Annotated in this window: 48 protein-coding genes, 1 tRNA gene and 1 other annotated feature; of the genes, 9 read left to right on the top strand and 40 right to left on the bottom strand. The window is 45.2% G+C overall.

Annotation, left to right across the window (positions count from 1 at the left end; all coding sequences use genetic code 11):
* The first annotated feature begins 353 nt into the window (after window positions 1-353).
* From BLP57_RS05405 to BLP57_RS05395, 3 genes are all read left to right on the top strand, one after another.
* Window positions 354-1,445: a prephenate dehydrogenase gene (locus tag BLP57_RS05405; protein ID WP_092069949.1), complete on the top strand. Its 1,092-nt coding sequence runs from the start codon at window positions 354-356 to the stop codon at window positions 1,443-1,445.
* 71 nt (window positions 1,446-1,516) lie between these two features.
* Entirely contained in the window at window positions 1,517-2,791 is a 1,275-nt protein-coding gene (aroA, locus tag BLP57_RS05400) for a 3-phosphoshikimate 1-carboxyvinyltransferase (RefSeq protein ID WP_092069947.1), read from the top strand.
* A 240-nt stretch (window positions 2,792-3,031) separates the two neighbouring features.
* Window positions 3,032-4,018 carry a 2-hydroxyacid dehydrogenase gene (locus BLP57_RS05395; protein ID WP_092069945.1) on the top strand — a complete coding sequence of 329 codons (987 nt, stop codon included), beginning with the start codon at window positions 3,032-3,034 and terminating at the stop codon, window positions 4,016-4,018.
* 82 nt (window positions 4,019-4,100) lie between these two features.
* Here the strand turns inward: BLP57_RS05395 and BLP57_RS05390 are convergent, their stop codons facing one another.
* Window positions 4,101-4,637 carry a ribonuclease domain-containing protein gene (locus tag BLP57_RS05390; protein ID WP_015525212.1) on the bottom strand — a complete coding sequence of 179 codons (537 nt, stop codon included), beginning with the start codon at window positions 4,635-4,637 and terminating at the stop codon, window positions 4,101-4,103.
* A 3-nt stretch (window positions 4,638-4,640) separates the two neighbouring features.
* Window positions 4,641-5,486: a deoxyribonuclease IV gene (locus BLP57_RS05385; RefSeq protein ID WP_092069943.1), complete on the bottom strand. Its 846-nt coding sequence runs from the start codon at window positions 5,484-5,486 to the stop codon at window positions 4,641-4,643.
* A 348-nt stretch (window positions 5,487-5,834) separates the two neighbouring features.
* Between BLP57_RS05385 and BLP57_RS05380 the strand changes: the two genes are divergently transcribed.
* Window positions 5,835-6,959, top strand: coding sequence for a CapA family protein (locus tag BLP57_RS05380; RefSeq protein WP_021652645.1), 1,125 nt, complete (start codon window positions 5,835-5,837; stop codon window positions 6,957-6,959).
* Window positions 6,960-7,061: 102 nt separating this feature from the next.
* Here the strand turns inward: BLP57_RS05380 and queA are convergent, their stop codons facing one another.
* From queA to BLP57_RS05340, 8 genes are all read right to left on the bottom strand, one after another.
* Complete coding sequence (gene queA / locus BLP57_RS05375; RefSeq protein WP_092069939.1) at window positions 7,062-8,087, bottom strand: tRNA preQ1(34) S-adenosylmethionine ribosyltransferase-isomerase QueA; 1,026 nt, start codon at window positions 8,085-8,087, stop codon at window positions 7,062-7,064.
* Between the two features lie 2 nt (window positions 8,088-8,089).
* Window positions 8,090-8,842, bottom strand: coding sequence for a tRNA (guanosine(37)-N1)-methyltransferase TrmD (gene trmD, locus BLP57_RS05370; RefSeq protein ID WP_015525216.1), 753 nt, complete (start codon window positions 8,840-8,842; stop codon window positions 8,090-8,092).
* Window positions 8,843-9,349 (bottom strand): ribosome maturation factor RimM, encoded by a 507-nt coding sequence (rimM, locus tag BLP57_RS05365; protein WP_059085894.1) that lies wholly within the window; start codon window positions 9,347-9,349, stop codon window positions 8,843-8,845.
* Between the two features lie 59 nt (window positions 9,350-9,408).
* Window positions 9,409-9,639: a KH domain-containing protein gene (locus tag BLP57_RS05360; protein ID WP_092069936.1), complete on the bottom strand. Its 231-nt coding sequence runs from the start codon at window positions 9,637-9,639 to the stop codon at window positions 9,409-9,411.
* Window positions 9,640-9,694: 55 nt separating this feature from the next.
* Window positions 9,695-9,940, bottom strand: a complete 246-nt coding sequence (gene rpsP, locus BLP57_RS05355; RefSeq protein WP_015525220.1) for a 30S ribosomal protein S16 — start codon at window positions 9,938-9,940, stop codon at window positions 9,695-9,697.
* 45 nt (window positions 9,941-9,985) lie between these two features.
* Window positions 9,986-11,338 carry a signal recognition particle protein gene (gene ffh / locus BLP57_RS05350; protein ID WP_015525221.1) on the bottom strand — a complete coding sequence of 451 codons (1,353 nt, stop codon included), beginning with the start codon at window positions 11,336-11,338 and terminating at the stop codon, window positions 9,986-9,988.
* A 3-nt stretch (window positions 11,339-11,341) separates the two neighbouring features.
* Entirely contained in the window at window positions 11,342-11,665 is a 324-nt protein-coding gene (gene ylxM / locus BLP57_RS05345; protein WP_015525222.1) for a YlxM family DNA-binding protein, read from the bottom strand.
* A 182-nt stretch (window positions 11,666-11,847) separates the two neighbouring features.
* The gene (locus tag BLP57_RS05340; RefSeq protein ID WP_092069933.1) at window positions 11,848-12,843 is read right to left on the bottom strand and encodes a uroporphyrinogen decarboxylase family protein; all 996 of its coding nucleotides are present in this window, start codon (window positions 12,841-12,843) and stop codon (window positions 11,848-11,850) included.
* A gap of 200 nt (window positions 12,844-13,043) precedes the next feature.
* Between BLP57_RS05340 and BLP57_RS05335 the strand changes: the two genes are divergently transcribed.
* The gene (locus BLP57_RS05335; RefSeq protein WP_092069930.1) at window positions 13,044-14,582 is read left to right on the top strand and encodes a PucR family transcriptional regulator; all 1,539 of its coding nucleotides are present in this window, start codon (window positions 13,044-13,046) and stop codon (window positions 14,580-14,582) included.
* 22 nt (window positions 14,583-14,604) lie between these two features.
* On the opposite strand, the gene BLP57_RS05330 is transcribed toward BLP57_RS05335, so the two are convergent.
* The 12 genes from BLP57_RS05330 to BLP57_RS05275 all read right to left on the bottom strand — a co-directional run bounded on the left by BLP57_RS05330 (window position 14,605) and on the right by BLP57_RS05275 (window position 32,755).
* A complete protein-coding gene (locus BLP57_RS05330) occupies window positions 14,605-15,429 on the bottom strand; it encodes a TrmH family RNA methyltransferase (RefSeq protein ID WP_092069927.1) in 825 nt (274 codons plus the stop codon).
* A gap of 131 nt (window positions 15,430-15,560) precedes the next feature.
* Window positions 15,561-16,367 carry an alpha/beta hydrolase gene (locus BLP57_RS05325; RefSeq protein WP_015525224.1) on the bottom strand — a complete coding sequence of 269 codons (807 nt, stop codon included), beginning with the start codon at window positions 16,365-16,367 and terminating at the stop codon, window positions 15,561-15,563.
* A 315-nt stretch (window positions 16,368-16,682) separates the two neighbouring features.
* Window positions 16,683-18,491, bottom strand: coding sequence for a Na/Pi cotransporter family protein (locus tag BLP57_RS05320; RefSeq protein ID WP_059086898.1), 1,809 nt, complete (start codon window positions 18,489-18,491; stop codon window positions 16,683-16,685).
* A gap of 252 nt (window positions 18,492-18,743) precedes the next feature.
* Window positions 18,744-20,597 (bottom strand): DNA cytosine methyltransferase, encoded by a 1,854-nt coding sequence (locus tag BLP57_RS05315; protein WP_092069925.1) that lies wholly within the window; start codon window positions 20,595-20,597, stop codon window positions 18,744-18,746.
* A 383-nt stretch (window positions 20,598-20,980) separates the two neighbouring features.
* The gene (gene glmS, locus BLP57_RS05310; RefSeq protein WP_015525228.1) at window positions 20,981-22,819 is read right to left on the bottom strand and encodes a glutamine--fructose-6-phosphate transaminase (isomerizing); all 1,839 of its coding nucleotides are present in this window, start codon (window positions 22,817-22,819) and stop codon (window positions 20,981-20,983) included.
* 107 nt (window positions 22,820-22,926) lie between these two features.
* Window positions 22,927-24,138: a threonine ammonia-lyase gene (gene ilvA / locus BLP57_RS05305; RefSeq protein WP_015525229.1), complete on the bottom strand. Its 1,212-nt coding sequence runs from the start codon at window positions 24,136-24,138 to the stop codon at window positions 22,927-22,929.
* 6 nt (window positions 24,139-24,144) lie between these two features.
* On the bottom strand, window positions 24,145-25,083 hold the full coding sequence (gene ftsY / locus BLP57_RS05300; protein ID WP_015525230.1) for a signal recognition particle-docking protein FtsY: 939 nt from the start codon (window positions 25,081-25,083) through the stop codon (window positions 24,145-24,147).
* Between the two features lie 18 nt (window positions 25,084-25,101).
* Complete coding sequence (gene smc / locus BLP57_RS05295) at window positions 25,102-28,662, bottom strand: chromosome segregation protein SMC (protein WP_092069922.1); 3,561 nt, start codon at window positions 28,660-28,662, stop codon at window positions 25,102-25,104.
* Window positions 28,663-28,675: 13 nt separating this feature from the next.
* Complete coding sequence (gene rnc / locus BLP57_RS05290; protein ID WP_022427036.1) at window positions 28,676-29,356, bottom strand: ribonuclease III; 681 nt, start codon at window positions 29,354-29,356, stop codon at window positions 28,676-28,678.
* The gene (locus BLP57_RS05285) at window positions 29,346-29,594 is read right to left on the bottom strand and encodes an acyl carrier protein (RefSeq protein WP_021652554.1); all 249 of its coding nucleotides are present in this window, start codon (window positions 29,592-29,594) and stop codon (window positions 29,346-29,348) included. Before BLP57_RS05285 ends, rnc begins: the two co-directional genes overlap by 11 nt.
* 48 nt (window positions 29,595-29,642) lie before the next feature.
* Complete coding sequence (gene plsX / locus BLP57_RS05280) at window positions 29,643-30,689, bottom strand: phosphate acyltransferase PlsX (RefSeq protein WP_092069919.1); 1,047 nt, start codon at window positions 30,687-30,689, stop codon at window positions 29,643-29,645.
* A 230-nt stretch (window positions 30,690-30,919) separates the two neighbouring features.
* Window positions 30,920-32,755, bottom strand: coding sequence for an ABC-F family ATP-binding cassette domain-containing protein (locus BLP57_RS05275; RefSeq protein ID WP_092069916.1), 1,836 nt, complete (start codon window positions 32,753-32,755; stop codon window positions 30,920-30,922).
* A 456-nt stretch (window positions 32,756-33,211) separates the two neighbouring features.
* Here BLP57_RS05275 and BLP57_RS05270 point away from each other — a divergent pair, with 456 nt between their 5' ends.
* On the top strand, window positions 33,212-33,940 hold the full coding sequence (locus BLP57_RS05270; protein WP_092069913.1) for a LytR/AlgR family response regulator transcription factor: 729 nt from the start codon (window positions 33,212-33,214) through the stop codon (window positions 33,938-33,940).
* On the opposite strand, the gene BLP57_RS05265 is transcribed toward BLP57_RS05270, so the two are convergent.
* The 7 genes from BLP57_RS05265 to pta all read right to left on the bottom strand — a co-directional run bounded on the left by BLP57_RS05265 (window position 33,879) and on the right by pta (window position 41,281).
* Window positions 33,879-35,813 (bottom strand): GHKL domain-containing protein, encoded by a 1,935-nt coding sequence (locus BLP57_RS05265; protein WP_139148826.1) that lies wholly within the window; start codon window positions 35,811-35,813, stop codon window positions 33,879-33,881. The two genes, BLP57_RS05270 and BLP57_RS05265, sit on opposite strands and share 62 nt — an antisense overlap.
* Window positions 35,788-36,390 carry a hypothetical protein gene (locus BLP57_RS05260; RefSeq protein WP_129975058.1) on the bottom strand — a complete coding sequence of 201 codons (603 nt, stop codon included), beginning with the start codon at window positions 36,388-36,390 and terminating at the stop codon, window positions 35,788-35,790. Before BLP57_RS05260 ends, BLP57_RS05265 begins: the two co-directional genes overlap by 26 nt.
* Window positions 36,391-36,625: 235 nt before the next feature.
* Window positions 36,626-37,993, bottom strand: a complete 1,368-nt coding sequence (locus tag BLP57_RS05255) for an MATE family efflux transporter (protein WP_021652545.1) — start codon at window positions 37,991-37,993, stop codon at window positions 36,626-36,628.
* Window positions 37,994-38,089: 96 nt separating this feature from the next.
* On the bottom strand, window positions 38,090-38,272 hold the full coding sequence (rpmF, locus tag BLP57_RS05250) for a 50S ribosomal protein L32 (RefSeq protein ID WP_015525241.1): 183 nt from the start codon (window positions 38,270-38,272) through the stop codon (window positions 38,090-38,092).
* Window positions 38,273-38,275: 3 nt separating this feature from the next.
* Window positions 38,276-38,803, bottom strand: a complete 528-nt coding sequence (locus tag BLP57_RS05245; RefSeq protein WP_092069907.1) for a YceD family protein — start codon at window positions 38,801-38,803, stop codon at window positions 38,276-38,278.
* 252 nt (window positions 38,804-39,055) lie between these two features.
* A complete protein-coding gene (locus BLP57_RS05240; protein ID WP_021652542.1) occupies window positions 39,056-40,246 on the bottom strand; it encodes an acetate/propionate family kinase in 1,191 nt (396 codons plus the stop codon).
* Between the two features lie 27 nt (window positions 40,247-40,273).
* Entirely contained in the window at window positions 40,274-41,281 is a 1,008-nt protein-coding gene (pta, locus tag BLP57_RS05235) for a phosphate acetyltransferase (protein ID WP_015525244.1), read from the bottom strand.
* Between the two features lie 428 nt (window positions 41,282-41,709).
* Here pta and BLP57_RS05230 point away from each other — a divergent pair, with 428 nt between their 5' ends.
* Window positions 41,710-42,984: a tRNA(Met) cytidine acetate ligase gene (locus BLP57_RS05230; RefSeq protein WP_092069903.1), complete on the top strand. Its 1,275-nt coding sequence runs from the start codon at window positions 41,710-41,712 to the stop codon at window positions 42,982-42,984.
* A 75-nt stretch (window positions 42,985-43,059) separates the two neighbouring features.
* Here the strand turns inward: BLP57_RS05230 and BLP57_RS05225 are convergent, their stop codons facing one another.
* From BLP57_RS05225 to BLP57_RS05180, 10 genes are all read right to left on the bottom strand, one after another.
* Entirely contained in the window at window positions 43,060-44,220 is a 1,161-nt protein-coding gene (locus BLP57_RS05225; RefSeq protein ID WP_015525246.1) for a pyridoxal phosphate-dependent aminotransferase, read from the bottom strand.
* Window positions 44,221-44,438: 218 nt separating this feature from the next.
* On the bottom strand, window positions 44,439-45,227 hold the full coding sequence (locus tag BLP57_RS05220; protein ID WP_015525247.1) for an ABC transporter ATP-binding protein: 789 nt from the start codon (window positions 45,225-45,227) through the stop codon (window positions 44,439-44,441).
* A gap of 3 nt (window positions 45,228-45,230) precedes the next feature.
* Window positions 45,231-46,142, bottom strand: a complete 912-nt coding sequence (locus BLP57_RS05215) for an ABC transporter permease (RefSeq protein ID WP_092070086.1) — start codon at window positions 46,140-46,142, stop codon at window positions 45,231-45,233.
* Window positions 46,143-46,214: 72 nt separating this feature from the next.
* A complete protein-coding gene (locus tag BLP57_RS05210; RefSeq protein WP_092069900.1) occupies window positions 46,215-47,243 on the bottom strand; it encodes an ABC transporter substrate-binding protein in 1,029 nt (342 codons plus the stop codon).
* A gap of 132 nt (window positions 47,244-47,375) precedes the next feature.
* Window positions 47,376-47,626, bottom strand: a binding site (T-box leader).
* 58 nt (window positions 47,627-47,684) lie between these two features.
* Window positions 47,685-49,049, bottom strand: a complete 1,365-nt coding sequence (locus BLP57_RS05205; protein WP_015525248.1) for a PFL family protein — start codon at window positions 49,047-49,049, stop codon at window positions 47,685-47,687.
* Between the two features lie 70 nt (window positions 49,050-49,119).
* Entirely contained in the window at window positions 49,120-49,392 is a 273-nt protein-coding gene (locus BLP57_RS05200; protein ID WP_015525249.1) for an ACT domain-containing protein, read from the bottom strand.
* Window positions 49,393-49,405: 13 nt separating this feature from the next.
* The gene (locus BLP57_RS05195) at window positions 49,406-50,203 is read right to left on the bottom strand and encodes an MBL fold metallo-hydrolase (RefSeq protein WP_015525250.1); all 798 of its coding nucleotides are present in this window, start codon (window positions 50,201-50,203) and stop codon (window positions 49,406-49,408) included.
* Window positions 50,190-50,789, bottom strand: coding sequence for a dephospho-CoA kinase (gene coaE / locus BLP57_RS05190; RefSeq protein WP_015525251.1), 600 nt, complete (start codon window positions 50,787-50,789; stop codon window positions 50,190-50,192). The genes BLP57_RS05195 and coaE overlap by 14 nt, the downstream gene beginning before the upstream one ends.
* Window positions 50,790-53,429: a DNA polymerase I gene (polA, locus tag BLP57_RS05185; RefSeq protein ID WP_092069897.1), complete on the bottom strand. Its 2,640-nt coding sequence runs from the start codon at window positions 53,427-53,429 to the stop codon at window positions 50,790-50,792.
* Between the two features lie 2 nt (window positions 53,430-53,431).
* Window positions 53,432-53,815 carry an anti-sigma factor family protein gene (locus BLP57_RS05180; RefSeq protein WP_022427101.1) on the bottom strand — a complete coding sequence of 128 codons (384 nt, stop codon included), beginning with the start codon at window positions 53,813-53,815 and terminating at the stop codon, window positions 53,432-53,434.
* Window positions 53,816-54,009: 194 nt separating this feature from the next.
* Between BLP57_RS05180 and BLP57_RS05175 the strand changes: the two genes are divergently transcribed.
* Window positions 54,010-54,879, top strand: coding sequence for a DegV family protein (locus tag BLP57_RS05175; protein ID WP_059085909.1), 870 nt, complete (start codon window positions 54,010-54,012; stop codon window positions 54,877-54,879).
* Window positions 54,880-55,146: 267 nt separating this feature from the next.
* Here BLP57_RS05175 and ftsH read toward each other — a convergent pair whose 3' ends face one another.
* Window positions 55,147-57,012, bottom strand: coding sequence for an ATP-dependent zinc metalloprotease FtsH (gene ftsH / locus BLP57_RS05165; protein WP_015525255.1), 1,866 nt, complete (start codon window positions 57,010-57,012; stop codon window positions 55,147-55,149).
* 221 nt (window positions 57,013-57,233) lie between these two features.
* Between ftsH and BLP57_RS05160 the strand changes: the two genes are divergently transcribed.
* Window positions 57,234-57,315 (top strand) — tRNA-Leu (locus BLP57_RS05160).
* Window positions 57,316-57,671 lie beyond the last annotated feature (356 nt).

Below are 57,671 nucleotides of genomic sequence, written 5' to 3'. Positions count from 1 at the left end.
CCGAAATCTCCGATTTCTCAAGCCTTTTTCTATTGTTACTGTTCACTCCGTTCTCAGCAACACGCTTCGCGATGCACAGAATTTATGCTGATCGCATAAATTCACGCGGTATGTCTCGGGTTTTCCGTGACCTTCGCTCACAAAAAACACCTCGCGGAATATTACCAATGAACAGTAACTTTCTATTACTCTTCCCTGTTCGCAAAACATTACCGGTAAACAGCTATAAAAATGGCCTTCCTGTTTCCGCTAACATTTGTTGACATTTTTCACACTTTCTTTTACAATATAGTCGTGATTTACACTATTAAAGAATAAAAGTAAAAAGTAACCTGAAAGGACTCTGAAGTACTATGAAAACCATAGGTTTTATCGGCCTTGGACTGATCGGCGGCTCCATTGCCAGAACCATACGAAAATTTCACCCGGATTATCGCCTGCTTGCCTTTGACAAAGACAGAAGTGCTCTGGCAGAGGCAGTCAGTTTAAACGTGATCAACGGGATCTGCGATATTGACGATGAGCAGTTACATAACTGTGATTATCTTTTTCTCTGTGCACCTGTAGAATTTAATGTGGAATACATGGAAAAGATCAAAGATTCTCTTGGAAAGAACTGTATCCTCACAGATGTAGGCAGTGTAAAAAGCGTTATCCACGAAAAAGTAACCGAGCTCGGACTTGAAGGACGCTTCATCGGCGGTCATCCTATGGCAGGCTCCGAACGCAGCGGTTTTTCCAATTCCAGTGATCATCTTCTGGAAAATGCTTATTATATCATCACTCCGGGAGGAGAAGTTGCTTTGGAAAAAATTTCTGATTTCACAGAACTGATCTCCTCTCTTGGTGCGATCCCCCTTGTTATCACTGCAGAAGAACATGATTTCATCACGGCAGGAGTCAGCCACCTTCCTCATATCGTAGCCTCCGCTCTTGTAAATCTTGTAAATCTTCTGGATAACGACGCCCAGTATATGAAAATGATCGCAGCCGGCGGTTTCCGTGATATCACACGTATTGCCTCTTCTTCACCGGTTATGTGGGAACAGATCTGTCTGGAAAATCAGAAAAACATTTCCACGGTTCTGGATGAATTTATCCGTATGCTGATCCAGATCCGCTGTTCCATTGACAACAAAGAAGCCGACAACATCTTTGACATGTTTGCAAGCTCCAAGGATTACCGTGACTCCATTGACATTGTAGACAACAGCCTGATCCCCCGCTCCTATGTCCTTTATATCGATGTGGCAGATGAGGCCGGTGCCATTGCAACCATTGCAACCATCCTTGCAACAGAAAAGGTCAGCATCAAAAATATCGGTATTATCCACAACCGAGAATTTGAAGATGGCGTTCTGAAGATCGAATTTTATACAGACGCAGCTCTGGAGCAGGCTAAAGTGCTTCTTACAAAACGTAATTACAAGATCTGCGAACGCTGATATATAAACGGCAGCAGATATCCGATCTGCTGCCATGTATTTCAAAAATAACAATACAGGCAGGTACTAATATGGAAATCAAAAAAGCAAAAAAATTATCCGGCTCTCTTGCCATTCCCGGAGATAAATCCATTTCTCACAGAGCTGTCATGTTCGGCTCTCTTGCAGAAGGCACTACCAAAATCACAAATTTTCTGGAGGGTGCAGACTGTCTCTCTACTATTTCCTGTTTCCGGAAAATGGGTATTAACATTGAAAATACAGAAGGAGAGATTCTGGTCCACGGAAAAGGTCTCCATGGTCTCTGTGCTCCGTCAGAGACTCTTGACGTCGGTAACAGCGGTACTACCACCCGCCTCATCTCCGGGATCCTTGCAGGACAGGACTTTGTATCAGAGCTTACCGGCGATGCTTCCATCCAGAAACGCCCTATGAAACGGATCATGACTCCGCTTTCCCAAATGGGTGCCGATATCGTAAGTCTCAACGGAAACGGATGTGCACCGCTTAAGATCTCCGGAAAAAAGCTCCATGCCATCCACTACAATTCTCCGGTAGCATCTGCCCAGGTAAAATCCTGCGTACTTCTTGCCGGAATGTACTCTGACGGCATTACCCGTGTAACAGAGCCGGTCCTTTCCAGAAATCACACGGAGATCATGCTGAATTACTTTGGCGCCAATGTAACCGCAGAGGGAACAACAGCATCCATCAAACCGGACCCATCTCTTTACGGACGTGAGATCCTGGTTCCGGGAGATATCTCTTCTGCAGCTTATTTTATTGCAGCAGGTCTTCTTGTTCCCAACAGTGAGATCCTTCTGAAAAATGTGGGGATCAATCCGACCCGTGACGGCATCCTCCGTGTATGCAGGGCCATGGGAGCAGATATCACTCTTCTCAATGAAACCACAGAGGGCGAACCTACTGCCGATCTTCTGATCCGCTCCTCTGCGCTTCACGGGACCACAATAGAAGGCGCGATCATTCCTACTCTGATCGATGAACTTCCGATGATCGCCGTTATGGCAGCTTTTGCAGAAGGAACCACTGTTATCCGGGATGCACAGGAGCTTCGTGTCAAAGAGTCCGACCGCATCCAGGTTATGACGGAAAATCTTCGGAAAATGGGCGCAGATATCCAGGAAACCGAAGATGGCATGATCATTCATGGTGGAAAAGCCCTTCATGGCGCAGAGATCGATTCTCATCTGGATCACCGTGTAGCCATGTCTTTTGCAGTAGCAGGACTGCTTTGTGAGGGAACACTTTCCATCAAAAACGGAGAATGTGTCAACATCTCCTATCCGGAATTCTATTCCGATCTTTATAGTCTGGCAAAATAATTATCTTATATCCAGACAGAGAGCATTTTCATGTATCACAACATCTGTTCCATCAGATGACAGTGCATAAAATGCTCTCTTTTTTTGTATTTCGTATAATTTTTATTTATTATGGATATCATAATTCCAAAATGAAACCATTTTTTTGATAAATTTTATCATTTTTCCCACTTTCCAAATTCCTACTATTATGGTATTATTTTTTCGGAAAATAATTATTTCCAGAGAGGAGCAACGATTATGAAAATTTTGTTTTATGACACCAAGAGCTACGATAGGGAATTTTTTGAGAAGCTGCTTCCATCTTATCCAGGCATTGAAATTAAATTCATTGAAGCAAATATCCATGAAGAAACCGCAGCTCTTGCCCACGGCTACGATGCCATCTGTGCATTTGTAAATGCAGATCTCGGCGCACCGGTCATTGAAGAACTTCACCGCCAGGGTGTAAAACTGATCCTGATGCGCTGTGCCGGATACAATAATGTTGATCTGGAAACTACAGCAAAATGCGGGATCCAGGTGGCACGTGTTCCCGGTTATTCTCCGGAAGCAGTTGCCGAACACGCCATGGCACTGGCTCTTACCGCCAACCGGCACACCCACAAGGCATATATCAAATGCCGTGAAAATAACTTTGCACTGAACGGTCTCATGGGCGTTAACTTTTATCAGAAAACAGCCGGAATCATCGGCACCGGAAAAATCGGTCAGGCAATGGCAAAAATCTGCCGCGGCTTTGGCATGAAGGTAATTGCTTATGATCTTTTCCCTAATAAAAATCTTGACTTTCTGGAGTATGTTTCACTGGACGAACTCCTTTCCACCAGTGATCTGATCAGTCTGCACTGTCCGATGACTCCGGAAACAGAGCATCTGATCAACTCCGAAACGATTGCAAAAATGAAAGATGGTGTGATCCTTATAAATACCTCCAGAGGCGGACTGATCAAAACCGATGACCTGATCGCAGGTATCCGTGATCACAAATTCTTCGCCGTTGGTCTGGATGTTTACGAAGAAGAATCTGCATATGTATATGAAGACATGTCAAGCAGCATTCTTCCTACTTCCACGATCCAGCGTCTTCTGTCCTTCCCAAATGTGACCATGACCTCACATCAGGGATTCTTTACGGTAGAAGCACTGACCAATATTGCGGAGACAACCCTGGAAAACGCAAAAACTTTTATGGATGGAGCTGAAATGAAAAATCTGGTCCACTGATCAGTCTCAGACCTGACATGCAAAATCCCCCGGATACTGATCGTTTATCTGTATCCGGGGGTCTTATTTTGTTCTTTTGATTTTAATAGATCTCGTCAAAAGACTGTCCGTCATCGTCTGTGTAATAAATGCGCTTTGCATCCTGAGTGAAGATCAGCTTCTGTTTCCCTGCATCATCAAGGCTGCACTGCTGATAGGTTACGCCCTCCTCTACCGGAAGCATACTGTCTGCATTATCATAGTCTGCAGCAGTCAGATTGGAGGGTACATGGCCATACTCATAAATGTACTGGGCCACTTCATCTTTATCTGTATAGGTGCCATTTTCATCCAGTTTCTTTTCGCTCTGTGAGTCTGCTGCATCCGATGAAGCGGACCCATCTGTGTCTCCTGATCCTGCAGCATTTTCAGAATCCTGCAGCTGCTCCAGGTCGCTTTCATCAGCTACTGCCATCTCATCGTCACCATTCTGGTCCATGGCCTCCACTTCATCCTCACTCAGAGGTTCCAGGTCATCCTGAAAAGCAGATTCGTCATATTTTTCCTTATCTTTGCAGCCTCCCAGCATCATCGCTGCCACCCCGGCAAGCACCAGGATAAAATATCTGAACTTTTTCATGGATCAATCTCCTTTCATGGAATATCGTTCTCGTAAAAGTGCAATTTCTCTTTTCCATCCTTCATCATCATTTGGTGTCTCCAGAATAAAGGGAATTCCCTCAAGAGCCGGATGGCACACCACATTCACAAGTGCATCCAGGCCGATCTGACCTTCGCCGATCTTTGCATGACGATCCTTATGACTGCCCAGTCCGTTTATACTGTCGTTAAGATGAACAGCCTTCAATCTGGAAAGGCCGATCACCCGGTCAAACTCATCAAGAACACCATCCAGATCATGGACAATATCATAACCGCCATCCCATACATGACAGGTATCCAGGCAGACACCCAGTTTATTATTTTTTTCCACCCTGTCAATGATATCACGAAGCTCCTGAAACGTTGCTCCTACTTCTGAACCCTTGCCAGACATAGTTTCCAGAAGGACGGTCGTACTCTGTTCTTCTGTAAGGACATCATTGAGGATTTCCGCAATTTTGGTAATTCCCGTCTCAGTTCCCTGCCCTACATGACTGCCCGGGTGAAAATTATAATAATTTCCCGGTGTATATTCCATACGTTTCAGATCATCTGCCATGATCTCTCTTGCAAAATCTCTCAGATTTTCTTTTGCGGCACAGGCATTCATGGTATACGGTGCATGTGCCACCAGCTTTCCAAAATGATTTTCCCTGGAAAGCTCCAGAAATCTTTCCACATCTGCAGGATCGATCTCTTTTGCCTTGCCTCCTCTGGGATTGCGGGTAAAAAAAGCGAACGTGTTTCCACCGTTTTTCAGCATCTGACGCCCCATGGCAGCATAGCCTTTGGACGAACTTGTATGATTTCCGATATATAATATCATATCAGCACCATCTCCCTGTAGTTTATATTTCTGCCTTTTGGCCTCATTATTATATCAAAAACTTCTTTTTCTGAAAAGTCCGCGATTCTTTCTTTACAATACTTACCATTCTTTCTATAATAAAGATATCTTTACATACGAAGGAGAGAAAGAATGGCAAACGACAATCGAAGGCGGCCGCCTCATGGCCATGATCCGGAGCAGGCACGCAGAGAAGCCGCCAGAGCACGAGAAGTACGGCGGAAGCATTCTGGTTCTGCATCCCGTAATTCCCGTTCACATTCCACTGGGACTCGCAGGAATGACATCAGCAAAAAATCCAGATATTACCAGGTACGTCGTCAGAAAATGTTTCTTGCAGCTGGCGGGATCCTGATCATACTTGTTCTTGTGATCATTTTTTCCGCACGTGCATGCATTTCTTCCCGGAAAGCTGCAGAAGCCGCCGCTTTGCAGAAGGCACAGGAAGAGGAGGCCGCAAAAAAGGCAAAAGAAGAAGCTGCTGCTGTGAAAGATCCCGTTTCACTGACGCTCAGCGTAGTCGGGGACTGCACGTTGGGTACCGATGAGACCTTTGATTATGACACAAGTCTGAACGCATGCTACGATAACAACGGCAAAGATTATTTCTTTAAGAATGTAAAAAGCATCTTTGAGGCAGATGACCTGACAATTGCCAATTTTGAAGGAACCCTCACCGATTCCGATGCCAGAGAAGATAAAACCTTTGCATTTAAAGCACCTGCCGAATATGCTCAGATACTCACCAGCGGTTCCGTTGAAGCCGTAAACACTGCAAACAATCACAGCCATGATTACGGAGAGCAGAGCTACACGGATACTCTGACTGCTCTGGATAATGCAGGCATTACACACTTCGGTTATGATGATACTGCAGTTATGGACATCAAGGGAATCAAAGTTGGTCTTGTCGGAATTTATGAACTGAAGGATCATCTTGGACGCGAACAGCAGCTGAAAGATAATATCGCAAAGGTCAAAGCAGATGGAGCAGAGCTTATAGTTGTGATCTTCCACTGGGGCAATGAGACTGAAACAGTTCCTGATACCAATCAGATGACCCTTGGCCGTCTTGCTATCGATGAAGGTGCAGATCTGGTATGTGGCCATCATCCGCATGTACTCCAGGGAATCGAAACCTATAAAGGAAAAAACATCGTCTACAGTCTTGGCAATTTCTGTTTTGGAGGAAACAGTTCTCCAAGTGATATGGACACCATGATCTTCCAGCAGACCTTCACTGTCACCTCAGAAGGCGTACAGGCTGATAACGTGACCAATATCATTCCATGTTCTATTTCTTCCGCAGATGGCTACAACAATTATCAGCCAACTCCTGCATCCGGAGATGAGGCATCCAGGATCAAATCCAAGATAGAGGAATGCAGTGCTGCGATTCCTGCCGCGGATTCTTCATCCGCTACATCGGAAGGCTCTGACAGTGAAGAATAAATAGCATAACAAAAAATAATATCCCAACAGATCCTGTAATAATGCATGTTTCCATGCTGCGATCCGTTGGGATATTATTTATATAAAAAGTAATTTTAAATCTTATTCGATCATCATGGCATCCCCGAAACTGAAGAAACGATATCTTTCCTTAACAGCTTCTTCATAAGCAGCCATAATATGTTCTTTTCCGGCAAGGGCTGAAACCAACATCAGAAGCGTGGACTCCGGCAGATGGAAATTGGTGATCAGTCCATCGATAGCTTTGAATTTATATCCAGGATAGATAAAGATCTCTGTCCATCCGCTTCCGGCCTTCACGATTCCATCCTCTCCGGCTGCGGACTCCAGGGTACGGCAGCTGGTAGTTCCCACAGAAATCACTCTTCCGCCGTTTTTCTTTGTATCATTGATCAGTTTTGCCTGATCTTCTTCCACAATATAAAACTCCGAGTGCATGTGGTGCTTTTCTACATCATCTACCTTTACCGGGCGGAAGGTTCCGAGACCTACATGTAAAGTTACATGTGCAATATTCACACCCTTCTCCTTTACTTTCTCAAGAAGCTCCGGCGTGAAGTGAAGTCCTGCGGTAGGTGCGGCAGCAGATCCCTCATTCTTTGCATATACAGTCTGATAACGGTTCTTATCCTTCAGCTTGTGGGTAATATACGGCGGCAGCGGCATTTCTCCCAGCTGATCCAGGATCTCTTCGAAAATCCCCTCATAATAAAACTGGATCAGACGGTTTCCCTCATCTACAATATCAATGATCTCACCCTTCAGGATACCGTCACCAAAAGTGATCTTTGCACCGGGACGTGCTTTTTTTCCCGGCTTTACAAGACACTCCCAGATATCATTTTCGCGGCGTTTCAGAAGCAGGATCTCGATCAGCGCTCCAGTTTCTTCCTTGTGACCATAAAGACGTGCCGGGATAACCTTGGTATCATTGATCACAAGACAGTCTCCCTTATGCAGGTAATCCAGTATATCGGTAAAATGACGATGTTCGATACTTCCATCTTTCAGGGACAGATGCATCAGTCTGGAAGAACTTCTGTCCTCCAGCGGATCCTGAGCGATCAGTTCCTGCGGCAGATCATAATAAAAATCTGATGTTTTCATAATTATTTTTCCACTTCCTCTTTCCACTGTTTGCGAAGCCTGCGGACCTCGTTCCACTCTTTGTTGGTCAGATCAGCTTTTGGTAAAAGATCCGGCCTCCATTTGGCTGTACGGATGATAGACTGCTCTCTTCTCCATTTATCCACATTGGCATGGTGTCCGGAAAGCAGCACCTCCGGAACCTTTTTGCCATGCCATTCCTCCGGGCGGCTGTACTGGGGATACTCCAGAAGATTCCCGGAAAAGGATTCCGTCTCACCGGATTCCTGATTATTCAGAACACCTGGTACCATTCTGGAAATAGAATCCATCATGACCATAGCCGGAAGTTCTCCTCCGGTAAGTACATAATCACCAATGGAAACATAGTCTGTTACGATTTCTTCCAGAACACGCTCATCAATTCCCTCATAATGACCACAGAGGAAAACCAGGTCTTCTTCCAGGGCAAACTCTTTTGCCATATCCTGATTGAAGGTTTTTCCCTGAGGAGTCAGAAAGATCACGCGGGGTTTCCTTCCAATACGTTCTGCAATGGATTCATAAGACAGATATACCGGCTCCGCCTGCATCAGCATTCCGGCTCCGCCGCCATAAGGATAATCATCTACCTTCTGGTGCTTATTGAATGCAAAATCCCGTATATTGATCGCTTCCAGTGATAACAGTCCCTTTGTAATGGCACGGCCTGTAATACTTGTGTTCATTCCATTCTCGATCATTTCCGGAAATAATGTAAGTACATGATAATTCATTTAAACAAGCCCTTTCATCAAATGTACAGTCATGGTATTTTTTTCCACATCCACATCAAGAACACAGTCATGGATCGCAGGAAGCAGGATTTCCTCGCCATCCACACGATCTACAATATAAACATCATTGGCGCCGGTCTCCATCACATCACGGAGCACTCCGAATTTCTCCCCATTCTCCAGAAGTACCTCCATTCCGATGAGATCCGCCACATAATATTCGTCCTCGCCAAGCTCCTGTGCCTCTTCACGTGGGATCCAAAGCTCACGGCCCTTATACATTTCAATATCATTGATGTTGTCAATGCCTTCAAACTTCAGGATCGCAAGATTTTTAAAAAACTTTACATTCTGAATATTCAGTCTGCGAAGCTCTTTTCCTGTGTCCAGAAGCACATATTCAATATCAAGAAAACGCTCTGCGTCATCCGTTGTCGGAAAAACTTTTACTTCACCACGGACGCCATGGGTCGTTGTAATAACTCCTACCTTTAATAAATCTTCCATTTTTGCTCCCTTTCAGAGTAAAAACAGGAGCCATGGAATCCACAGCTCCTGTCTCTTTTTCATTGCAGAATATCTACAATCACTTTTTTGCTGCTTTTTGAAGAAGCCGCTTTCACAACAGTACGGATTGCCTTGGCAATTCTGCCCTGTCTTCCGATAACCTTACCCATATCGGCCGATCCGACCTTCAGTTCAACAACAATCGCGTCGTCTTTTTCAGTCTCAGTAACGACTACTTCATCCGGATTTTCAACAAGAGATTTTGCAATTACTTCTACAAGTTGTTTCATTACATACCTCCTTGCTCCTGCCTCATTGAGGCCACAGATCCAAATCTGTCAGGTATTATTTCTCGATTCCGGCAAGTTTAAGAAGCTTAGCAACTACCTCTGTAGGCTGAGCACCAGCTGCAAGCCATTTTTTTGCTGCCTCTTCATCGATTTTGTATACGCTTGGGTCAAGGTTCGGATCATATGTTCCGATCTCTGCGATGCATCTTCCGTCACGTTTGCAGCGAGAATCTGCTACTACGATTCTATAGAAAGGTGCTTTCTTCTGTCCCATTCTTCTTAATCTGATCTTAACTGCCATTTTTGTTTTCCTCCAATTATCTTTCTGAAAATTTATTGTTATTTATTAAAAGGGAAGCTTAAAGCCGCCTCTTTTTCCCATATTCATCTTGCCGCCTGTTAATCCCGGCATCTGTTTCATCATCTTCTTGCTCTGCTCAAACTGCTTCACAAGACGATTTACTTCTGTAATATCCACTCCGGCGCCTCTGGCGATACGGTTCTTGCGTGAGATGTTCAGAATGTTAGGGTTACTTCTCTCCTGAGGTGTCATGGAAAGAATGATGGACTTGGTACGGTCCATAGCCTTCTCATCGATCATACCCTCGATATCCTTCATCTTACCGCCCATTCCGGGAAGCATGTTCAGGATACTGGAAATACCACCCATCTTGTTCATCTGCTCCATGCTGGTAAGATAATCATTGAAGTCGAAGTCCATTTTCTTCAGCTTCTTTTGCATCTCCTGAGCCTGTTCCTGATCCACAGATGCTTCCACCTTCTCGATCAGACTCATTACATCGCCCATTCCAAGGATCCTAGAAGCCATACGTTCCGGATAAAACTGTTCCAGATCTGAAAGCTTCTCTCCCATACCGACATAGAAGATCGGTTTGCCGGTCACGGCTTTAATGGAAAGCGCAGCGCCGCCTCGTGTATCACCGTCCATCTTAGTCAGGATCACACCATCAATGCCGACTTTGTCAGAAAAGTTCTGCGCCACATTTACTGCATCCTGTCCTGTCATGGCATCAACTACAAGCACTGTAGCATCTACATTCACATTCGCTTTGATATCCTCAAGCTCCTGCATCATATCCTCATCAATGTGAAGACGTCCTGCTGTATCGATGAGCACAACATTCTGCTGATTGGATTTCGCATGCTCGATAGCTGCTTTTGCAATATCCACGGGATTCTGCTTATCTCCCATGGAAAAGACCTCGACGCCCTGTTTCTCACCGTTTACCTGCAGCTGTGTGATCGCTGCCGGACGGTAAACATCACAGGCCACAAGCAGTGGTCTCTTTCCCTTGGATTTCAGTTTGCCTGCCAGCTTGGCAACCGTCGTTGTCTTACCTGCACCCTGAAGACCGACCATCATAAGAACGGTAAGATCCATTCCCGGTTTGATTGGAAGCTCTGTTGTCTCACTTCCCATCAGGTTGACCAGCTCATCATTTACGATCTTGATCACCATCTGTCCCGGATTCAGACCATTCATAACATCCTGTCCGATAGCCTTTTCCTGAACGGATTTCGTAAACTGCTTAACGACCTTAAAGTTAACATCCGCTTCCAGAAGCGCCATCTTAACTTCCTTCAGTGCTACCTTGACATCAGCCTCTGTGAGACGGCCCTTGCCCTTCAGCTTCTTAAATACATTCTGCAGTTTATCTGTTAAACTCTCAAATGCCATTGATCATAACTCCTCTAATATCACATTGGAAATTGCCGCAATATCTTCGGCGTGGTACTTGTCAGCCAGTTCATGGATCTTTATGACCTGACTGCGGATGTTCAGGAATTTCTCGACCAGATGAAGCTTCTCTTCATATTCTTCCAACGTCCGATTGCACCGTCTGATCATATCATGCACACCCTGTCTGCTGATGCCAAGTTCCTCAGCAACCTCACTTAAGGAATAATCCTCAAATACCACACTGGTGTACACCTGCCGCTGCCTCTCTGTCAGAAGCTCTCCATAAAAATCAAATAAAAATGTCTGCTCTACAAATTTCTCCATCTGTAATCACCTTGGCTATCATACACGATTCCGCCACACCTGTCAAGGGTTTTTGCTTTACAAATTTATTTTTTCCTGAATTTCACAAAAAAGGCCGGAAAAGCACTTTTCTTCTGGGTTTTGCAGGCTTTTCCGACCTTTGTTATTCTATTTACTTCTTATTAATAAGTCTTATGCGTCGATTAAAACATTTCCTTTGTCATTTTATCGATTTCCTGATCCACTGCCTCATATACACCTGGGATACATGAGAAATTCAGGCCATGAGTGGTGCACGGAATAAAATAAAACTTACCACAGTCTCTGCAAAGCTGATCTGTTGACTCTTCGATCATTTCCTGATTCCAGTCAAAGCGATCTACTTTACCGTTATCGATACCACCCATAAATGTGATATCTTTTCCATATTCTTTGATCAGCTTCGGAAGATCATTAACTGACATACAGCCCTGCCATACATCAATTCCCATCTCGATCATTGTCGGAACCAATGTTGCACTGTAGCTGTCATTATGGTGGATGATCAGTTCAACACCATGATCATGGTAATATCCGTAAATACGTTTGTAAGAATCCATAAAGAACTCACGGAACATATCCACACTGATAAATGTAGACTTCTGTGTTCCCCAGTCATCATGATGGAAGACAACATCCGGTTTCATATAGGTGCAGATCTGCTCTGCCCATTTCAGTTCCCACTCTGTAATATATTCGATCAGTTCATGCATGGCTTCCGGCTCTTCGTAGAAATTGATCATGGTATTCTGGATCTCACAGAGATAATGGCACATCTCAAAAACTCCAGGTGCAACCATTGCAGTAACCATGGTTTCATTCCGGTCAATTCCGGCAACTGTCTCCTGGCATTCTTTCCAGTCCTCTGCCGTGTAGTTGATGTCCGGTGCCTTTACATATTTTTTCCACTCTGCAACGTCCGGACATACCAGATGCTCCGGATCATGGAGCGGAAACGCTCCCGGTGTTCCTGCAGGCCAGGAATTATAATATCCCCATCCGCATTTTACTGTTGGTGCACCAGGTCCTTCCGGCATCATCGGATACTTCGTCTGATATGGAGTATTCAGAACAAATGTCAGTCCCTCATACTGTTTTACAAAACGATCCGGATTTCCTCCGCGGATCACTTCCAGCATATTTTGTCTTTTTGTTAACATAAACGCACCTCCTCTACGTTATTATGCAGGAAAGCCTTTTTTCCGCACTTGTTTTGCCACACCCCAACATAAAAGGCTTGTTTCTGCACTTGTTTTTTCCTTATGATTCTATTATACTGTAAATCAAAAGAATCACAATTCCACATAATATGGCTATTATTTCTGTTTTTCCCTACAAAATATAGGAAGGAGGATTTTCCTTGAAACTCAGTGCAAAACTCATATGCTATCACCTGCAGAAATCATTTTCCATGCATACATCCAGGCTGGATACATCCCCCACCCTTTCCTGCCCTTCCTGCTTTGAAAAGAACACCGTTCTTCAGGATGGACGTGTTTACCTTATCACAGATCCGGATTTTCAGCTCACTTTTCATCATCCCAAAAATATTCTGTTCCTGATGATTGGAAAAATCTATCAGAACTACGAATTAACTCAGCCAAACATGTGTATCATCCCTGAAGATATTCCAGTCAATATTGTCTTTAACAGGATTCAGGATATTTTTATCCTCTATGATCAGTGGAATCAGTCCCTGATGGATTCCCGTCTCCGGAACGCATCTATCCAGGAGCTTCTGGATCTTACAGCTTCCATTATTCCCAATCCAATGATGCTGATCGGTATGGATTTTACTATCATTGCCTCCAGAGACTGGAATCTAAGTGATCTTTCCAATTCTGTTTTGGGTTCCACTGAAAATTCCTGGGCTATTGTGGACAGCCTGAAGCAGGATCCTCATTACGAAGAGGCTTTTTATAAAACCGGATATTTTTATTATCCGGGAAATGGCCTTACTGCTCCTTCTCTTTGCGTAAATATCTCCAATAATGATAAAGCAGTATACAGGCTGATGTTTTCCGAAGGTGAGGTTCCCCTGGATGATACGTTTGGTTTTGTTCTGGAGTACCTTTCCCAGATGGTATCCCATGCACTTTCCACAGGTATCATGCACAGCCGGGATAAAGCTTTTCCTCTTCATCAGATTTTTATGTCCATTCTGACAGATCCCGGAGCTGATTATGTAAAAATCAGTCAGCAGCTGACAAATGTGGGATGGCTTTCTTCCCATATGTATCAATGTATCCTGATCCAGACCGGACTGATCGACCAGAAAAATCTGACCCTTAATGCCATCTGTAACTATCTGGAAAATACAATTCCTGCCACTTGTGCCACGGAACATAAAGGCAATGCTGTGCTTTTTATCAATCTGGATCTCTGCACTCTGACTATCCATGAGATTTCCGATAAAATCGAGGGTTTTATCAAAAGCAGCATGTTAAGCGCCGGATACAGCCGGAAGATGCTTGGACATTTTAATTTCCACCGACAATACACGCAGGCTTCTGTTACCCTGCAGGTTGGAAAACGCAAAAATCCCGCAGAAAGTATCCACTATTTTGACTCCATCGCTCTGCCCTATATTCTGGAACAGGCAACCAAAAAGCTTCCTGCTTACATGGTCTGTCACGAAAAGCTTCTGTCAATGAAATATAAGGATGAGGCAAAGCAATCTCATCTCTATGAAACACTGCGTTGTTTTCTGGAGCACAACCAGAACATTTCTCATACTGCCAGCGCTTTATTTATCCACAGAAGTACTCTTCTTTATCGTCTGGATAAGATCAAAGCTTTTCTGGATTCAGATCTTACAGACAGAAACGAGATCCTGTATCTGTTGCTTTCTTTTCATCTGATGGATATGGAAGAAGAAAACCAGAATGCAAGATCATAAAAACGGGAACTCTCTTAAATATTTAGCGTTTTCCCAGCTGCCAAAATGCAACTGCACTGGCTGCCGCCACATTCAGTGAATCCACACCGTGTGCCATTGGAATACATACTGTATAATCACAGTCCGCAATGGTCTCCGAAGCAAGGCCATCCCCCTCTGTTCCAAGAACTACTGCCAGTTTTTCTTCTGCCATCAGATGAGGATCATCAATATCAAAGGAATCCTCCCTAAGAGCCATGGCTGCCGTCTTAAATCCCATCGCTTTCAGAGACCGGATTCCTTCTGTTTTCCACTCTGTTTTTTCATCAAAAAATGTCCATGGTATCTGGAATACGGTTCCCATGCTGACACGGATCGCACGGCGGTACAATGGATTGCTGCACCCCGGTGTCAGCAGCACCGCATCCATCCCAAGAGCCGCCGCAGAACGAAAGATCGCGCCTATATTAGTAGGATTTACCACATTTTCCAGAACTGCAATCCTGCGGGCATTTTTGCATATATCGACTATATCAGGAAGCGCCGGCCGGCGCATTGCACAGAGCATTCCTCTTGTCAGCTTGAATCCGGTCAGCTGCGTCAACACATCAAATTCTGCCGTATAAACCGGAATGTCTCCACAACGACGGATGAGTTCTTTTGCCTCACCCTCAACATGTTTATGTTCCACCAGAAAAGAAATCGGCTGGCACCCGGAATCCAAAGCTCTCTCAATAACCTTCGGGCTCTCCGCAATAAAGATCCCCTTCTCCGGTTCTGCCCGGTTCAAAAGCTGTATCTCCGAGATCCTGGCATATACATCCAGCTCCGAAGCGTTGAAATCTGTGATTTCTATGATATTTGACATGTTTATTTTTCTCCTGTTCTGTCTTCTTGTTTTCATCCTGCTATTGTAACAGAATCTCTTTGCAAAAGAAAGCCAGGTGCTATATGTTTCCACCTGGCTTTGCTGCTACTTGTAAAACAATTTGTTTATATTCAGATCCTCACTTCCATCCACCGGATCATATCCCCGATCACTTCATCTTTACAATACTCATTCAGGATCTCATGAAAAAGTCCGCCGTAGATCTTCATCTGCTTGTCTTTTGATCCTGCTTCTTTAAAGAAATCATAGGTATCCTGTACACTTACCAGACCGTCTTTCTCGCCGTGTGTCATAAGGACCGGATAATGGAACTCTGCTTTTTTCTCTTTGAACCAGTCAAGTCCGTCGCAGATCGCATAGCATAACCCCGCTGTAAAGGACTGTTTATTGTATGGATCTTTTCCGTACCAGTCTACCACTTCCTGTACAGAGCATACACCTGACCCCAGCTGATTGGCAAGGCGCGTATGTACATCCATTTCTCCCGGCACACCACGTATCAGATTGCCGTTATCTGCGGTCAGCGCACCACTGGTAATGATCCCCCGGAGTTTTTTGTCCGGATATTTGGCTCCGTACAGAGAAACCGTAAATCCGCCCATGCTGTGTCCCAGAAGAAATACCGGGATATCCGGATTTTCTTCAATTGCCATATCCACAACTACGTTGGTGTCGTCCAGAAGCTCATTGAAATCTGAATAAAAAGTCTCTTCACCCTCAGACCGTCCATGTCCTCTGTGATCAAAACGATAGGTTCCTATTCCCGCCTCATGAAGTTTTTCCGCAAAATAATCGTACCTGCCCTGGTGCTCACAGAGTCCGTGGACAATCACGATCACCGCTTTATTGTCTGCTGCCGTTTCTTTTTTCAGATACAGTTTCGTTCCGTCAAACGATGTGATCATACTTTCACCCATAATAAAAACCTCCCTTTTCTTGCTGCGAGATACATATCCCCATTATATGTCTCACGCTATCTGATAGGTTTATCATATCATGAAATCTGTATTTTGATAACTCCTATTACTAATTATCAGCAATTATATGATTTTTACAAAAAGTAATGAAAAATAGAGGAGTGACATATTTTGTTCTCTGAACTATAATCACCTCAGTACAAAGGGGCTGTCGCACTAAAAAATTAGTGCGACAGCCCCTTCTTTTTTCATTGTTAGGGCAAATCCCTAACAAAAACGGCAGCGGAATATCTACATTTCCGCTGCCTGAATTTCTTATTCTACTTCTTCCGGCTCCATGCTGAGCATATGGCCTTCCTGATTTCCAATATCATATTTCTGTCCGTATTCCTTGAAATACTGGTAGTAGTCCGCACTGTTTGTGGGATAGATCTTGGAATCGTGAATATGAAGATCAGATCCTGTCTCTCCGCTCTTCATAAGTGCCACCATAGCACTTGCACAGTGAGTTGCGATACGACAGAAACTGTTAAGGATATCACTAAATACCGTTCCCTCTTCCAGTCCGCATTTGCCCTGGCTCAGTCGCTCTGCATGACGCATCTTCAGTACATCACAAAGTCCTGTGATCACAGCTCCGAGAGGTGCTACTCTCTGTGCCATTTCTTTATCGTCTTTCATGAAAGCATTGCAGGTTATATTGATATCCTCACGAACTGCCTCCATAACAACATTCAGCTCATCCCAGGCTTCCTGTGAAAAATTCGTATGGTTATCATGCATTTCATTGGACATATGAGCAATGTAAGAAGCATGATCACCGATACGCTCAAAGTCATTGATCGTATGCAGATACAGTGAAGTCTGTCTTGTCTGTGCAGAATTCATCTCTCTCTTTGTCAGCTGGATCAGATACTCTCCTAGACGACTTTCATACTTGTCGATCAGATCCTCTTTTCGCTGAACCTTATCATACTTATCCTGCTGATAATCATTCAGAAGATTCATGGCTCTGTTGACATTCTTACGGAGCTTCTTGGACATTCCGTTCATTACACGGTGACACTGTGCGATAGCAAGGGCCGGGTAATTCAGAAGACGCTCTTCCAGAAGATCAAAGTCTGCCTCATCTTCCAGATCTTCTTTGTCATCCTTCACAAGCCAGCATACCAGCTTCTCGATCTTTGAAATAAACGGGAACAGCACGATAACCGTTGCCAGACGGAACACCGTATTCAAAAGCGCGATCGCTACCGGTGTCATGGTCATATCCATAAATGTAAAATGTACAAACGCATTCACGGTATAAAAGATCACAGACCAGAGGATCAGCCCAAACAGGTCATTGATCAGATATACAAGAGCAGTTCTTTTACCGTTCTTATTTGCTCCGATGGCTGAGATCAGAACTGGACATGCAGCACCAACACCGATACCAAGAACGATCGGAAATGCACTTGCAAATGTCAGGATACCGGTTACGGAAAGAGCCTGGAGCACACCGACTGTTGCAGACGCACTCTGGAGTACCGCAGTAAAAGCGATACCTACGAGAATACCCGCGATCGGATTGGAAAACATAGTCAGCATCTTGATGAACATCGGACTCTCACGCAATGGAGATACCGCACCACTCATCATCTGCATACCTGTCATCAGGATTGCAAAACCAAGCATGATATTTCCCACGTTCTTATGTAAGGTACGCTTACAGAACATACGGAAAATAATACCAACTACAGCCACAACAGCAGAAATAGTTGCTGTGGAAAGAACACTAGCGATTCCATTTGATCCTTCAATATAAGAAAGACATAAGATCCAGCCAGTAATACTGGTTCCGATATTGGCTCCCATGATGATACCGATCGCCTGTTTCAGTTTCATCATACCGGAGTTTACAAAACCGATCACCATAACTGTCGTCGCAGAAGACGACTGGATCACACTGGTAACACCAGTACCAAGTGCGACACCCTTCAGCGGAGTATTGGTCATCTTATAAAGAAATGCTTCCAGCTTATTACCAGCTGCCAGCTTCAGACCATCGCCCATTAGGGACATACCAAACAAAAATAATGATACTCCACACAACAAAGATAAGATCATTGAAAAAATTGCCATAATTTTCTCCTTTGTCATACTCGCTTCCTGTCATAATCTGTCAGGAGCCATGTTATCCTGAAAATGCAACTTTACATTTCCTTAATCTGGATTTTTCTTATTTTTAACATTTTCCCATTTATTATGCCACATCAATTTCCATATTACAACAACAGATTTATTTCGAAAATAAAAAAAATCGAAGGCAGCGGATCATCTTCCAAAACTCTGCCTTCGAAATGAGTATTTTTGAGTTATTTTTCACAAAATTTTTTATTTTTCCAGGCGCATCAGCATATCATCCAAAATATTTTCCAGGTACTCTCCCGTTGTTCTTTCCCCTTCTTTTTTTATCTGGAGCATCGCTTTCATATCTTCATCAGACAGACAGATGATCAGTTTCCCGCTTTCCCGTAGACTTCCCCGTGCAGCCATTTTCGCATGTTTATCCGCTCCTTTTCTGGAAATAATGATCGCAACTTTACGGAGAGCTTTTTCGTACAGATATTTTTCTGTAGTGTAAATTTCCCTCTGAGTAATAGGCTTTTCATAGTTTTTAAACTCGAACACGATATACTTCGTAGAAAAATACTTACAGATCGTGTCAAAAAAATCCTGTGTCACCCCGTTTTTGATCTTACAGCACATGTCAAAACGATACAGATTTTCCTCTGTTGTCTTCTGCTGCTCCCACAAAGTCAGATATTCTCCAAGGATATATTTCAGAATAGAAACACAAAGTTCCTCATATTTCTTGAAAGCTGCACTACCGGTCTCCAACACTTTTAACTGCGCTATATAGCTGTCAGCAACCGATTCCGGATCCGTATTCTCCATCTGGCTGCTTTCCTCAAAGATAAAAGGCTCCGGTCTCTCCGGTTCTATGTTTTCCACCGAATAATTCAGAATCGAGATCAGTTCGTTCTTCAGTTCCGGATAGTCCTCAAAGAGCCACAGCACATTTCGGATGTCCCAGACATATCCAAGCTTCGCCTCTTCGTACTTTCTCTTAGTCTCATCAGAGACCAGATTCGCCACTACACAGATATTTTGTAATGGCAGATCCTTTTTCTGATCTGACACTGCTTTTCCAACCAGACGGCTATAACTCTGCAACCGTTTAAGTGTAGCGATTTCTTTGGAATCACTGTACATTCTGGTCATAAAGACCCATTCATCGCTTTGGAAAGAAACCCCTTTATATGTAAGGTATTTTTCAAAAAGCTGCTTAAAGCGGGCCATATTTTCCCAGTTTTTCATCTGCACATCACCCTCTGAATTTATATAGGGTTCTACGCAGAGATTGCGAACGACCTGTTCTGTCACTTTTATGTTCGGCGCATATATCAGGCTTCTGTACATCCGGCTTTTGTTTGGCACAGAACGTGGAAAATCTTCCGGAAATCCCTTTAATCTGGCTATTTCTTTGTGTGTGATCTTATGATAGACGCCATGGATACGGATCAGCGGCATTTTTATCAGATTCAGACGAACCTGCCCGGATTCCCGATAACCGCCTTTTTCCCAACACAAAACGCTGTCACCGGCATGCGAAGCATCAATCTTCTCTTTCGCAAAATCAATTCTGTAATACCAGGAATCCTGTGGATTCATTTCCACCCAGCCATCCAACAGGATACTACTCTTATGGACCTGCACCGGCATGATCATATCCGAAGCATTCACTCTTTTTGAAACAATATATGCAAATTCTTCCCGCAGCGGAAATGCAGTAACCTCCGAACTCTGGATATTTTTATGCGTGATATGGTATCCATATTCTTGCAGCTGAAAAATGTGCTCCTTTATGAACCCTTTCCATAATTGCTTTTTCATAACAAAAAGAATGGCCGGCGGTCGTCTTCTTTGCACCAGGGTCAAACTATAAAACACCTCTTCTGCTTTCGACTGCGTCAGATCAAAAGCCCAGACATCACTGTCCGGAACTGTGGCAGGATCTATGGAAGAAAGGCTGCATGCAGTTACATTTTGACTTATATTTTCCTGATAGATCTCTATCACTTTTCTGTCCGGCTCATATGCTTTCAAAATCTCATAACCGGCATTTTGAAAACCAAGAGTCAGCGCACCGATACCGGCATTAAAGATCACCACTGTATTCTTCATATATTTTTTCCTATCTTATTATTTGTACTGTGACAGCAGCTCCAAAAGCTTACCACTGTTGATTGGTTTGTTATAATTGATCCCCACAAGCCAGGATATTCCCTGTACATTTCTGTAAAGACTCCGGATAATTTTTCTCCTTTATCTGCTCTATGGCTGTCCGGGCACTCTGGTTTCAGTTCAATCTCCTCTCTGGCACTACCGGCATAAGCATGTACCCGTCACCCCTTCTTAATATCCCCTGAAAAGCAAAATAATTTCACAGCATCATATGTCTATATGATACCATGAAACTATTTTTGCGTAAAGATTTTATAAAAAAGCCTCAGAGTATTTTCGCATATACATACTCTGAGGCTTTCTCTATAGTCCATATATATTTTTTACTCCACTGTCACGCTCTTCGCCAGATTTCGTGGTTTATCCACATCCAGTCCTTTGGCTACGCTTACGTAGTAGCCCAGAAGCTGAAGCGGGATCACTGCCAGGGATGTTGCAAAGTGCGGGTCTGTTTTCGGGATGTAGACGGTGAAGTCTGCGGTATCCTCGATATTGTAATTACCAAATGTGGTCAGGCCCATAAGGTAGGCGCCGCGGCTCTTACACTCAACCATATTGCTGACTGTTTTTTCGTAGAGATCCGGCTGGGTCAGCACACCGATCACAAGAGTCCCGTCTTCGATCAGGGAGATCGTTCCGTGTTTCAGCTCTCCGGCAGCATAGGCTTCAGAGTGAATGTAACTGATCTCTTTCATCTTCAGACTGCCCTCCAGGCTGATAGCGTAATCAATTCCTCTTCCTACAAAGAAAGCATCTTTTACATTTGCCTGTTTTGAGGCAAACCACTGGATACGTTCCTTATCTTCCAGGATCTTACAGATCTTATCCGGAAGTGTCTGCAGTTCACTGATATAATTGCTGTAGGCTTCTTCTGTGATCGTTCCTCTTACCATTGCAAACTGGATCGCCAGTGTATAAGCTGCGATCAGCTGTGTGCTGTACGCCTTGGTAGTAGCTACAGAAATCTCCGGTCCGGCCAGAGTATAAAATACATTATCAGCCTCACGTGCAATGGAAGATCCCACTACATTAACGATTCCCAGTGTACGAATACCATTTTCCTTGCATTTACGAAGTGCTGCAAGACTGTCTGCTGTTTCACCGGACTGGCTGATGATCACTGCAAGGCTGTTGGTGTTAAGGGCCATTTTTCGGTAACGGAATTCGGAAGCGAGCTCTACCCTTACCGGGATCTGTGCAAGATCCTCGATCACATACTGTGCTGCCATTCCTACGTGATAAGCGGAGCCGCAGGCTATGATATAGATCTGCTGGATGTTCCGGATGCTTTCTTCTTCCAGGCCAACTTCACTGAGGTCGATCTTTCCATCCTTGAGCACGGAATTCAACGTATCCAGTACTGCCTTTGGCTGTTCATGGATCTCTTTCATCATGAAATGCTCATATCCGGCTTTTTCCGCTGCTTCTGCATCCCATTCAATGGTTTTCAGCTCTTTCTCGATCTCATCTCCATCAAGATTGTAGAAGGTGACTTCGCCTTTTTTCACACGCGCCATCTCCAGATTGCCGATATAATATACATTGCGGGTGTATTTCAGGATCGCCGGTACGTCAGAAGCGATAAAGGATTCATCTTCTGCCACTCCAAGGATCATGGGGCTGTCTTTTCTGGCTACATATATTTCACCCGGATAATCCCTGAACATGATCGCAAGGGCATAGGAACCACGGATACGTACCATGGAATGTGTGATGGCATCCACCGGTGTTCCCTCATATTTCTTGTAATAATAATCGATCAGCTTGACTGCTACCTCGGTATCGGTCTCAGAATAGAAAGTATAGCCTTTACGGGCGAGCTTATTTTTCAGTTCCTGATAGTTCTCAATGATGCCGTTGTGGACTGCTACGATATTACCGTCGTCTGTCATATGCGGATGTGCATTGTTCTCAGAAGGTTCACCATGAGTTGCCCATCTGGTATGACCGATACCACAGGTTCCCGGTACAGTCTCTCCGCCGTTTGTCTTTTCTGACAGAACTTTCAGTCTTCCCTTGGCTTTGATCACTTCCGTCTCGCCCTCGCCGTCACGTACGGCGATTCCAGCGGAATCATATCCTCTGTATTCCAGCTTGGAGAGCCCATCTAAAAGGATCGGAGCTGCCTGGTGTCTACCTGTAAATCCTACAATTCCACACATATTTATCTGTCCTTTCTGTCTATGCAGGTATTTTCGCAAAAGACCGGGCTGTTACATCATATGCAACAGTCCGGTCAGAAGTTTCAGTTATTGCAATATAACATGTCCTACAGTATAGCACGTACCACTCTCGGTTTGCAACCCGCTTTTTCCAGAGCTGCAACGATCTGATTCTTATGATCTGTTCCGAATGCTTCCATAGTGATCCGAAGTTCTACGGCTGCATTTCGGTTGGTACTTACAAACTGGTTATGATCCAGTTTGATAACATTACCCTGATTTTCAGCGATCACACTTGCAACACGTACCAGTTCACCTGGCTTATCCGGAATAAGTACGGATACGGTAAAGATACGGTCACGCTGGATCAGTCCGTGCTGTACAACCGATGACATGGTGATCACATCCATATTTCCACCGCTTAAGATGGAAACGATCTTCTTATTCTTTACATCCAGATGACGGAGAGCTGCTACAGTAAGAAGTCCTGAGTTCTCTACGATCATCTTGTGGTTTTCTACCATATCCAGAAAAGCCACGATCAGTTCATCATCATCGATGGTAATGATATCGTCCAGATTTTCCTGGATATATGGGAAGATATTTTTTCCCGGAGTCTGTACTGCAGTACCATCTGCGATAGTATTTACGTGAGGAAGCGTTACGACCTCCCCTTTCTCCAGGGATGCCTTCATACATGCTGCGCCTGCCGGCTCAACACCGATGACTTTGATGTGTGGGTTCAGAAGCTTCGCAAGTGTGGAGACACCTGTAGCAAGTCCGCCCCCTCCGATCGGTACCAGAATGTAATCTACAAGCGGAAGTTCCTGTACGATCTCCATGGCGATGGTTCCCTGACCGGTTGCTACTGCCGGATCGTCAAATGGATGGATAAAGGTATATCCTTTTTCTTCTGCAAGGGCAAGTGCGTGTGCGCAGGCTTCGTCATATACGTCGCCGTGAAGGATAACCTCCGCACCGTAACTCTTGGTGCGCTCTACCTTGATCAGTGGTGTGGTAGTTGGCATGACAATGACTGCTTTTACTCCATATTTATGTGCAGCATAAGCAACACCCTGGGCATGATTTCCTGCAGATGCAGTGATCAGACCTTTGTTCCTCTCTTCGTCAGAAAGTGTGCTGATCTTGTAATATGCGCCACGCACCTTATATGCACCGGTACGCTGCATATTCTCTGGCTTCAGATAAACCTTATTTCCCGTCATATCTGAGAAATAACTGCTGTATATCAGCTTTGTTTCCTGTGTCACTTCTTTTACTTTTGCTGCCGCTTCCTCAAAGCTCTCTAATGTAAGCATTTGTATTTAGCTCCTTTCTTCTACGTCAAAGAGGGCGTTTACAAATGCGTCTGCATCAAATTTCTGCAGGTCATCGATACTTTCGCCTACTCCGATGTATTTTACTGGTATGTCAAGCTCAGACTGGATCGCTACTGCGATTCCGCCCTTGGCTGTACCATCAAGTTTGGTAAGAATGATTCCGGTAACGTTTGCGACCTCGGCAAACTGTCTTGCCTGGGAAAGCGCATTCTGGCCCGTGGTTCCGTCAAGAACTACCAGCGTTTCCAAATATGCTTCCGGATACTCACGTTCCAGAATACGGTAAATCTTGCGAAGCTCTTCCATAAGGTTTTTCTTATTATGAAGTCTTCCTGCGGTATCGCAGATCAGAATATCTGCATTTCTGGCTTTGGCTGCTGCCACGGCATCATAGACAACAGATGCCGGATCTGCTCCGTCCTGGCCGCCGATGATCTCAACGCCTGCACGGTTGGCCCACTGTGTCAGCTGCTCCCCGGCTGCCGCACGGAAGGTATCTGCTGCCCCGAGGATGACCTTTTTTCCCTGATCCTTTAATTTACCGGCCAATTTGCCTACGGAGGTAGTCTTGCCGACTCCGTTGACACCAATCACAAGGATCACGGATTTCCGATTCTCAAACTCATATTCTGTGCTTTCTACCTGCATCTGTTTTTTGATGCTGTCGATCAGAAGCTGTTTGCACTGGGACGGCTCCTTGATATGCTGCTCAGCAACCTGCTCCTTTAAATGCTCCAGAATGGAGGTGGTTGCATTAATACCGATATCTCCCATGATCAGGATCTCTTCCAGTTCTTCATAAAAATCATCATCAATACTGGAAAAACCGCTGAAAATGGAATCAAATCCGGCAACGATATTGTCTCGCGTTTTGGTAAGTCCGCTTACCAGACGTTTAAAAAATCCTTTTTTTTCTTCTGCCATACTGATTCATCCCCTCTGCTACTGGGTAAGCTGGTTCTCTACTAAATCTACGGATACCAGCGTGGATACCCCTTTTTCCTGCATGGTAATTCCATAAAGCCTGTCTGCTGCATTCATGGTACCACGTCTATGTGTTATTATAATAAATTGTGTGTTCTTCGTCAACTTCTGAAGATATCCCGCAAAACGTCCTACATTGGAATCATCCAGTGCAGCCTCGATCTCATCCAGAAGACAGAATGGTGAAGGCTTCAGATTCTGGATCGCAAAAAGAAGTGCAATGGCTGTCAGTGCTTTTTCTCCACCGGAAAGCTGCATCATGTTCTGAAGTTTTTTTCCGGGCGGCTGGGAAATGATCCGGATCCCTGCCTCAAGGATATCCTCGTCTTCCGCAAGTTCCAGAGTTCCCCGGCCTCCGCCGAACAGTTCTTTGAAGGCTTTGTCAAATTCTTTCTGGATCTCTCCGAATTTTTCGCTAAACTGCTTCCGCATGCCCTCATCCAACTCCTGGATGATCTGTTCCAGCGTTTTTTCCGCTTCCAATAGATCGTTGTACTGACCGCTTAAGAACGTATGCCGTTCCAGAAGTTCTTTGTAATCCTCAATGGCATTGACGTTGACAGAGCCAAGAGCTCGGATCTCGTCCTTTAATTTATGGATCTGCTGCTTCATCACATGCCTGTCATTCATTTCTTCTTTCCTGTACTGCAAGGCATTATTCGGAGTGATCTCGTATTCTTCCCACATATAGGAAATCCTTGCTTCCCGGTTCTCTTCGATCTTTTCTGCCTGAGTCTTCAGTCGGAAGCATTCTTTGTCCAGAAGACTGATCTGGCCGGACAGCTCATCACGCTTTTCAAAAAACTCCTTATGGCTTTTTGTGCGCTCTTCCTTTTCCTGCTGCCATTTTTCCAGCTGTTTTGCAGCCGCCTCTTCTTTTGCGGCAAAGCCTTCGATCTCCTTACGGACCTTGTCGATCGTCTTTCTCTTTTCTGCAGTTTCCTGGCTGCCTTTTTCCAGAGAATCCAGAATTTCTTCCCTCTCTTTCGAAAGAACTTCGATCTCCTCTTTCAGGCGCCGCAGATTTTCCTTTATGAAGCTTTCCTTCTGCTGGGATGCAGATGCGTCAAGACGGATCCTTTCCAGCTTCTCTGAAGTCTCCGCTTCGTCCTTTTTCCAGTCCTCCAGCTCCTTCTGCCGGGTCTCGATAAACGTTTCCAGCTCTTCCTCATCCCTTTTGGATGCTTCAAGTTCCTGCGTGATCTTTATGTTATCTGCCTGCATGTCTCTTGCCTGAAGACGGATCTCCTCCTGCTCCCTCTCGATCCTGGTATAACCGCCGCGGATCTCCTCCGCTTTTTTCTCCAGCTGTTCAATGTTCAACCTGGCTGTATTCTGCTGAATGGATTGTTCCTGAAATTTCTGCTGCAGCGCCGCCACAGTATCACGCATCTCATTTCTTCTGCTGCGGTTATCTTCCATGGACTGTCGGATCTCATGATACCCGGCTGCCAGCTCTTTTACCTTCTTTTCCAGTTCCTCGATCTCACGACGACGCCCAAGAAGATTGCTGTTGTTCTTAAAAGCTCCACCGGTCATGGAACCGCCTGGACTTAAGGATTCTCCCTCCAACGTTACCATACGGATACTGTGTCGGTATTTTCTGGCAATGGCAATAGCATGATCGATATGATCCACCACCAGCACTCTGCCAAGAAGATAACCGATCAGACCGTCATATTCCTTCTCTGCAGTTACCAGGCCACTGGCAAGACCAATAGCTCCCGGTTCGTTCAAAGCACCTCTTTGATTAAACTCGCCTCTTGAAGAAATGCTGTTTAACGGGAGAAAAGTCGCACGACCATACCGGTTTTTTTTCAGGAATTCGATCATCTGCTTGGCAGTCTGCTCGTTATCCGTAACGATATTCTGAATACTTCCGCCAAGAGCTGTCTCAATAGCGATCTCATAATTTTTTTCAACGTGAATGATATCCGCCACTACGCCACGGATCCCAGGAACATGATTCTTCTGTTCCATGACACGGCGGATACTGTTTCCATATCCATCATAACGTTCTGTGATATTGCGGAGGGATTCCAGTCTGGATGCCTCTCTATGATAGGACGTCTGTTCCTTTTCCAGCTGTGTATTCTGCTGTTTAAGGGTTTCCTGGATGGCATGTATCTCTTTTGTAAGACGGCTGCCTTCTTCTCTGGTTTCCTGAATGGCCTTCGTGATAGTGTCGTATTCCTTCTGTGCCTGATCGATCGCTGACTGCTGCTCCTCTTCCTGGGTTTTCAGGGAAAGGATCCTCTGACTGATCCCTGCTTTCCGGATATCCAGCTGCTCCTTCATGGCATCAAAACGCTGTGCCTTACCTTTGGTGTTTGCACGGGAATTAAGGATCTCAATGATCTCATTCTTACCATCTTCCACTGCCTGGGTGCATTCTTCGATGCTGCTCTGGATATTGTCCATTTTTTTCTGCTCGTCAGCAAGTTTTCTATCGATCTCCCGTAAATTTGCCTGAAGATCTGCTTTTTGCTCTTCCAGAGCCTCCTGGTCTGCAGATTTTTTCTCCGTATCTTCCTGAACTGCTAAAAGACGGCTGCGATAATGACTATCATTCTGCTCTCCTGCCAGGATCTGTTCATGAAGAACATTGATCTCACCGGACAGCTGTTGTTTACGGATAGCACGATCCCGGCTTTCTTCCCGCAACGCCTCCATCCGCTCATTCAGCTCTTCCAGTATTTTTTCCAGACGTTCATATTCATCCTTGGTACGACTATGAGCATCCTGGGCTTCTTTTAACTGATTTTCTGCGATCCTGGTTTTTTCTTCCAGCTCGCGGATCAGATTTCCGGTGTGTTCATATTCCAGGAGGAACATATTTATATCCAGCTCTTTCAGATTTTCTCTTTTTGCCAGATATATTTTTGCAGTCTCAGACTGACGTTCCAGCGGTTCCAGCTGCTTGGTCAGCTCACTTAAGATGTCCGTGACACGGACCAAATTCTGTTGTTCTTCCTCAAGCTTCTTCAGTGTGGTATTTTTTCGTCTTTTAAATTTGACGATCCCGGCTGCCTCGTCAAAAAGCTCTCGGCGTTCTTCGGGTTTTCCACTTAAGATCTTATCGATCTGACCCTGTCCGATGATGGAATATCCTTCTTTTCCGATACCGGTATCATAGAACATCTCATTGATGTCCTTTAAACGACAGGAGCTGCCGTTGATGCGGTATTCGCTCTCACCGGAACGATACAGTCTTCTGGTAACGGTTACTTCTTCAAAATCCACCGGGAGCTTGTGATCACTGTTATCAAGTGTAATAGCCACGGACGCAAAGCTCAGAGGCTTGCGAAGCTCCGTTCCTGAAAAGATAACATCCTGCATATTCCCGCCTCGAAGCTGCTTGGCGCTCTGTTCTCCCAGAACCCAGCGGACTGCATCGCCAACATTACTTTTTCCGCTGCCGTTAGGTCCTACGATGCCGGTGATCCCGTTATGAAATTCAAAATTTATTTTCTGTGCAAAGGATTTAAATCCCTGCACCTCTATATTTTTCAGATACATTGGCCACCTGCTGTTATTTTATACTGCGTATTGCCTCTAGAGCTGCAGCCTGTTCTGCTGCCTTTTTTGTATGGCCGATTCCGGTTCCCATACTTTTTCCATTGATCAGCGCCTCCACAGTAAAGCTCTTGCTGTGGTCCGGTCCCTCTTCTTTCAGAAGACGATATTCCACCGGATGATTTCCGCCTTCCTGTACCATTTCCTGAAGCACTGTCTTGCTGTCATAAAAAATCCTCTTATCCTCCAGATCGTTCAGGATAAATTTCATAACAAAAGCCTGTGCCGGTTCAAATCCACCGTCCAGATACATAGCCCCGATCAGAGATTCCAGGGCATCAGAAACGATGGAATCTCTTTTACGACCGCCCATCATTTCCTCACCTCTTCCAAGGAGGATAAACTCCGGAAGCCCGAATTCTCTTGCACAGTAGGCAAGACTCTTTTCACATACCATGCTGGCACGTTTCTTGGTCAACTCACCTTCCTGATTATTCCGGAATTTTTTGTACAGGAAATCACTGCTGATCAGCTCCAGCACCGCATCTCCAAGAAACTCCAGACGCTCATTGCATCCAAGCTTTCCAAGGTGTTTTTCGTTGGCATAGGAGCTGTGTGTCATTGCCTGCTCCAGTAAAGATTTTGCGGTAAACTGGTATCCGATAGTCTGCTCCAGCTTTTTTAAATTATTTTCCATTTCTTCTTCCCTTCGTTACCCGGCGAAGAGTCTCCACTGCATCGCCGACAGTAACGATCTCCTCGGCTTCCTCCGGGGCGATACGAACATCAAAAGTTTCCTCCAGATCAATAAGAATCTGAAAAAAATCCAGAGAATCCACTCCCAGATCATCCACAAAGGTAGTTTTTTCTGTAATGGCATCCATATTTCTTCCCAGAGTTTTTTCGATGATGGTCTTCAGCATTTCCAGTTCCACGACTGTTCGCCTCCTGTTCTGTCTGTAATATTTCCGGCAATCCCGGTTTTATTTTTTTTCGCTTTTTTCTTCTGCCTGTGCTTTCTGCTCGGCTGCTATAAACTCCTCGATCTTTTCATTGATTTTCTCTTCCTTAAACTGCTCGCACTGAAAGATCGCATGACGGATTTCTACGCTTTTGGCACTTCCGTGGCTTTTGACCACAAGACCTTTCAGACCAAGAAGCGGTGCTCCGCCATATTCACTGGCATCAAATGATTTTAAGGTTTTCTTAAGAGCAGGTTTTACCATCAGAGCTCCCATTTTACTGCGAATGTTTGTCATCATACCTTTTTTGATCATAGATATCAGAGTAGCTCCAACACCTTCATAAAGCTTGAGGATCACATTTCCTACAAAAGCTTCACAGACTACTACATCTGCATAACCTGACGGGATATCTCTCGCCTCAATACTTCCGATGAAATTGATATCCTTACATGCTTTTAACAGAGGGAAGGTAGCCTTTACCAGCGCATTGCCCTTTTCTTCCTCAGCACCGTTATTAACGATAGCAACTCTTGGTTTCTTAATACCCACTACATTTTCCATATAGATGGAACCCATCTGCGCAAACTGTACCAGATGATCTGGTCTCGCATCTACATTGGCACCACAGTCGATCAAAAGGGAAACGCCCTTTGCCGTAGGGATCAGCGGAGCAAGAGGTGGTCTCCGGATCCCTTGGATCCTGCCTACGATCACCTGGCCTCCTACCAGTACCGCACCGGTGCTTCCGGAGGAAACAAAGGCATCGGCCTCCTGTTTTTTTACAAGATTTAATCCCACTACAATAGAGGAATCTTTCTTTTTCTGGATAGCCATGACCGGAGGTTCCGCAGTCTCGATCACCTGAGACGCATGCACCACACGGATCCTGTCCTTAGGATAATCCGGGTATTTCCGAAGCTCTGCTTCGATCACATCCTGTACTCCTGTAAGGATGACCTGGATGTTCTCTTTTTCTTTCACAGCTTCCACTGCGGCTTTTACCGGTTCCTCGGGAGCATTGTCACCACCCATTGCATCTACAACGACTTTTACCATTTCTGACATATGTTGTCCTTTCTCTGTCCGAAATCTTTTCGGAATGCATATGGTACACTGTAGTGAAAATCCTCATACACATCCGTATAAGGATTTTCATTGCAGAGTACCAAAAGTTAAGCGGATATTCGAAATCCGCATTCGCTACCTACTCATAACCGAATAACTGCTTCGCAGTTTATCCGGTTAACGTACCGTTATTTATGATACTAGAGTTTTGCCTGAGAAGTCAATATCTTTTACTCTTTCTGATTTTCAATCTGTTGTGCAAGATCATTTAAATATACCCAACGATCCATTTTTTCGTCCAGTTTCTGCTGGATTTCCTGCTGCTCGTCGGAAAGCTCCCTGAGTTTTCCCGCATTTGTGGCATTGGCAGCCATCTCTTTGTCGATCTGCTCCAGACGTTCTTCCAATGCTGCGATGTCATCGTCAATAGTGTCAAATTCTTTCTGTTCTTTATAGGTAAATTTCAGTTTCTGTTTCCGGTTCTGTTTCCAGGTATCTGCAGCGGATTTCTTTTTCTCAGGCTCAGCTGTTTCTCCCTGTACTGTACCGCCATTCATATCTGAACGCGTTTCCAGAGACTGTCCCTTTCTTTCCTTTGCTTCCAGATAATCCGTATAACCGCCCTCATACTGGACAAGCCGGCCATCTCCCTCAAATGCCATAATACGGTTCACCACATTATCCAGGAAATAGCGGTCATGGGACACCGTGATCACGATGCCGGAAAAAGAATCCAGATAGTCCTCAAGAATGGTCATGGTGGGAATATCAAGATCATTTCCGGGCTCATCAAGAAGAAGAACATTTGGCGCCTCCATCAGAACCTTCAAAAGATACAGTCTTCGCTTCTCACCTCCGGAAAGCTTCTCCACCGGAGTGTACTGCATGGCCGGATCAAAAAGAAATCTCTCAAGCATCTGGGAAGCTGTGATCCTTCCTTCTTTTGTCGGAACATATTCCGCCACCTCACGGATATAATCGATCACCCGCTGTCTTCCATCCATATCCGGAACGTTTTGGGCAAGATACCCGATACGGATCGTTTCTCCGATCTGAATCTCTCCGGAATCCGGCAAGATCAGTCCATCTGCCATTTTAAGAAGTGTGGACTTACCGCAGCCATTTGGTCCGATGATCCCGAGACGCTGATCACGAAGAACAATATGATCAAAATCATTGATCAAAAGACGACCTTCGATGGTTTTACTTACATGATGAAACTCTATGGTTTTCTTTCCCATACGGGTCTCAATGGAATCCATTTCCACATTCTGCTCTTTCAGCGGGGTTTTTCCCGCCTTCAGTGCTTCCAAACGGTCAAGCCTTGCTCTCTGTTTTGTACTTCTGGCACGACAGCCTCTTGCTGCCCATTCCAGTTCCATCCGAAGTACACTGCGGCGCTTCCGGTCACTGGCAAGCTCCATTTCCTCTCTCTGCGCTTTCAGCTCCAGAAATCTGGAATAATCTCCTGCATAGGAATATAATTTTCCGTGGCTGATCTCCAGGATCCGGTTTGCCACACGATCCAGGAAATAACGGTCATGAGTGACCATGATCACCGTCCCACGAAAATTCCGGAGAAAATCTTCCAGCCATATGACCATTTCTCCGTCCAGATGGTTGGTAGGCTCATCCAGGATCAGAATGTCAGCCGGATTTAAAAGCATCCTTGCCAGCGCCACTCTTTTCTTTTCACCACCGGAAAGATTATCCATATTGATATTCTGATCGGTAATACCAAGTGTATTCAGCATGCGTCTGGCCTCACTTTCGGTACTCCAGTCCTTCTGCCATTTGCCTTCTGCCACATAGTCCAGAATGGTCATATGCTGCGGAAATTCCGGAGTCTGGGGAAGCCAGCTGATCCGGATCCCGTTCTGGGTGATCACCTGCCCTTCGTCCGGTTCTTCCTCTCCGGCGATCACGCGGAGCAAAGTAGTCTTACCGGTTCCGTTTACACCGATGATACCTATTTTTTCTCCCTGATCGATGCCGCAGGAGATATCATCAAATATCACCTTATCTCCAAAAATTTTGTGGATATGTTCTATATTAAGAATGTTCATGCGCATTTTCTCCGTTTTCTTCCAAAGTATATAAAAATCATTTCCATGATAGCGAATTTCCACGATTCCGTCAAGAATCACTGTTGTGACAGGGGAAAGGGCTGTACCTCAAATCTGGAAGTACAGCCCTCTTGGGGGATTGTTTTTTATCTGGATCTTGGTCAACAGTTTCTGGTGTCGCCAGCTGCTGCCCTTATTTTTCGTATATCCACCGCCTTTCGTATCTTTTGACGCTATTGTAAAAAAAATATCAGGAAATGACAACAGACCTGTGACAAAATGACAGTTTCCATGAAATATGACATTTTTTATGTTAAATATCTGCTAAAACCACGTTCATTCCTGATAATTTTCTACACAATACGTCATTTCAGGCAAAAATCCGATATTGGATATACATAAAAGTTATGATATACTATTTTTACTACTCTTTTATAAACCGGAGGTTATATTATTTTGAATATTGCAATTATTGATGACATCTCAACGGATGCAGAAGCCCTGAAGAATATCGCTGTTTCCTATTTTGAGAAAAAACAGATCCGGGCAGAAATCTGTCATTTTTCCAGCGCAGAAGAATTTTTTGAAGATTATCAGCCCGGAAAATTTCAGATCCTGTTCCTGGATATTTATATGGACGGAATGACAGGTATGGAAGCTGCGCGCAGGATCCGAAGACAGTCCGATAGCTGCATCCTTGTTTTTGTCACTACCAGCAGTGATTTTGCTGTGGAAAGCTATGATGTAGGAGCCTCCTATTATCTTCTGAAACCATTTCAGCCAGAAAAACTCTGTTCCATTCTGGATTCCTTTCAATCCAGGCATTTACTGGCATCCCGTTACATTGAAGTCGTTTCTGACCGGGTTCCCATCCGGGTCCCTCTGCGCAGTATTTTATATGCAGATACATTCCGAAATGCAGTGTGCCTTCATACCGACGCCGGTCCGGTCCGTTCTTATCTTACCTTTCACAAATTTGAGGAGCAGATCCGGGACTGTCCCAATTTTCTCTCCTGTTACCGTGGCTGTGTCGTCAATATGGACCGTATACAGGAAGCTTCTGAAGAAGGCTTTCTTCTGGACAACGGGGAGGTCGTCCAGATCCGGAAACGTGGCTCTTCTGCTATCCGTAAAGCCTATCTTCAGTATCTCTTTGCGTCAGATGAAGAAATATCTCAGCTTTAAAAATGCCATTTTCAGACTGAAAATCCGCAAACCCTCCATAACGTGCCGCAATTTCCATGATCGACGCAGTTCCGATCCCCTGTCCGGAATGCTTACCTGAAAAAAATCCTGTTTTATTTCTGCGTAAGGGATCTGTGCAGCTGTTTTCTTCTTTTATAAGAAGTTTATTATTTCTGGTACGTATCTGTACACGGACAAATCTGGAACTGCCTTTCGGACAAAGCTGTGCCGCTTCTATGGCATTTTCCAGAAGATTTCCAAAGAGACGACAAAAATCTGTATCCTGGATCCCTGTTTTTTCCGGTGCCTCTACCTGACACTGAAAAACGATCCCGTTTTTTCTGCATAGTTCTTCATAATAATGTAAGATCGCATCGGCAACCTGATTTTTACAGTAAGAATGATAGGTCAAACGTTCCTGGAATTCACGGGTATACCGGCAAAGGTATTTCTGCATTTCTCCATACTGCTCACGTTCCAGTAATGCAGACAGAACACGAAGGTGCTGACGCATATCATGACGGACACGGCTGGTTTCTTCCATCTGTTCTTTTAATCGGTCGTAATGATTTTTCTGGGCAAGGAGACGAAGTTCAGTCTGATGACTATATACCTCATAAGTCAGACTGATCTTATATGCTTCTGACAGGTCTCTCCACAGAACACAGCCAAACGCAGCTGTCAGTATCAGCCCACCTGTCTCCGGGAAACCTCCTCCCAAAATCGGCTCATAAAGATACCCTATCCGATCTGCCACAAGGGAACAGGCATAAATCGTTGTTCCCACCAAAACGATCTTTCCATATCTGCAATCTGTTTCTCCAAAAGTATTGAGCAGCATATAGATCGCTGCCACCCATTTGACTGCCTCACTGATCCAGACAACATCATAAAGAAGCCTGGCTGAAGGAAGTATATCCGCAAAAATCTCCAGAAAGAAAGCTACTACGATCCAGAGATCGATCAAAAGAAACAGATATATGCCCCTTTTTTTTCCTATAATACAATCCTCAAGCCGGATCATGCAGGAAAGGATCAGATAATAGATCATAGTTTCCAGGGCATACCAGGGCCTCGTGGGAAGAAGAAAAAAATTATGTACCAGGGAGCATAACGAATATCCTGCCACACAGAGACAGACCAGATTAAAAATAGCAAATTCTTTTGTCCTGGTTCTGACATGTACCATAAGAGTCCCAAACATGATACAGATACAGAACGCAATGGCACAGCCGCTTCCGAGTACCCGCAGTCCTCTCTGTATGCTTACACGGACCGGAGATCCCAAAACCGGAATAGCCTGGATTCCGGATCTGATATGGCTTTTGTCTGCTACTGCTATGACAATTTCTACAACCCCGGATCCCTGAAACGTAAAAACACGGTTCATAACCCGGTCCATATAGGTTTTTTCGTCAGGATCCCCCACTTCCCCGGCCAGTTCTCCATTGATATAGATTCGGTATGCGGAAAAAACCTCCGCCATAGATATCGCCCAGATTTTTTCCTCTTCGGGCAGGATCAGAAACATCCGGTATGTCCCACATCCATACGTAGAAGCCTCTTTATTCCCCAGTTCCATTTCATTACGTTCTCCGATCGAAATATAACAACTGTAATATCCTGGATCCTTTTTCAGCATCTCAGGTGTAAGCAGCTTTCCCGGAAAATATTGCCATTCCCTGGCAAGATAATGTAGCTTTGCCGCCGCATCTTTATCATCCAGACAAAGGATTCCCTGAATGGGCTGCTCGCCTTTCGCTGTATATTCATTATTTATGAGATACATCATAAAAAAAGCAGTCATAGATAACACCACAGTAAGTCCAAAGATCAGGGTCCATTGCCTACTTTTCTCCTTTATGACTGTCACCTCGCTTTCCGGATCTGCTTCGGATTCCTACGATCAGCACTGTTATCATTGTTGCTGTCGTCAGGACTGCCACTGCAAAAGGATTCTCTTCTATATCATCTATTTTCCGACCTCTTACGCAGAAGATTCCTGTCTCGTCCGTGTCAACGATCAGAAGATCCTGCTTTTTATCCAGGAATGTCTTTAGTTTTCTTCCTCGGGAATCCGTAATTTCCATAGTTTCCGGATCTCCGTTGGGAAACATCTCTTTTACCGGTATCATGATCCGGCTCCCCGGAATATCCGTGATCTTCTGAGTGCCTTTATAGATCTTTATTTCATATGAATGATTGGAAACCTTTTGTACCAGTGCCTGTATTGTACCATTCTCTGCTACCTTCCAGCTTTGTGCCACAGAAGCAGGGATACGAAGACTGATTCCTTCTTTTTCAAAATTTATATCTCCCATATATTTCAGGATAAGATCCAGACGTTTTCCACTGATCACAGTCCATTTTTCAGTAACAACTTCTGTTACTTTTCTGGCCGGCTGCTGTACTTCAGGTTCAGCCCGTACAGTCCTCGTGCTATAAATCATACCGACACACAGCGCAATAACTTCAAGTATCAACCAAAAACCATATCGTATTGTTTTTTGCAGATTATACATATCTGGTCATCCCCATTACATATGTTTCATCTATCTGCATCCAGAATACCTCTTTTTCAGCTTTCAGGCAATCAAATCTATACGTAATAAATCGACATCTTTCGAACAAAACAAAGGTGCTGATCACTGCTATTGCACAGAATCAGCACCTTTTCATATATCGTTATTTCTTTTTCTGCATACCTGGAAATCGCCGAAAATAATAGATGACAAACAGTACCGCAGTAATTATCCAGGACACCGGATAACTGAGCATGATACTGTCGATCCCCGGATGAGATCTTACAAAGGCAAACAACCAGATGATACGTAAAAGACAGACTCCTCCACAGGTCAGGATCATCGGAACCAGTACTCTTCCGGCACCGCGCAGCGCTCCGGAAAGAATTCCGATCACAACATAAATGGCATAAGACGGAATCAGGAAACGGATCATATGCACCCCAATGTCTACAACCACCTGATCTGTTGTAAACAAATGGTAGATCGGATTTGCGAACAGAATAAGTGCTCCGCTTACAATAAACGCCGAAATGTATGCCATCACCATACAGACGCGGACACTTTTTCGCATGCGGTGGTATTTTCCGGCACCATAATTCTGTCCCACAAAGGTGGTAATTGAGATGGCAAAAGCATTGCATACCATCCAGAACACCGCATCAATCTTTCCCATAGTTCCCCAGGCTGCCACTGTGTCAGTCCCCAGTTCATTGACAAAAATCTGAATGGTGAGATTGGCAATATTATACATCACCGATTCCAGTCCTGCCGGAAGTCCAATCCTGAGAACTGCCCCCAAAGACCGGAGATCAAAACGAATCTCATGAAATTCCAGACGATAAATATCCTCTGCGCGCATCAGGAACCAGGTTACAAGGATGGCACTGACTGCCTGGCAGCTGACTGTTGCAAGTGCAACACCGAGGACTCCCATATGGAAGATCACTACAAATACAACATCCAGCAAAATATTCAACAAACAGGTAATGATCAGCACATAGAGCGGTCTTTTGGAATCCCCCACTGCTCTTAAGATACTGGATACCATGTTGTAGACCAGATTGAAAAATGTTCCCGCAAAATAGATATGCAGGTACAACACAGAATCCGGTATTACTTCTGCCGGTGTTTTCATCAGGTGAAGGATCGGCTCAGCCAGGATAAAACCTGCTGTTCCCACAATAATACTGGCAGCCAGGCAGAAGATCATGGATGTGTGAAGTGCTTTTTTAAGGTTTTTGTGGTCTTTCGCTCCGTAAAACTGAGAAATCACTACAGACGCACCGGAACATAAACCTACAAAAAAACCTACGATGAGATTCACGATCATACTGGATGAGCCTCCTACTGCTGCCAATGCTTCTTTTCCCACAAAGCGGCCTACTACAACTGTATCGGCAGTATTGTAGATCTGCTGGAACAGAGTTCCAAACAAGATCGGAAAAAAGAATATCAGAAGCTGCTTCCAGATCACACCCTCTGTGATCTGGTTCACGGCGGTATTTTTCTGATTTTTGTTCTGTTTCATATTTTTTTATTTCCCCCCAGAGTATAAAAAAAGCCGGTATACTTATCTCAGCATACCAGACTCTTTTCGCATCATATATTGACTGTCTAATTAAAATTAGTCCTCAACTTTGATGATTTCCTTCTTATTGTAGCTTCCGCAAGCTTTGCAAACTCTGTGTGGCATCATAAGTGCTCCACATTTGCTACATTTAACAAGGTTCATAGCGCTCATTTTCCAGTTCGCTCTTCTCTTGTCACGTCTAGCTTTGGAAGATTTGTTCTTAGGACAAATGGACATAGGTTACACCTCCTTAAATTTACTGAATATATCACTGATAGCTGCCATGCGGGGATCCTTAGGCTCCTCCTTGCATCCGCAGGGACCTTCGTTCAGGTTCTTCCCGCAGCGGCTGCAGATACCTTTACAGTCTTCTTTACATAAGACCTTTAAAGGCCAGCATATCAATACCTCAAGATAGACCAACCGGTCCACATCCAGGTTCATACCTGTGAGATAGCTGCTTTCATCCAGATCATTGACACGCTCTTCATCAGAAAGCTTCATATCGAGCTTCTTCTTAAATTCCAGCGGTATCTCGACGGCTACTGTCTCAAGACAGCGGTCACAGGGAATGCCCACTGTGATCTTACCGGTTCCTGTAAGCTCAAGAACCTTATCACCGGTATTGGTGATCGTAAGCTCTACCGGTTCCTTCGCAAGTACCGGAAAACTTCCCATCTGAAAATCAATCTTCTCCAGTTCAGGAACAACTGATTCCTGGATCGTCTTGCCATCACAGGAAGAAATGTCTAATAAATGAATCTGCATAAGTCTCTCCTATCCACACTCAATCCATTATACATATGGTCTTGTGATTTGTCAACGTTATTTTCGGGAAAATATTACATTTTTTTAATTTTTTTGTTACTGTTGGCTTAATCAGAAATTCGGGGTAAATTACGGGGGTGGACCTTTAATTGTCCGCCCCCCGAATGTATACTGCTGATCCACAGTAATATATAATTCTGCCTGATTACCGATCATGCCCGAACGGTTCTGTACCGGTACTGAAACAGCTGATTATACCAGTGCTACAGTCTCACGGCAGATTGCAAGCTCCTCGTTTGTCGGGATAACTGCAACCTTAACCTTGGAATCCGGTGTGGAGATCACGATTTCCTCGCCACGATGTCCGTTAGCATCTTTGTCAAGTGTTACGCCAAGGTATCCGAGATAGCTGACAACCTTCTCACGTACCGGGATCGCATTCTCACCGATACCTGCTGTGAAGACGATCGCGTCAACACCATTCATTGCTGCAACATATCCGCCTACGAATTTAGCGATGCTATAGCAGAGAACGTCGATGGCATTAGCTGCATCCTCGTTTCCGCCTTCAGCTGCCTCGTTGAGGTCACGGAAGTCGCTGGAAAGTCCGCCGGAAAGTCCGAGAAGACCAGATTTCTTGTTGAGTACGTTCATAACGCCCTCAATGTCCAGGTTCTCTTTCTTAGCAATGAACTCCATGATAGCCGGATCGATGTTACCGGAACGAGTTCCCATAACAACACCTTCAAGTGGTGTAAGACCCATTGTTGTATCTACACATTTGCCATTTACAACTGCGCTGATGGAAGATCCGTTTCCAAGGTGGCAGACGATAACTTTGGAGTTGTCTTTGTCAAGGCCAAGGAAATCAACAGCTCTCTTGGATACGAAGCTGTGGGATGTTCCGTGGAAACCGTATCTTCTTACTTTATATTTCTTGTAGAAGTCAAGCGGAAGTCCATAGAGATATGCTTTAGCAGGCATTGTCTGATGGAAAGCGGTATCAAATACGCCTACCTGTGGTACGCCTGGCATAAGCTCTGCACATACACGGATACCAATGAGGTTAGCCGGGTTGTGGAGCGGTGCAAGGTCATTGCACTCTTCTACTGCTTTGATCATCTCGTCTGTGATCACTGCGGAAGAAGCAAATTTCTCGCCTCCGTGTACGACACGATGTCCAATCGCATTAACCTCTTTAAGGCTTCCGATTGCACCTGTTTTATCGTTTGTAAGAGCATCCAGTACCATCTGGATTGCTTCTTTATGTGTTGGCATAGCTGCCTCTGTGATCTCTTTGTCACATCCGGCTTTCTGATATACCAGTCTTCCGTCAATACCGATTCTCTCGCAGAGACCCTTTGCAAGTACATTCTCTGTCTCAGAATCGATTAACTGATATTTTAATGAAGAACTTCCACAGTTGATAACTAATACGTTCATGATTTAACTCTCCTGATCTTTTAATAATTATTTATCCTCTGCCTGGCACTGTACTGCTGTGATCGCTACAACACCTACGATATCATCTGCAGAGCATCCGCGAGACAGGTCGTTTACAGGTTTTGCGATACCCTGTGTAACAGGTCCGTATGCTTCTGCTTTACCAAGACGCTGAGCAAGCTTGTATCCGATGTTACCTGCATCAAGGTCAGGGAATACCAGTACGTTAGCTTTACCTGCTACTTCGCTTCCCGGTGCTTTGGATGCGCCTACGCTTGGAACGATAGCTGCATCAAGCTGGAACTCTCCGTCAAGTTTAAGCTCCGGATGCTCCTCTTTGGCAATTCTTGTAGCCTCTACGACTTTATCTACGTCAGGATGCTTTGCACTTCCCTTAGTGGAGTGGGAAAGCATAGCTACGATCGGCTCCTCCTGAACAAGAAGCTTAAAGGACTCAGCAGAAGATGCTGCGATCGCAGAAAGCTCATCCGGAGTCGGGTTCTGGTTCAGACCGGAATCAGCAAATACGAATGCACCGTTTGCACCATACTCGCAATCCGGAACAACGATCAGGAAGAATGCGGATACAAGCTTGGTTCCCGGTTTTGTCTTCAGGATCTGAAGGCATGGACGAAGTGTATCTGCTGTAGAATGGCATGCACCGGATACCATACCGTCTGCATCCCCCATCTTAACCATCATTACGCCATAGTATGGGTACTGAGTATGAAGGATCTCTTTCGCTTTCTCAGGTGTCATTCCCTTCTTTGCTCTCAGCTCTACAAATTTATCAATATATGCCTGAGTTCTGTCAGATTTCTCCGGATCTACGATCTGTGCACCGGAAATATCAAAGCCGCCCTCTGCAGCTTTCTTGTTGATCTCTTCCTCATTACCGATGAGGATGATCTTTGCAACTCCCTCTTTCAGAATCTTGTCAGTTGCCTCAAGAGTTCTCATATCCTCTGTCTCTGGCAGTACAATTGTTTTTACGCTTTCTTTTGCTCTTTTTTTAAGCAGTTCAACAAATCCCATGATTAAATGGCTCCTTTCTTGATGTAACAAAAACGCTAGTGTCTGTTCGGGCACTACACTATGTTTATTATACCCCCTTACCCTTTTCTTTTCAAGCGTTTCATTGTCAGAAAATGGCTATACTGCGTATTTTTTGAAGTGCAATTGTTACTGTTTACCGACAATGTTCTGCGATGTGTTTTTTGTGGATAAAGATCACAGATGGCCCAAGGATTTCGGCGCATGATCATAAATTTGCGTAATTTCTGTATCTCACAAAGGGTGTTGCCGGGCCCAGAGCGGACAGTAGCATTCGGGTTTATGGCAGCAAAACAGATTTCGAATGCCGCTTAACTTTTTACATTGCTTATGTTAAAATAGCACCATTATTATAATATAAGAACTTATTTCAAGATTTGAATTTTCAGAAACGGCAGGTACTTTTTTATATGAAAGTTGTTGGAATCATTGCAGAATATAACCCATTTCACAAAGGTCACGAATACCAGATCCGCTATGCCCGGGAGATCCTTGGTGCTGATTATATTGTGGTCGCCATGAGCGGGGATTTTGTCCAAAGAGGGGCTCCTGCCCTTATGGAAAAACATCTCCGGGCTGAGATGGCTCTTCTCGGAAGCGCCGATCTGATCCTGGAAATGCCGGTACAGACAGCAACGGCCAGTGCGGAAGGATTTGCCGCAGGTGGCGTAAGCCTTCTTGACGGGCTTGGTGTTGTAGATGAGCTATGTTTCGGAAGTGAATGCGGAGATACAGAGACTCTTATGAATATTGCACAGATTCTTATAAAGGAACCGTTTGAATACCGCAAACTCCTTCAGCAGAATCTTCGTACCGGAATGAGTTTTCCTGCTGCAAGAAGCAGTGCTTTGATCCGTTACATGCGAGAAAAAGCCACTTCCGTGCATAACACATTCGGCGTTTCATCAGAACATATTGAACTCATTCTTTCTTCTCCCAATAACATCCTGGGAATCGAATACTGCAAAGCGCTTCTCCGTCTTAACAGCCGTATCCTTCCTCATGCACTTTTAAGAAAGGGATGTGGTTATCATGATACGGATTTTTCTCTTCTTTCCGACGAAGAATTTCCCTCTGCTTCCGGCATCCGGAGCCTTATGAAAAAATCCGAAGGAACTGTGCAGTCTGCTGATCTTTCCCGGTTGATCCCTTCTGCTTCCCTTCCCGGATTCCTGGATTCTCTCAAAAAAGGAGCATGGCTTTCTGATTCAGCACTGGATCTTCCTCTGCATTACAAACTGCTTCAGGAATCCGAAGAAACTTTAAAAATGTATCCGGAGCTTTCGGATGCACTGATCCGGCGTATCCTGAAATCCCGAAATCAATATGAAGGTTTTTCCCAGTTTGCGGATCTTTTGAAAACACGGGATATTACCCGTTCTGCTATCTGCCGCAACCTTGTCCGGATCTTTCTTGACCAAAAAACAAAAGCACCCGGACACATTCCCTATGCCCGGGTACTTGGCTTTCAAAAAAACAGCGCTCCGCTTCTCAGCCAGATCAAGAAAAACTCCTCAATCCCGCTGATCGCCAAAGCCGCCGATGCATCTGCGATCCTCGATGAAACTGCGCTTCGACTTTTTAATGAAACCTGTGCGGCTTCCAATCTTTACGAAATGCTTCTCTGCCACAAAACAGGTCAGCCTTTCATCCACGAGATGAAAAAGCCGCTGCGGATCATTTAAGATCCACAGCAGCTTGAACGCTAATAAGTAATCTTTTCATGGCTTGAGATCGGATTTTGAACAACTTTCAGTTATTCAGTTTAATCCGCTTTTTCGGATCGCTTCCACTGCTTCCCGGATCTTCTCCGGCGGAAGTACCAGGGCGAAACGTACGTAGCCCTCTCCGTGGGGACCAAAGCTTGCTCCCGGAGTCACGATGACGCCGGCCTTTTCCATCAGTTCCATACAGAATGCCATGCTGTCGGTGCGGCCACCCGGGATCTTCGCCCAGACAAACATGGTGCCTTTTCCATTTGGAAGTTCCCATCCGATATCACGAAGTCCCTGGCAGAGAGCATCTCTTCTCTCCTGGTACTTCTGACACTGTTCTTTTACGCTGTCCAGCGGTCCCTGAAGTGCTGCAATAGCTGCTTTCTGAAGCGGCAGGAACATGCCGAAGTCGATCTGGCTTCTCAATTTGCGGAGCGCTGCGATCACATCCGGCCGGCCTACCAGAAAGCTAAGTCTTGCGCCTGTAACATTGAAGGATTTGGAAAGACTGAAAAATTCCACTCCAATATCTTTCGCTCCCGGAGTGGCCAAAAAACTTCCTCCAAATGCCCCGTCAAAAATAATATCGCTGTACGCATTATCATGAATGATCAGAATATCATATTTTTTCGCAAATTCCACGATTTCTTCGTAAAGTCCCGGAGTGGCAATGCTTCCTACCGGGTTGGACGGCAGGGATACTACCATATATTTAGCCTTATTCGCAATTTCTTCCGGAATTCCCTTTACATAGGGAAGAAAATCATGCTCTGCAACCAGCGGATAATAGTAAGGAACTGCTCCTGCCATCAGACTTCCTGCTGCAAATACGGGATAGCACGGATCCGGAAGAAGTACTGTATCTCCCTCATCACAAAGCGCCATGCCAAGATGCCCCATTCCTTCCTGGCTTCCATAAACAGTCATTACCATGTCCGGTGTCAGTTCCACATCAAAACGTTTCTTATAATAAATACAGACTGCATCCAGAAGCTCCGGCAGATCACGGAGACTGTATTTCCAGTTGTTGTCATCCATAGCTGCTTCCGCTACAGCTTTCTTGATATATTCCGGAGTCTTGAAATCCGGAGTTCCCACACTCATGTTATAGATCTTCATGCCCTGTGCTTCCAGCTCCATACGCCGGTTGTTCAGAGCAGCAAAAATTTCATCTCCAAATCGGTCCAGTCTTTTTGAAAACTGCATGTCATTCGTCCCTCTTCCATAATAAAATCAAACGGATATTCGCAATCCGCTTCGCTACTTGCTCATAAATGAAATCACAAAGTGATTTCATTTATTTTATCACGGTAACGTAACATACTCAAGAATTTTCATAAAAAAAGAACCATCACCTGTGTAAAGCGGCTATTCATTTTCCACTTTACACATGATCGGTAACGGTTCTTCATTATTTATTCCGTTTATTCAGACAAAAGAATACGGTCATTATCCAAAGCCTTGCCCACTCCCGTTTTAAATTTCTCAAGAAGGCCATCCACGGTCATATCCTTCTTCTCTTCCCCTCCGATATCCAGCACGATATTGCCGGAGTCCATCATCAGGATACGGTTACCAAGATCAATTGCTGACTGCATATTATGTGTGATCATCAGACAGGTCAGCTGATTTTCTTCCACGATCCGTCTGGTGAGATTAAGGACTTTCTCAGCAGTTCCCGGATCAAGGGCTGCAGTATGCTCGTCCAGAAGAAGTAATTTCGGCGGATTCATGGTTGCCATCAAAAGCGTCAGCGCCTGTCTCTGTCCACCGGAAAGAAGACCTACCGGATGGCTCATCCGCTCTTCCAGCCCAATGTCCAGCTTCTTTAATTCCTCACGAAAACGCTCTTTTTCCTGCCGGGTCGTGCGGGAAAGCCACCCACCCTTGCCGGCTGCAAGTGCAAGATTCTCTTCGATCGTCATTCCCGGTGCAGTACCACGCATCGGATCCTGATAAAGACGTCCGATCTCTTTTGCGCGTGCATGCTGCGGCATAAATGTGATATCCCTGCCATCCAGCTCGATCGAACCGGCATCTGTAAGAAAATCACCGCAGATCGCATTAAAAAGTGTTGATTTTCCTGCACCATTGGAACCGATGATCGTAGCAAAGTCGCCTTTTTTCAGTTCCAGGGAAAGATCTGTGATCGCCTTTTTTTCGTTTACGGTTCCCGGATTAAATGTTTTTGAAATATGGCTGATTTTTAACATGGATCATCTTCCTCCTTTTGTATGAGTCATTCTTCTTCGGATCTGCGGCCACTGTTTCTTAAGATACGGACCGGAAATTGCAAGAACAACGATCACAGAGGATACCAGTTTCAGCATAAATGCCGGCATATTGAACCGAAGTGCGATGGTATACACAAGGCGGAAGATAAAGGAACCAAGCACCATTCCCACCGCTCTCACAAAAATTCCTCCATGTCCGAGAAGAGTACCTCCGATCAGCAAGGATGCCAGTGCGATGGTAACCATACCCTGACCGATGTTGATATCTACGGATTTCTGTGACTGAGACAGAAGACATCCGGAAAGTGCGGTAAATGCATTTGCCACGCAAAGGCCGATCACCGTTGTAAAGACCGGATTGATGGAGGAAGATTTTACCATATCAGAATTATTTCCGGTTGCCCGGATCGCAAGGCCAAGTCTTGTTTTCAGGAAGAATACCAGAAATACGATCACGAGGATCACTGCGATGGCTGCAATGAGGATATCTTCCCTGCCTTTTAACGGTGTACCTGCAAGCGCATCCTTCATCATGGTAAATACTGTGGTCGTCCGATTCATATTGATCAGGGATGACCCTCCCATGACCGCGATATTTACGGAATATAATGCAGTATTTACAATGATACCTGCAAGCAGGCTGTCTACTCCCAGCTTCGTCTGCAGGATAGCCGTTACAAATCCTGATGTAACACCTGCTGCCATGGCTGCCGCAATGGACAGAAACGGATGTCCGCTTACAGCAACTACGGCTCCTACAGCGGCCCCGAAGGTAAAGCAGCCATCTGTAGAAAGGTCGCAGACATTCAGCATGGAATAACTAAGGAACAAAGCAAGAACTGTCAGAGAACAGATCAGTCCAAGCTTCAGGGCAGTCTCCCCGAGGGAGAGCATAGTTGCAATCGTCACAGTGATTTCCTCCAATTGGATTTATTTCATAACTGCTCACAAAAGTGAGCGGTTAATTTATTTTGATTCTACTTCATCAAAGCTTTCTGCAGTTGTGATCTCATTTACCTGTGTGCAGAGAGGCTCAAATGCCTTCTTTACGGTATCGAAATCAAGTCCAAGTGCCTTGCAGGTTTCTGTATTAACTGTTGCAGTACCATTGTCAAAGGTTTCAACAGCTGTCTTAGACGGATCCGCATTATCTATCAGGATGTCAGCGATCATATCGGCTGTTTTCTGTCCCAGATTTGCATAATCAACACCATATCCTACAAAGGCACCATTTAATGCAAAGGAGTCGGCACCTGTGTAGTGCGGGATTCCTGCGTCGATGAATTTTTCATAAATAGAAAGCTCTGCTGTCATGATGGTGTTGTCCGTAGGTGTAAATACGGCATCCACACCGTCAGCGATCAGTGCATCTGCTGCGAGCTGGACTTCATCGGTAGTGGTTCCGGTACGCTCTACATATTCGATTCCCTCTTTATCCAGATAATCTTTTGCTTCCTGGATCGCTGTTGTGGAGGAATCCTGTCCTACATCATAGAGAAGACCGATCTTCTTTACATCCGGATTCTGTGCCTGGATCAGCTTCATGATAGAAGAAGTATCCAGGTAATCGCTGGTTCCTGTGATATTTGCACCAGGAGCATCCAGAGAATCTACAAGGCCGGAGCCAACCGGATCAGATACTGCGGAGAAAACAACCGGTGTATCGCTTCCCTCTGTAGCGGACTGCATACGCATTGCCACCGGTGTAGCCACACCAACCATCAGGTCAACCTTATCCGCCTGAAAATCTGAAATGATCTGTTCCATAACACTGGCATCTGCATTACAGTTATCATAAAACACATCAAATGTGACACCCTTTTCTTTGCCAAGCTCCTCCAGACGGGACTGGATGTTGTCTACGATCTGGTTCAGGGAAGCATCATCTACATAATTGCAGATGCCCACTTTAAAATCTTCCGCCATAACCGGGCTTGTCATCATCATAGTTGTTGCTGCTACTGCTGCTGCGATCACTAACATTCTTTTTTTCATGGTTTTGTTCTCCCTTCTTATTTCCGCTTATGATTACCTTTTGTACACCTTGCGGTCTGCTTTTCCGGAACAACTTTCATGCGACAGAATCGCTTTTCCTGTAACACAAAAACCGTCCCAAGCTTATATCATGCTTGAGACGGTAATAAAAGTTCTTTATTATCGCGGTACCACTCAAATTGACGAATCGTCCACTTTCCGGTGTACTAACATACACTCCTCATTGGTAACGGGTTCGGTTCCCGTCGGCGCCTACTGTACAGATAAATAGTTCGGGCCACCCTCGAAAGTCCATTCAACATCTGGTCCCCTGCGGATTTCCACCATCACCGCTCTCTGTGAAGCTTCCTGAAATGTTTACTTCTCTTTCTCACTGGTTTGTTTTTTAAGTTGTGTTTACTTTAGCACATCAACGTGAGTCTGTCAAGTCCAAAAATAAAATTAATTCTTAAAGCTGTGGATCGGTGCCGGGATCCTTCCACCTCTCTGTACAAATGCATCACAGGAGAAGGAATTTACAGGCATGATCGGAGCATAGCCAAGAAGACCTCCGAACTCAACCGTTTCGCCCACACCCTTACCGATAACCGGGATGAGACGTACTGCAGTTGTCTTCTGATTTACCATACCGATGGCAGACTCATCTGCAATGATACCTGCCAGTGTAGTCGCCTTGGTATCTCCCGGAACTGCGATCATGTCCAGACCAACAGAGCATACACAGGTCATGGCTTCCAGCTTCTCCAGAGTAAGCGCTCCCTCGTTTACCGCATCGATCATTCCCTGATCCTCGCTGACAGGAATAAAGGCACCACTTAATCCGCCCACAGCAGCTGCTGCCATAACGCCGCCTTTCTTCACCTGGTCGTTGAGAAGTGCAAGCGCTGCAGTTGTTCCAGGTGCACCGGCTCTCTCAAGGCCGATCTCTTCCAGGATCTCAGCTACGGAATCACCGATAGCCGGTGTCGGTGCAAGAGAAAGATCCACAATACCAAACGGCACGTCAAGACGCTTGGATGCCTCACGTGCAACCAGCTGTCCAACTCGTGTAACTTTGAATGCGGTACGTTTGATCATCTCGCAGAGAGTTCCGAAGTCCTCGCCACGAACCTGCTCCAGAGCTTTCTTTACAACGCCAGGGCCACTGACACCTACGTTGATGATGCAGTCCGCCTCTGTGACACCGTGGAACGCGCCTGCCATAAACGGGTTATCATCCGGTGCGTTACAGAATACTACCAGCTTGGCACATCCAAGAGAATCCTGGTCCTTAGTAGCCTCTGCTGTTGCGAGGATGATCTCGCCCATCAGCTTTACGGCATCCATGTTGATACCGGTCTTGGTGGAACCAACGTTTACAGAACTGCAGACGCGCTCTGTTTCTGCCATTGCCTGAGGAATGGAGCGGATAAGAAGCTCCTCTGCCGGAGTCATTCCTTTGCTTACCAGTGCAGAATATCCGCCGATAAAGTTAACGCCAACTTCCTTGGCACATTTATCCAGCGTTCTTGCGATGGTCACAAAATCCTCCGGTTTCTTACATGCAGCCCCGCCAACCAGAGCAATGGGTGTTACGGAAATTCGTTTATTTACAACCGGGATACCGTACTCGGTTGCGATCTCATCACCGGTAGCTACCAGATTTCTGGCCTTTGTGGTGATCTTTTCGTATATTTTCTGATTCAGTGCATCCAGGTCAGGATCGATACAGTCCAGAAGGCTGATCCCCATGGTGATGGTACGCACATCCAGATTCTCCTGCTCGATCATTTTATTTGTCTCGTTTACCTCAAAAATATTGATCATTTTATTTTCTCCCTGATGATTGATGTAAAGTAGATATCATATGCATTGGCAATCCGCATTCGCTGCTTGATCATACTCGATGCATCATGTTAAAAATATCTTCATGCTGGCAGTGGATCACAACACCGATCTCCTTACCCAGATTTTCAAGCTCTTTTGCAAGTTCACCGCCATCCTTTTCACATTTTGCTGTGTCTGCGATCATCATCATGTTGAAGTAACCCTGAACGATGGTCTGAGAAATATCCAGAATATTAACCTGATTCTCTGCAAGATATGTACAAACCTTTGCAATAATTCCTACTGTGTCATTTCCTACTACTGTGATAATTGTCTTCTTCATCGTTTTTTCCTTTCTACACTGTGATTATTTCTGATATGTGATCCCTCTTCGCTACCTGGATCTTAAAATCCCTGGAACGGTACGGGTTGTCACCAAGTGTCACCTCCGAGCACACAGTCTCGTAGGCAAGTTCTTCATAGTTGTTTTCTCTGCTTAAATGGCCAAGAAAAACCGCCTTCAAATTATCATGGAGGATCCGACAGAGCAGACGTCCTGCATTCTCATTGGAGAGATGTCCACGGTCTCCCAGAATCCTCTGTTTGAGATAATAAGGGTATTTTCCAACCTGAAGCATGCGGATGTCATGATTTGCTTCCAAAAGCACCGCATCCAGATTCTCCAGATTTTTTACAATGTAATCATTATATTTTCCAAGGTCCGTGGCAATGCCCACAGAATGCTCTCCACATTCCAGGCGGTAACCCACCGGCTGTGCAGCATCATGGGGAATGGTAAAAGGATTTACCGTCAGGTCCTTGATCCCAAAAGGCTCATCCTCCCGGATCTCGTGGATCAGTCCCTCCGGCATTTTTCCAAGGGATTTCATACGAAGCATGGCATCTGCGGTTCCACCTGTGGTATAGATGGGAATTCCGTATTTTCTGGAGATCACTCCCAGTCCCTTGATATGGTCGGAATGTTCATGTGTGATCAGGATACCGTCCACATCTTTCCCGGTAAGATCCAGGGAATTCAGGCCTTTTTCGATACTCTTCCCGCTGATCCCCACATCTACCAGAACATGTGCCTCCTCAGATCCCACATAAATACAGTTGCCGCTGCTTCCGCTGGCAATACTACAAAGTCTCATTTCTCTCTATCCCTTCTCTGATCTGTCTCCGGGTACCCTTCAGATCTCCATTATTCTCGATCACATAATCCGTATGTTCTCTGAAAACCTGGTCAGATACCTGGTTTCGGATAATGCCAAGAGATTTCTCTCTGGAATAGCCACGGCTTTCCATCAGACGACGGATCCGGATTTCCTCCTCTGTATACACATACCAGACTTCGTCACAGAATTCCTGATAATTCTCTTCCAGAAAAAGAGCAGCTTCCACAACACAGATCTCTCTTCCGGCTTCCTTCTGTTCTCCAAGAAGATCTAGGATTCTCTGCTTTACAGCCGGATGGATGATCCCGTTTAATTTCAAAAGCATATCCTTATCTGTGAATACTACATCAGAAATCCGTCTCCGGTCAATAGTTTTATCTTTTTTTATGATTTCTTTTCCAAACAATGCGATCACCGCATCGTAACATTCTTCCCCCGGTTCCATCAGAATGTGACCAAGCTGGTCTGCCTGGATCACATATGCCTGGAAATCTTCTTCCAGGATTCCAAGTACTGTACTTTTTCCGGCCCCTACTCCGCCGGTTACTCCGATCACTCTCATTTATTTCGCCTCATACCAGCTGTCACCCTGGTGCATATCTACGTCAAGTTCCACTGCAAGGTCTGCAGCTCCCTTCATCTCTTCTTCCAGAATACGAGAAACTTCCTCGATCTCTTCTTTCTTTGTCTCGATCAGAAGCTCATCATGAACCTGCAGCACCAGTCTTGAACGCAATCCCTCTTTTTTCATTCGTTCATAAACATGGTTCATGGCTATTTTGATGATATCTGCTGCAGTACCCTGGATCGGAGAGTTCATGGCTACACGTTCTCCGAAGGAGCGCTGCATGAAATTACTGGATCTCAGCTCCGGCACGGGCCTTCGTCTGCCGAACATAGTTGTCACATAACCGTGTTCCTTGCCATCCTTTACCAGACCGTCCAGAAAGCCCTTGATCTTCGGATAGGTCTCGAAATATTTCTCAATATAGGCAGCTGCCTCTTTTCTGGTAATACTTAGATCCTGGCTCAGTCCAAAGGAACTGATCCCATAAACGATTCCGAAATTTACCGCCTTGGCATTTCTTCGCTGAAGAGATGTCACTTCATCCAGCGGCACATGAAACACCTGGGATGCGGTGAGCCGGTGGATATCCTCCGCCTCACGATAAGCCTGGATCAGTTTTTCATCACCGGACATATGTGCCAGCACACGAAGCTCGATCTGGGAATAATCAGCATCCAGAAATACAAATCCCTCCTCCGGCACAAAAACCTTACGGATCAGCCTGCCCAGCTCCATACGGACCGGTATGTTCTGAAGATTCGGATCTGTACTGCTGATACGACCGGTTGCTGTGATCGTCTGATTAAAAGTAGAGTGGATCCTTCCATCTTCTCCGATCACATTTCCGAGACCATCTGCATAAGTGGATTTCAGCTTGGTCAGCTGACGGTACTCCAGGATATCTTTTACGATGGCATGATCCGGCGCCAGCTTATCCAGGATATCCGCCGCTGTGGAATAGCCAGTCTTGGTCTTCTTTCCACCTGGAAGTCCCAGCTTTTCAAAAAGGATCACACCCAGCTGTTTCGGGGAATTGATATTAAACTCCTCCCCTGCTTCCTGCCAGATGGTTTTTTCCAGCTCCTGGATACGGACTTTAAGTTTTTCACCATAGCTCTTAAGCTCTTCACCCTTAACGGAAATCCCCCATTTTTCCATGGAATCCAGGGTAAAGACAAGAGGAAGCTCGATCTCATCATAAACCTTACGCATGCCTGTTTCATCCAGTTTTTCAAGAAGAACCTTTCGAGCCATGCAGGGCACAAACGCCTGATAGCAGGCATAATTTCCAAGGCATTCCAGTTCCTCTTCCCAGGCCTTTTTCAGAGAAGTCTTTCCAAGAAGGTCTTCCTTTGAGGGGAGCATCATACCATCCAGATATTCTCTGGCGATGTCATCATGGGAATAGGAAGATTTCAGCGGGTTCAGAAGATATGCAGCAACCCCCGCATCAAAAACCTTCTTCGGATCATCAAGGGAAACATGTTTGAGAACTGATTTAATATCCATAGCACAGAGCACCGTACTGTCCGCCAGAGTTTTCAGTTTTCCGCAAAGGTAATCCCCTGTGAGAAGTCCTCCTACCGGAATCTGATAGATTTCTTTTTCATCCAGGACCAATCCCACGGTATACACCTGATCCGGATCTGCAAGAACAGAAATACCCACCTGATCTTTCTGCGCTGCTTTTTCAAACAGTGCCTCCACACCGGAAAGATCATTACAGGTAAAAAATTCCAGTTCCATGGAGGAATCTGCTGTCGTAGCCGGATCAAAACGGTTCAGCATGTTCTTAAATTCCAGGCGTTTACACAATTCATATGCCTCCGGAGTATAGGGATTTTCCACTTTCGCTTTTTCGTAGGAAAATTCCAGCGGACTATCTGTGTTGATGGTTGCAAGCTCTTTGGAAAGCTGTGCCAGATCATAATGCTCGCGGAGAGATTCTTTCGCCTTATTAGGCTTTACCTCTTCCAGATGCTCATGAGCATTCTCAATGGAACCGAACTGCACGATCATCTTGGTCGCGGTTTTCTCTCCAACGCCCGGGATTCCCGGAATATTATCGGAGCTGTCGCCCATCAGCGCTTTCAGTTCTATGATCTGCGGCGGCGTTACCTGATATTTCTCAAGAACTTCCGCTGTATGGTAGTTTTCAATGGTTGTCTTTCCCCGGACAGTCTTCGGAAGCCGGATCAGCACCTTATCTGTGGCAAGCTGAAGAAGATCACGGTCTCCGGAAAGAATGGTAACATCCATCCCCTTTGCTTCACTTCTTCTGGCGACCGTACCAAGAAGATCATCTGCTTCATAGCCTTCCAGGGACATGATGTTGATTCCCATGGCAGAAAGCATCTCCTTGATCAGCGGAACCTGTTCCCGAAGCTCCTCCGGCATGGGTTTTCGGGTGCCTTTATAGGCTTCATATCTCTTATGCCGGAACGTAGGTGCACTCAGATCAAATGCAACGGTAAGATACTCCGGCTTCTCTTCCTCCATGATCCTGAACATAATATTCAGAAATCCATATACCGCTCCTGTATGACGTCCTTCTGCATTGGTAAGATCCGGCAGACCATAAAACGCACGGTTCAGGATGCTGTGACCATCGATCAGTAATATTTTTTCACTCAAAATCAAATTCCCTCCTTCAGTTCCAGGATCACAAAAACAAGAAAGACCACCAGTGCCGCGATCAGAACGCAGACTGCCACTGCAGCGATCGCTCTGTGAAATTTCTTTTTTCGGATATACCTTCTGGATTTTCGGATATCCTCTTCCAGAAGCTCCTTAAAATCCAGAACAGTATCTTCCTGTTTCTCATCCAGCTGCTGCATGGCCTTATGTACAATGAAATATGTGGCAAGCTCATCGTAGCAGGAGGAACACTTCTCAATATGCTCTAGAAAATCCTCCAGATCATTCAACGGCAACGTATGATCGATATATTTATTAACCATTCCCTCTGCAATACGACAGTTCATATTTTCCCTCTCTTTCAAAGCAGCGGATTCTCCCATATGATAAGCCTCTTCTGAGATCCCGCTTCACAATTTGCCCCAGACTGGGGAAATATTTCCCAGAATATTATATCATTATAGCGAATTAAACGTTGAATGACAAGGGCGGTTTCCTGTGGTATACTTGAGATGTCCCGGTCAGAAAACAGAAAAACTGACCAAATATGAAAATCCAGGCAAGGAGGATCACCATTATGAAATCTATAGCAATCGTTACAGACAGTAACTGCGGCATGTCTCCCGCTCAGGTAAAAGACCTTGGCATCTACATGCTTCCAATGCCGTTTTTTATAGATGATAAGGAATATCTGGAAGACATTGACATGAACCAATCAGAGTTCTTTCAGCATCTTGAACAAAATCCAGGCTGCAGAGTTTCCACATCCCAGCCTACACCGGAATCCGTCACTACCCTCTGGGACAAGCTACTCAAAGACTACGACGAGATCGTACATATCCCCATGTCCAGCGGTCTCTCCAGCTCCATGCAGACTGCCCGCATGCTTGCAGAAGACTATGATGGCCGTGTACGTGTCGTAAACAACCAGAGGATCTCCGGAACCTTACGTTACTCTGCCATCGAGGCTATCCAGCAGGCCAAAAACGGTCTCTCTGCCGATGAGATTGGAACTTGGCTGGAAGAAACCCGCTTCGACTCCAGCATCTATATCACTGTAGCTACTCTGAAGTACCTGAAACAGGGCGGCCGCATCACTCCTGCAGCTGCAGCCATCGGAACCATGCTCCGTCTGAAACCGGTTCTGCAGATCCAGGGCGAAAAGCTGGACGCCTTCTCCAAGGCCCGCACCATGACCCAGGCAAAAAACACTATGACTAAAGCCATCAAAGATGACATTGCAGACCGCTTTGGAGAAAAGATCAACCTGGATGTCATCCACTCCCACAACCTGGAAGCAGCCGAAGAATTCCGAAAAGAAGTCCTCACCACCTTCCCGAATATCGGTGAAGTCAACATCTTCCCTCTCTCCCTGAGCGTTTCCTGCCACATCGGCCCCGGAAGTCTGGCACTCACCTGTTCCAAGGTACACCCGGAAATATGGTAAAGACTAGTCAGAAGCAATCCACATGGCCAGAGCACAGCCGGAGGGAATACTTCTGTATGGCTCTGTCTCTGGAGGAGGGCTGCTAGTCCTTAGATTCTGGAAATCTGCATTATTAAAAAAAGTTCGGCTGTCTGAGCGGCAACAAGCCGCGAGTTCCGAACTTTTTTTAATGGTTTTAGCAGATTTTCAGGGCCTTAGAACTAACGCCCAACGGAAGCCGAAGACCATACAGAAGTATTCCCTTCGGCGTCCCTCCCGCCAACATATTTAATTTTCCTGTGTATTCTCAATCTCCACCGGCGCTTCATTCAAGATCTTCATAAACTCCTCACCGGTGATCGTCTCATGCTCATACAGATACTTGGCAATCTCATGGAGCTTTCCGATATTATCTGTCAGGATCTTCGTAGCCTTTTCATGCTCCCGTCTTACAAGCTCCACAACCTTCTTGTCCAAAAGCGTCTGCGTCTCAAAGGAACAGGTTAGACTTGCATCTCCGCCAAGATACTGATTGCTTACATTTTCCATGGCAACCATGTCAAAATCATCACTCATACCATACCTGCTGATCATCGCTCTGGCAATCTTGGTCGCCTGCTCAATATCATTGGAGGCACCGGTAGTAATGGAATGGAAGATCAGCTCTTCCGCTGCACGGCCGCCTGTAAATGTAGCGATCTTATTCTCCAGTTCTTCCTTAGTCATCAGGAAATGTTCCTGCTCATCTACCTGCATGGTATATCCCAGTGCACCGGAGGTACGTGGAATGATCGTGATCTTATGGACCGGTGCAGAATCTGTCTGCTTGGCAGCAACCAGTGCATGACCAACCTCATGATAGGAAACGATCAGCTTTTCCTTATTGGAAAGTACACGGTTCTTTTTCTGATATCCGGCAATAACAACTTCGATGCTTTCTTCAAAATCCGCCTGTGTGGCAAATTTCCGTCCGTCGCGGACTGCACGGAGAGCTGCCTCATTGACAATATTGGCAAGCTCCGCACCGGAGGCACCGACTGCCGCCTTGGCAATTTCATCAAACCGGACTGTATCCGCAATTTTGATCTTCTTGGCATGAACCTTCAGGATTTCCTCACGCCCCTGAAGATCCGGAAGCTCAACCGGGATCCTTCTGTCAAAACGTCCCGGGCGAAGAAGTGCAGGGTCAAGGGAATCCGGTCGGTTGGTAGCTGCCAGGATCACAACACCCTTGGAACCGTCAAAACCGTCCATCTCTGTCAAAAGCTGGTTCAGTGTCTGCTCACGCTCATCGTTCCCGCCGCCCATTCCGGAGCCGTCACGTTTCTTGCCGATCGTATCGATCTCATCAATAAATACGATACATGGTGCCTTCTCATTGGCCTGTTTAAAAAGATCACGGACCTTGGCAGCACCCATACCCACAAACATCTCCACAAATTCCGAACCGGAAATTGAGAAAAACGGAACCTCCGCCTCACCGGCAACTGCCTTGGCAAGAAGAGTTTTACCGGTTCCGGGAGGGCCTACAAGAAGGGCACCCTTCGGCATGGAAGCACCGATTTCTCTGTATTTCTCCGGATTATGAAGGAAATCTACAATTTCCGTCAAAAGCTCCTTGGCTTCATCCTCACCGGCAACATCTGAAAATTTGATTCCCGTAGAGGATTTCACATAAACCTTGGCATTGCTTTTGCCAAAGGACATCATTCCTCCCGGTCCTCCGTTTCCCATGGAACTCATCATCTTCTTGCTGAGCCAGCGTCCCAGGAGAATAAAAATTGCGATCGGGAGTACATATCCCAGGATCAGAGATAAAAGCAGGGACTGTCTCTGAGGTGCAGTACCCTCTATACTTACGCCCGCATCGTAAAGATGGGATACAAGATCCTGATCCTCTACAGATACCGTCTTACAATAGACATCATTTCCATCTACCTTCATCGTATAATAGATATAATCAGAATTAATAGTTGCTTCATATACTTTTCCTCTGTCTACAGCTTTCAGGAAGGTGGTGTAATCGGTCTCTTTTACACTTCTCTCAGAAAGAGCAGGAAGAGCAAAAACATTCAGCAGAACAATAATTACGACCGCAATAATGTAATATACATACAGCGGCCGCTTCTCTGGTTTTTTTGAATTCAGATTCATGCAGTCTCCTCCGTTATCTTATAGTATATTGCTATATCCACAGTGCTATATCAGGTGGTACAGCCTTGTAGTACACTCTACCACTTTTTTCAGTCAATTTCAAGGATGCCTCATCCGATTTCATAAACTTTTTAGAATTAAAAATATTTCCAAATAATACCTTTATTCTGAAAAAATCCTTGCAAGCCACCTGATACTGTGCTATTATAATAAATGGTTATGCCGCTGTGGCGGAATTGGCAGACGCACTTGACTCAAAATCAAGCGGAGCGATCCGTGCCGGTTCGAGTCCGGCCAGCGGCATTCGCATAAAAGACCTGACGGAGAAATCTGTCAGGTCTTTATTATAGTGCGCCCGGCGGTGCACGTTTCTAACGGGTTAAAGTCCCGAATCCGCCCGGTAGTGGGAAGGATATAGCCGAAGGCAAGGGTGTCCACCGTGAGGTGGAATCTGAAGGAAGCCGGATGTGGGAACAGACTAACCACGGGCAAATCTCTGGTCTGACGAACAGAAATCTCATATAAGGTCATGCATGAGGGTAAGGCTGCTATACAAGTTGAAGCCCAATAACTACACGGAATCAAGTATGATAAATGAGGCAGATGGATGGAGAGGAAGAAACGTGTGGTACCCGGGGAGGTCTGTGAGGTATGCCTTG

This window comes from Blautia sp. SF-50, from assembly GCF_900101315.1.
GTDB lineage: Bacteria > Bacillota > Clostridia > Lachnospirales > Lachnospiraceae > Blautia_A > Blautia_A fusiformis.
Note: the sequence above shows the minus strand (reverse complement) of the source record. Positions and strands in the feature narration are given on the sequence as shown.

Coding starts and splice junctions, on each gene's coding strand:
- BLP57_RS05405 (WP_092069949.1), top strand. CDS start 354: ATGAAAACCATAGGTTTTATCGGCCTTGGACTGATCGGCGGCTCCATT.
- aroA (WP_092069947.1), top strand. CDS start 1,517: ATGGAAATCAAAAAAGCAAAAAAATTATCCGGCTCTCTTGCCATTCCC.
- BLP57_RS05395 (WP_092069945.1), top strand. CDS start 3,032: ATGAAAATTTTGTTTTATGACACCAAGAGCTACGATAGGGAATTTTTT.
- BLP57_RS05390 (WP_015525212.1), bottom strand. CDS start 4,637: ATGAAAAAGTTCAGATATTTTATCCTGGTGCTTGCCGGGGTGGCAGCG.
- BLP57_RS05385 (WP_092069943.1), bottom strand. CDS start 5,486: ATGATATTATATATCGGAAATCATACAAGTTCGTCCAAAGGCTATGCT.
- BLP57_RS05380 (WP_021652645.1), top strand. CDS start 5,835: ATGTTTCTTGCAGCTGGCGGGATCCTGATCATACTTGTTCTTGTGATC.
- queA (WP_092069939.1), bottom strand. CDS start 8,087: ATGAAAACATCAGATTTTTATTATGATCTGCCGCAGGAACTGATCGCT.
- trmD (WP_015525216.1), bottom strand. CDS start 8,842: ATGAATTATCATGTACTTACATTATTTCCGGAAATGATCGAGAATGGA.
- rimM (WP_059085894.1), bottom strand. CDS start 9,349: ATGGAAGATTTATTAAAGGTAGGAGTTATTACAACGACCCATGGCGTC.
- BLP57_RS05360 (WP_092069936.1), bottom strand. CDS start 9,639: ATGAAACAACTTGTAGAAGTAATTGCAAAATCTCTTGTTGAAAATCCG.
- rpsP (WP_015525220.1), bottom strand. CDS start 9,940: ATGGCAGTTAAGATCAGATTAAGAAGAATGGGACAGAAGAAAGCACCT.
- ffh (WP_015525221.1), bottom strand. CDS start 11,338: ATGGCATTTGAGAGTTTAACAGATAAACTGCAGAATGTATTTAAGAAG.
- ylxM (WP_015525222.1), bottom strand. CDS start 11,665: ATGGAGAAATTTGTAGAGCAGACATTTTTATTTGATTTTTATGGAGAG.
- BLP57_RS05340 (WP_092069933.1), bottom strand. CDS start 12,843: ATGTTAACAAAAAGACAAAATATGCTGGAAGTGATCCGCGGAGGAAAT.
- BLP57_RS05330 (WP_092069927.1), bottom strand. CDS start 15,429: ATGTCAAATATCATAGAAATCACAGATTTCAACGCTTCGGAGCTGGAT.
- BLP57_RS05325 (WP_015525224.1), bottom strand. CDS start 16,367: ATGGGTGAAAGTATGATCACATCGTTTGACGGAACGAAACTGTATCTG.
- BLP57_RS05320 (WP_059086898.1), bottom strand. CDS start 18,491: ATGGCAATTTTTTCAATGATCTTATCTTTGTTGTGTGGAGTATCATTA.
- BLP57_RS05315 (WP_092069925.1), bottom strand. CDS start 20,597: ATGAAGAATACAGTGGTGATCTTTAATGCCGGTATCGGTGCGCTGACT.
- glmS (WP_015525228.1), bottom strand. CDS start 22,819: ATGTGTGGAATTGTAGGATTTACAGGTAGACACCAGGCAGCTCCGATC.
- ilvA (WP_015525229.1), bottom strand. CDS start 24,138: ATGCTTACATTAGAGAGCTTTGAGGAAGCGGCAGCAAAAGTAAAAGAA.
- ftsY (WP_015525230.1), bottom strand. CDS start 25,083: ATGGCAGAAGAAAAAAAAGGATTTTTTAAACGTCTGGTAAGCGGACTT.
- smc (WP_092069922.1), bottom strand. CDS start 28,662: ATGTATCTGAAAAATATAGAGGTGCAGGGATTTAAATCCTTTGCACAG.
- rnc (WP_022427036.1), bottom strand. CDS start 29,356: ATGGAAAATAATTTAAAAAAGCTGGAGCAGACTATCGGATACCAGTTT.
- plsX (WP_092069919.1), bottom strand. CDS start 30,689: ATGTCAGAAATGGTAAAAGTCGTTGTAGATGCAATGGGTGGTGACAAT.
- BLP57_RS05275 (WP_092069916.1), bottom strand. CDS start 32,755: ATGAACATTCTTAATATAGAACATATCCACAAAATTTTTGGAGATAAG.
- BLP57_RS05260 (WP_129975058.1), bottom strand. CDS start 36,390: ATGATTTATAGCACGAGGACTGTACGGGCTGAACCTGAAGTACAGCAG.
- BLP57_RS05255 (WP_021652545.1), bottom strand. CDS start 37,993: ATGAAACAGAACAAAAATCAGAAAAATACCGCCGTGAACCAGATCACA.
- rpmF (WP_015525241.1), bottom strand. CDS start 38,272: ATGTCCATTTGTCCTAAGAACAAATCTTCCAAAGCTAGACGTGACAAG.
- BLP57_RS05245 (WP_092069907.1), bottom strand. CDS start 38,803: ATGCAGATTCATTTATTAGACATTTCTTCCTGTGATGGCAAGACGATC.
- BLP57_RS05240 (WP_021652542.1), bottom strand. CDS start 40,246: ATGAACGTATTAGTTATCAACTGTGGAAGTTCTTCATTAAAATATCAG.
- pta (WP_015525244.1), bottom strand. CDS start 41,281: ATGGGATTTGTTGAACTGCTTAAAAAAAGAGCAAAAGAAAGCGTAAAA.
- BLP57_RS05230 (WP_092069903.1), top strand. CDS start 41,710: ATGAAAGTTGTTGGAATCATTGCAGAATATAACCCATTTCACAAAGGT.
- BLP57_RS05225 (WP_015525246.1), bottom strand. CDS start 44,220: ATGCAGTTTTCAAAAAGACTGGACCGATTTGGAGATGAAATTTTTGCT.
- BLP57_RS05220 (WP_015525247.1), bottom strand. CDS start 45,227: ATGTTAAAAATCAGCCATATTTCAAAAACATTTAATCCGGGAACCGTA.
- BLP57_RS05215 (WP_092070086.1), bottom strand. CDS start 46,142: ATGCTCTCCCTCGGGGAGACTGCCCTGAAGCTTGGACTGATCTGTTCT.
- BLP57_RS05210 (WP_092069900.1), bottom strand. CDS start 47,243: ATGAAAAAAAGAATGTTAGTGATCGCAGCAGCAGTAGCAGCAACAACT.
- BLP57_RS05205 (WP_015525248.1), bottom strand. CDS start 49,049: ATGATCAATATTTTTGAGGTAAACGAGACAAATAAAATGATCGAGCAG.
- BLP57_RS05200 (WP_015525249.1), bottom strand. CDS start 49,392: ATGAAGAAGACAATTATCACAGTAGTAGGAAATGACACAGTAGGAATT.
- BLP57_RS05195 (WP_015525250.1), bottom strand. CDS start 50,203: ATGAGACTTTGTAGTATTGCCAGCGGAAGCAGCGGCAACTGTATTTAT.
- coaE (WP_015525251.1), bottom strand. CDS start 50,789: ATGAGAGTGATCGGAGTAACCGGCGGAGTAGGGGCCGGAAAAAGTACA.
- BLP57_RS05180 (WP_022427101.1), bottom strand. CDS start 53,815: ATGGGAGAATCCGCTGCTTTGAAAGAGAGGGAAAATATGAACTGTCGT.
- BLP57_RS05175 (WP_059085909.1), top strand. CDS start 54,010: ATGAAATCTATAGCAATCGTTACAGACAGTAACTGCGGCATGTCTCCC.
- ftsH (WP_015525255.1), bottom strand. CDS start 57,012: ATGAATCTGAATTCAAAAAAACCAGAGAAGCGGCCGCTGTATGTATAT.